36 protein-coding genes, 1 tRNA gene and 1 pseudogene are annotated in these 40,559 nt (G+C 66.5%); 14 read left to right on the top strand and 24 right to left on the bottom strand.

The features are described 5' to 3' along the window. Nucleotides 1-227 precede the first annotated feature (227 nt). Complete coding sequence (hchA, locus tag GWK18_RS04425; protein ID WP_166833459.1) at nt 228-1,085, top strand: glyoxalase III HchA; 858 nt, start codon at nt 228-230, stop codon at nt 1,083-1,085. Between the two features lie 36 nt (nt 1,086-1,121). On the opposite strand, the gene GWK18_RS04420 is transcribed toward hchA, so the two are convergent. From GWK18_RS04420 to GWK18_RS04385, 8 genes are all read right to left on the bottom strand, one after another. Next, nucleotides 1,122-2,321 (bottom strand): FAD-dependent oxidoreductase, encoded by a 1,200-nt coding sequence (locus tag GWK18_RS04420; RefSeq protein WP_166833457.1) that lies wholly within the window; start codon nt 2,319-2,321, stop codon nt 1,122-1,124. A gap of 86 nt (nt 2,322-2,407) precedes the next feature. Continuing rightward, a complete protein-coding gene (locus tag GWK18_RS13070; protein ID WP_245192847.1) occupies nt 2,408-3,271 on the bottom strand; it encodes a hypothetical protein in 864 nt (287 codons plus the stop codon). Between the two features lie 218 nt (nt 3,272-3,489). Beyond that, nucleotides 3,490-4,125 (bottom strand): DUF6318 family protein, encoded by a 636-nt coding sequence (locus GWK18_RS04410; protein WP_166833455.1) that lies wholly within the window; start codon nt 4,123-4,125, stop codon nt 3,490-3,492. A gap of 190 nt (nt 4,126-4,315) precedes the next feature. After that, nucleotides 4,316-5,746 carry an NAD(P)/FAD-dependent oxidoreductase gene (locus GWK18_RS04405; protein WP_166833453.1) on the bottom strand — a complete coding sequence of 477 codons (1,431 nt, stop codon included), beginning with the start codon at nt 5,744-5,746 and terminating at the stop codon, nt 4,316-4,318. A gap of 117 nt (nt 5,747-5,863) precedes the next feature. Next, entirely contained in the window at nt 5,864-6,499 is a 636-nt protein-coding gene (locus GWK18_RS04400) for a DUF3618 domain-containing protein (RefSeq protein WP_166833451.1), read from the bottom strand. Next, the gene (locus GWK18_RS04395) at nt 6,496-6,966 is read right to left on the bottom strand and encodes a phage holin family protein (protein WP_166833449.1); all 471 of its coding nucleotides are present in this window, start codon (nt 6,964-6,966) and stop codon (nt 6,496-6,498) included. The genes GWK18_RS04400 and GWK18_RS04395 overlap by 4 nt, the downstream gene beginning before the upstream one ends. Next, nucleotides 6,963-7,535, bottom strand: coding sequence for a hypothetical protein (locus tag GWK18_RS04390; RefSeq protein WP_166833447.1), 573 nt, complete (start codon nt 7,533-7,535; stop codon nt 6,963-6,965). The genes GWK18_RS04395 and GWK18_RS04390 overlap by 4 nt, the downstream gene beginning before the upstream one ends. Before the next feature lie 99 nt (nt 7,536-7,634). Then, on the bottom strand, nt 7,635-8,483 hold the full coding sequence (locus GWK18_RS04385) for a hypothetical protein (RefSeq protein WP_166833445.1): 849 nt from the start codon (nt 8,481-8,483) through the stop codon (nt 7,635-7,637). A 114-nt stretch (nt 8,484-8,597) separates the two neighbouring features. Here GWK18_RS04385 and GWK18_RS04380 point away from each other — a divergent pair, with 114 nt between their 5' ends. Continuing rightward, nucleotides 8,598-9,059: an Lrp/AsnC family transcriptional regulator gene (locus GWK18_RS04380; RefSeq protein ID WP_123824396.1), complete on the top strand. Its 462-nt coding sequence runs from the start codon at nt 8,598-8,600 to the stop codon at nt 9,057-9,059. 14 nt (nt 9,060-9,073) lie between these two features. Here the strand turns inward: GWK18_RS04380 and GWK18_RS04375 are convergent, their stop codons facing one another. Continuing rightward, a complete protein-coding gene (locus tag GWK18_RS04375) occupies nt 9,074-11,260 on the bottom strand; it encodes a catalase (protein ID WP_166833443.1) in 2,187 nt (728 codons plus the stop codon). Nucleotides 11,261-11,616: 356 nt separating this feature from the next. Here GWK18_RS04375 and GWK18_RS04370 point away from each other — a divergent pair, with 356 nt between their 5' ends. From GWK18_RS04370 to GWK18_RS04360, 3 genes are all read left to right on the top strand, one after another. Then, nucleotides 11,617-12,108 carry an FBP domain-containing protein gene (locus tag GWK18_RS04370; protein ID WP_166833441.1) on the top strand — a complete coding sequence of 164 codons (492 nt, stop codon included), beginning with the start codon at nt 11,617-11,619 and terminating at the stop codon, nt 12,106-12,108. Nucleotides 12,109-12,190: 82 nt separating this feature from the next. Beyond that, complete coding sequence (locus tag GWK18_RS04365; protein WP_166833439.1) at nt 12,191-13,657, top strand: protein adenylyltransferase SelO family protein; 1,467 nt, start codon at nt 12,191-12,193, stop codon at nt 13,655-13,657. 123 nt (nt 13,658-13,780) lie between these two features. Further along, nucleotides 13,781-15,247, top strand: a complete 1,467-nt coding sequence (locus GWK18_RS04360) for an MFS transporter (RefSeq protein ID WP_166833437.1) — start codon at nt 13,781-13,783, stop codon at nt 15,245-15,247. A 27-nt stretch (nt 15,248-15,274) separates the two neighbouring features. On the opposite strand, the gene GWK18_RS04355 is transcribed toward GWK18_RS04360, so the two are convergent. Continuing rightward, nucleotides 15,275-16,048, bottom strand: coding sequence for an SDR family NAD(P)-dependent oxidoreductase (locus tag GWK18_RS04355; RefSeq protein WP_166833435.1), 774 nt, complete (start codon nt 16,046-16,048; stop codon nt 15,275-15,277). An 81-nt stretch (nt 16,049-16,129) separates the two neighbouring features. Between GWK18_RS04355 and GWK18_RS04350 the strand changes: the two genes are divergently transcribed. Then, on the top strand, nt 16,130-16,987 hold the full coding sequence (locus GWK18_RS04350; RefSeq protein ID WP_166833433.1) for an arylamine N-acetyltransferase: 858 nt from the start codon (nt 16,130-16,132) through the stop codon (nt 16,985-16,987). A gap of 22 nt (nt 16,988-17,009) precedes the next feature. Here GWK18_RS04350 and GWK18_RS04345 read toward each other — a convergent pair whose 3' ends face one another. Both GWK18_RS04345 and GWK18_RS04340 read right to left on the bottom strand, forming a co-directional pair. After that, the gene (locus GWK18_RS04345; RefSeq protein WP_123824404.1) at nt 17,010-17,432 is read right to left on the bottom strand and encodes an organic hydroperoxide resistance protein; all 423 of its coding nucleotides are present in this window, start codon (nt 17,430-17,432) and stop codon (nt 17,010-17,012) included. 47 nt (nt 17,433-17,479) lie between these two features. Then, entirely contained in the window at nt 17,480-17,926 is a 447-nt protein-coding gene (locus GWK18_RS04340) for a MarR family transcriptional regulator (protein WP_123824405.1), read from the bottom strand. 179 nt (nt 17,927-18,105) lie between these two features. Here GWK18_RS04340 and deoD point away from each other — a divergent pair, with 179 nt between their 5' ends. The 3 genes from deoD (at nt 18,106) to GWK18_RS04325 (ending at nt 21,122) form a co-directional block, all read left to right on the top strand. Next, complete coding sequence (gene deoD, locus GWK18_RS04335; protein ID WP_166833431.1) at nt 18,106-18,825, top strand: purine-nucleoside phosphorylase; 720 nt, start codon at nt 18,106-18,108, stop codon at nt 18,823-18,825. 297 nt (nt 18,826-19,122) lie between these two features. Continuing rightward, the gene (locus GWK18_RS04330; RefSeq protein WP_123824407.1) at nt 19,123-20,580 is read left to right on the top strand and encodes a glyceraldehyde-3-phosphate dehydrogenase; all 1,458 of its coding nucleotides are present in this window, start codon (nt 19,123-19,125) and stop codon (nt 20,578-20,580) included. A 38-nt stretch (nt 20,581-20,618) separates the two neighbouring features. After that, entirely contained in the window at nt 20,619-21,122 is a 504-nt protein-coding gene (locus GWK18_RS04325; RefSeq protein ID WP_166833427.1) for an SRPBCC family protein, read from the top strand. Here GWK18_RS04325 and selB read toward each other — a convergent pair. From selB to GWK18_RS04310, 3 genes are all read right to left on the bottom strand, one after another. Further along, complete coding sequence (gene selB, locus GWK18_RS04320) at nt 21,112-22,908, bottom strand: selenocysteine-specific translation elongation factor (protein WP_166833425.1); 1,797 nt, start codon at nt 22,906-22,908, stop codon at nt 21,112-21,114. The genes GWK18_RS04325 and selB overlap by 11 nt on opposite strands. Beyond that, nucleotides 22,905-24,275 carry an L-seryl-tRNA(Sec) selenium transferase gene (selA, locus tag GWK18_RS04315; RefSeq protein ID WP_166833423.1) on the bottom strand — a complete coding sequence of 457 codons (1,371 nt, stop codon included), beginning with the start codon at nt 24,273-24,275 and terminating at the stop codon, nt 22,905-22,907. The genes selB and selA overlap by 4 nt, the downstream gene beginning before the upstream one ends. Before the next feature lie 25 nt (nt 24,276-24,300). Further along, nucleotides 24,301-24,396 (bottom strand) — tRNA-Sec (locus tag GWK18_RS04310). A gap of 47 nt (nt 24,397-24,443) precedes the next feature. Here GWK18_RS04310 and selD point away from each other — a divergent pair. Continuing rightward, nucleotides 24,444-25,451, top strand: a complete 1,008-nt coding sequence (selD, locus tag GWK18_RS04305) for a selenide, water dikinase SelD (protein ID WP_166833421.1) — start codon at nt 24,444-24,446, stop codon at nt 25,449-25,451. Nucleotides 25,452-25,476: 25 nt separating this feature from the next. Here selD and nrfD read toward each other — a convergent pair whose 3' ends face one another. The 7 genes from nrfD to GWK18_RS04265 form a co-directional block, all read right to left on the bottom strand. Then, a complete protein-coding gene (gene nrfD, locus GWK18_RS04300; RefSeq protein WP_166833419.1) occupies nt 25,477-26,592 on the bottom strand; it encodes an NrfD/PsrC family molybdoenzyme membrane anchor subunit in 1,116 nt (371 codons plus the stop codon). After that, nucleotides 26,589-27,602 carry a 4Fe-4S dicluster domain-containing protein gene (locus GWK18_RS04295; protein ID WP_123824413.1) on the bottom strand — a complete coding sequence of 338 codons (1,014 nt, stop codon included), beginning with the start codon at nt 27,600-27,602 and terminating at the stop codon, nt 26,589-26,591. The genes nrfD and GWK18_RS04295 overlap by 4 nt, the downstream gene beginning before the upstream one ends. Continuing rightward, nucleotides 27,599-30,883 (bottom strand): formate dehydrogenase, encoded by a 3,285-nt coding sequence (gene fdh, locus GWK18_RS04290; RefSeq protein WP_245192844.1) that lies wholly within the window; start codon nt 30,881-30,883, stop codon nt 27,599-27,601. The genes GWK18_RS04295 and fdh overlap by 4 nt, the downstream gene beginning before the upstream one ends. A gap of 87 nt (nt 30,884-30,970) precedes the next feature. Beyond that, complete coding sequence (locus GWK18_RS04280; protein WP_123824416.1) at nt 30,971-32,515, bottom strand: PTS ascorbate transporter subunit IIC; 1,545 nt, start codon at nt 32,513-32,515, stop codon at nt 30,971-30,973. A gap of 54 nt (nt 32,516-32,569) precedes the next feature. Then, nucleotides 32,570-33,409, bottom strand: a complete 840-nt coding sequence (locus GWK18_RS04275; protein WP_166833413.1) for a PTS sugar transporter subunit IIA — start codon at nt 33,407-33,409, stop codon at nt 32,570-32,572. 19 nt (nt 33,410-33,428) lie between these two features. Further along, nucleotides 33,429-33,872, bottom strand: coding sequence for a PTS sugar transporter subunit IIA (locus tag GWK18_RS04270; RefSeq protein WP_123824418.1), 444 nt, complete (start codon nt 33,870-33,872; stop codon nt 33,429-33,431). A gap of 74 nt (nt 33,873-33,946) precedes the next feature. Next, nucleotides 33,947-34,582, bottom strand: a complete 636-nt coding sequence (locus tag GWK18_RS04265) for a maleylpyruvate isomerase N-terminal domain-containing protein (RefSeq protein WP_166833411.1) — start codon at nt 34,580-34,582, stop codon at nt 33,947-33,949. A 69-nt stretch (nt 34,583-34,651) separates the two neighbouring features. On the opposite strand from GWK18_RS04265, the pseudogene GWK18_RS04260 reads away from it, so the two are divergent. The 3 genes and pseudogenes from GWK18_RS04260 to GWK18_RS04250 all read left to right on the top strand — a co-directional run bounded on the left by GWK18_RS04260 (nt 34,652) and on the right by GWK18_RS04250 (nt 37,291). Next, nucleotides 34,652-34,973, top strand: a pseudogene (locus GWK18_RS04260) (nucleotide pyrophosphohydrolase). Beyond that, on the top strand, nt 34,960-36,705 hold the full coding sequence (locus GWK18_RS04255; protein WP_166833409.1) for a DUF2075 domain-containing protein: 1,746 nt from the start codon (nt 34,960-34,962) through the stop codon (nt 36,703-36,705). Before GWK18_RS04260 ends, GWK18_RS04255 begins: the two are co-directional and overlap by 14 nt. Continuing rightward, complete coding sequence (locus GWK18_RS04250; RefSeq protein ID WP_166833407.1) at nt 36,683-37,291, top strand: bile acid:sodium symporter family protein; 609 nt, start codon at nt 36,683-36,685, stop codon at nt 37,289-37,291. Before GWK18_RS04255 ends, GWK18_RS04250 begins: the two co-directional genes overlap by 23 nt. Before the next feature lie 37 nt (nt 37,292-37,328). Here GWK18_RS04250 and GWK18_RS04245 read toward each other — a convergent pair whose 3' ends face one another. Next, nucleotides 37,329-37,787, bottom strand: a complete 459-nt coding sequence (locus tag GWK18_RS04245; protein WP_166833405.1) for a PTS sugar transporter subunit IIA — start codon at nt 37,785-37,787, stop codon at nt 37,329-37,331. 144 nt (nt 37,788-37,931) lie between these two features. On the opposite strand from GWK18_RS04245, the gene GWK18_RS04240 reads away from it, so the two are divergent. Further along, nucleotides 37,932-38,879 (top strand): pyridoxal-phosphate dependent enzyme, encoded by a 948-nt coding sequence (locus GWK18_RS04240; RefSeq protein WP_245192842.1) that lies wholly within the window; start codon nt 37,932-37,934, stop codon nt 38,877-38,879. Between the two features lie 108 nt (nt 38,880-38,987). Here GWK18_RS04240 and GWK18_RS04235 read toward each other — a convergent pair whose 3' ends face one another. Then, nucleotides 38,988-40,442: a glycoside hydrolase family 68 protein gene (locus GWK18_RS04235; RefSeq protein ID WP_166833401.1), complete on the bottom strand. Its 1,455-nt coding sequence runs from the start codon at nt 40,440-40,442 to the stop codon at nt 38,988-38,990. Nucleotides 40,443-40,559: the final 117 nt, after the last annotated feature.

Below are 40,559 nucleotides of genomic sequence, written 5' to 3'. Positions count from 1 at the left end.
GGCCCCCCCGGCGCCCCGGGGGGGGGGGGGGCCGTAAGGGGTCCGGGGGGGGGGAGGGGGACGGGGGGAGCGGGGTTCCCCCCTTCCCCGTTCTGTCATCCGTTGCTCGGGGCTGTTCGCGGGTACAGGAATTCGGCAGCGCACTGGGTTCCCGGACGTACCGTGGAGGAAAAGCTCGCTGTCGACCTGAACAGCGCAGCCGCAGCAAGCCGTCGAAAGGATCCGTGATGGACCAGAACCAGGACCGCACCCCCACCGCCGACCAGGCTGAGGACAACGCGTTCTTCCCCTCGCCGTATTCGCTGTCCCAGTACACCGCCAGTCGCACGGACTTCGACGGCCTGGGCACTGACCAGAAGTACGACGGCGGCCGCTGGAAGGTGCTGGTGGTGGCCACGGACGAGCGGTACATGCTCATGCAGAACGGCACGTTCTTCTCCACCGGCAACCACCCCGTGGAGACCCTGTTGCCCCTGCACCACATCGCGGAAGCGGGCTACGGCATCGATGTCGCCACGGTCAGCGGCGGACCCGGCAAGTTCGAGTGGTGGGCCTTCCCTCACGACGACGACGCCGTCAAAGCCGCCTGGCAGCTCACCCAAGAGAGCTTCAAGTCGCCCAAGAAGCTGGCCGACCTGCTGGACAGCGGGCTGGACGACTACGCTGCCATCTTCATCCCCGGCGGTCACGGGGCCATGAACGGCCTTCCCGCCAGCCCGGAACTGGGCAAGGCCTTGGAGTTCTTCCTGGCCAACGACCGCCTGGTCATCAGCCTGTGCCACGGCCCTGCGGGACTGTTGGCTGCGGGTCTTGGTGGTGACTCCAACCCGTTCGCCGGGTACAAGATCGTGGCGTTCCCGGACGCCCTGGACTTCGGGCCCAACGTGGAGATCGGATACCTGCCCGGCAAGATGCCGTGGGCCTTGGGCGAGGCGTTGCAGGAGGCCGGCATCGAGGTCACCAACTCGGACATGTCCGGGGCGACCACCCGTGACCGCAACCTACTGACGGGGGACAGCCCCTTGGCCGCCAACCAGCTGGGCAAGGAATCCGCCGCCGCGTTGTTGGAGGCATTCGGCGACTGACGCCCTGCCCGCCGCCCTCTGCCGTCCAGAATCGGGTCAGTCGATCGGCCAGGTGCGCCGGTGATCCGCGAGGTCCAGGATGGCCGCACGGTCGTCCACGGGCGGATAGATCCACTCGGTGTTGATCTGTGACTTGAGGGTCTTGGCCTCCTGCCCGGTCATCTGCACCTGACGGTCCCATCCCGTGGTGAACACGGCGTCTCCGGGGCCGAGGTCCAAGCACGTCACGTACTGATCCGGGGCGAACTCCACGGGCTCGAGCCCCAGGAGATCCGCTGCCACGTTGTACCCGGCGTGCTTGCCGAGCGGCACGGCGTGCTGGCAGGCCTGCATGGCAAGGTGGTCAGGGTCGGCCTGGGCCTCTGCACAGTCACCCGTGGCGTACACGTCCGGGACGCCCACCACCTTCAGGTTCCGGTCCACGGACAGGCGCCCCAGCCGGTCCTTCTCGGCGGGGATCTGCTCCGTGAGGGCGCTGGCCTTCATGCCCGCCGTCCAGATGACTGTGGCGGCAGGAATGGCCTCGCCGTCGGTCAGTACGACGCCGTCGGCCGTCACCGATTCCACGGAGGCCGCCTGACGCACCTCCACGCCGTGCCGCTCGAGTGCTGCGGCAATGGTGGGTCGCGGGCCCTCGCCCAAGGGTGCCGCCAGCTCTTCGGCACGGTCGACCAGAATCACGCGCACGGGCTGGCCACCCGCAACACGCTTCAAACGTGACGGGAGTTCCGTGGCCACTTCCAGACCCGTGAACCCTCCACCGACGACGACGGCCGTGAACTGGCCCGGGTGCCCCTGGAACGTGTCCAGGCGGTTGATGTGGGAGTGCAGACGAGCCGCGGAAGGCATGGTGTCGACGTCGAACAGGTGCTCTGCCCCGGGAATCTGGGGGCGGACCAGGGAGCTGCCGGCAGCCATGACCAGGCGGTCGTAGGGCAGTTCGATGTGGCGTCCCTCCCGATCCAACGCGGTCACGGTGTGGGCGTCGGTGTCGATGTCCGTCACTGTGGCCGCGATCCGATCGACGCCGATCGGCCCCAGGATGCGGTCCAGAGCCACTCGCATGGTCTCCGGGTTGTCTTCGTAGAGACGTGGGCGGATGACCATGTCGTCATTCGGCGCGACGAGCGTGACATGTACGGGTTCTCCGGTGCCCTCCGATTCAGCGAGGCGGACGGCCCCCGCCGCAGTCCACACTCCGGCGAACCCGCCCCCGATGACAACGACTCTGGACATCATGACCCCCAACTACGTCGATACTTGCTGACCTGGCGTGACACCGCCGGTGACACCCTACGCCGCAGACAATCCCGCGGGGCCGGTCAGCAGCCGGCTCCGGCAGGGTTCTCGTTGCAGTCATCGGCGTAGTTGCGGACCTTCGCCCGCCACACGCTCACATCCACCGGGGCGCTGTCCACCGTGGAGGTCCCGTCGACGGCGAGCCAGGGCCCGCCGGCCACGGAATACTCGCCTTCAAAAGTGGTGGACAAGCCGACCTGGACGTCCCCGGTCTCCGTGTAACGATGGCTGGTGTCCGTCTCGAGGTCCCATTCGTTCTCGTCCAGCGGGTACCCGGTCAACTGCGTGGGGCCCAGGGTGGTTCCGTCCCCGTAGTCCCAGGTGTATTCGATCGGGTAGACCCTCACCGTCACGGGGTATCCGGCCAGGGTGGTGGTGAACTCCTGAGCTTCGGCTTCCGCGTAGACATTGGTGTTGTAGTTGACCAGCGTGTGCGGGGCGGGTTCCACCACCGAGGTCGCAGCAGCGATGTCCAGGCGCTGCAGGTCTTCGACGGTGAACACCGGGATGGGCATGGACCCTGAGTCGGGGACCTCACCGGCGGGCAGGCACAACGGGCGGGACACCCGCTGGGTGTCGGACTTCCCGGGGCCCTCGGCGAACTCGACGTAGTAGTTCTGCCCGGTGCCGCCGTCGGCCATGGTGCAGGACTCCTCGTCCTGACAGGCCTCCTGGTCTTTCGCGTCCGCACAGGTGTCCACCACGGAGTACTGACCGGAACCGGCATCGGGCAACTTGCCGCGAACCCCGGAGTTCTCCCGTTCCTCATCCATCACGGTCGTCGTGTACTGCACCAGCGAGGACTCGTAGTCCAGAAGGCTCAACGGTTCCCCGCCGCCCGCCGACTCCGCAGAAGCCACTGCCTCCTCCGCGATTTCGATCTCCATCGACCCGCCGGAAGATCCCGAAGAGCCCGGAGACCCACCCCGGGAGTCCGACCCCCGCACCACCACGGACCCGCCGTCGGCTTGGGCGCTGGTGACTGGGTTGTTGGAGTAGCTATAGGGGGTGGAGTAGAAACCGTCCTTCTCGTCTGCCGACGCCTGTGGCAGGCCGTAGACAACGACAGCTATTAGGGTGGCTAGTCCGGCTGCGCCCGAGCGTTTCACGATGATCCCAGGGGAGCAGTGGTGACGTAGGTCCACTGGCCTTCCCGATAGTCCAGGTGAACCAGGATGCGATCTTCGCTCCCGTCCTCACCACGGGCTTCTTGGACCACTTGACCCTTGTCGTCCCAGATTGTGATGTCGTCAGCCTCGATGCTGATTTCAGGGGCGTAGAGGCCATACGAGTCAACGGGAAGGTCTTCGCTGAGAATGGTGAATTTCTCGTACCCTTCGGATGCCCAGCCACCTGCCTCGTAATGGGAGTCCAGATTGTCGTAATGCTCCGTGCACGAGTAGCACTCTTCCGCGGTGACCTCGCGGGCCAGCGAGGTGTCCCCGGTCTGTTGCGCATAGGCCCTTGCATCCGAGAGGTAGTCGAGGAACGCCTGGGCGCCTTCCACGGATTCCTCGTCGGCCAGGGCCGGTTTGGTGGGTGTGGGGACGTTCTTGGCGGGCCCCTCGGAGGAGGCCGGAACGTATTCGTCCTGGGCAGGGGCCGATGACGCCGCAGCGGCAGAGGTGGTTGTTTCCGAGGGGGCCGGGTCGCCTCGGTCGTCGTCGTTGTTGCACGCGGTCAGGACCCCCGAGAAAAGAAGGACGGCGGACACACTCAGCACAGCGAAACGACGGGACAAAGCAAGCCTCCTGGGCAGGACCAACACAACCCCTGTGCGTGTGAGTCAGGTCTCACCAGGGTCAATGTGCCTTGACCCTAAGCAACGGGCCGCCCGTCAGGGAACTCACAGCACCAAACTGTGGAAAAGCGCGACCAAATCACCGTCACGCACTGTCATCCCACCCGAAATCATGAACCACCACGCAAGGTCACCGCAGGTCGGCGGGGAGCCCTTCCAGCAGTTGCAGCCACAGTTCGGAAGCCGTGGGGAAACTCGGGATGGCGTGCCGCAGCACGTGAACGGGAACGGCACCCGTGACGGCCACGGTGGCAGCGTGCAGTTGTTCCGAGGCATCGGGGCCCACGAAAGTGGCGCCGATCAACGCTCCGGTCTGGCGATCCACCACGATCTTGGCCGAACCCTGCACGGTGTCCCGGAGCAACGCGGTCCCGGCCGCTGCGTTGTAAGGCACCTCGGAGACCACGACCTCCACCCCGTCCCCACGTGCCTGCCGTTCGGTGCGTCCCACAGAAGCCGCCTGCGGTTGCGTGAACACGGCCTGCGGAACCGGAACCACCTTCGGGGCAGGGCGATCACCGCGGCCACCCGCTTCGGCGGCCAACCGGGTTCCCAGAACCCGGGCGTGGTACTTGCCAACGTGCGTCAGGGGAGCGGCACCACTGGCGTCCCCGACGGTGTGCAGCCAACCGGGCAGTTCGCCGGACAGAACGTCCTCCGGGGCCAACCCCAAGGCATCCAGACCGACGGACTCCAGGGCGGGGCGTCGACCCGTGGCCACCAGGACCTCGTCGGCTTCCAGCGCGGAACCGTCGCTCAAGGACAGTGCCACCGAGCCGCCGTGGATCCGTCCCAACCCCGTGGAGGCCGAATCGGGGCGCGAAGTCGAGTGCACTTCAGCCCCGAAGCGCACATCCACACCGCTGTCCCCCAGGGACTGGGCCACGGTTTGTCCCGCGAAGTCCTCCCACCCGGACAGCAGGCGATCACCGCGGACCAGCATGGTCACCCGCGAGCCCAATGCGGTCATCCACGTGGCGGCCTCGCAGGCCACAACCCCGCCGCCCACGATCACCAGGCGCTCCGGAATCTCTTGAACCCCGGTGGCGTCGCGCGATGTCCACGGCTCTACACCGTGGAACACCGGTGGGATCACGGGCGAACTACCCGTGGCCAGAACCACGGCACGCCTGGCTTCCACCATCCGGGTCCCGGAATCGCTGTCCACGGCAACCAGGCGCTCGCCGACCAGGTGCCCGTGCCCCCGGAACACGGTGATCCCCGCGTTCTCCGCCCAGGTGATCTGTCCGGCGTCGTCGTACTGGGAGACCCACGCATCACGGCGGGAGAGGAGGTCGGCAACGTCCACGGAGGACCGTGTGGCCCCCGGCAGATCGCGCGTGGTTCCCACAACATCCGCCGGCCGGAGCAAGGCCTTGCTGGGGATGCACGCGTAGTAGGAACACTCGCCGCCCAGCAACTCGTGCTCCACCAGGGTTGCGGACAGTCCGCCTTCCACGGCGTACTGCGCCACGTTTTCCCCAACGGGACCTGCACCGATCACGACGACGTCGGTGGTGGCCCGTTGCTCAGGACTGTTCGGCTGCGAGGGGGTAGTCATGGCTCGACGCTACGCCTGCTGTCAACGCCGAACACCTGGCTCATGAACGACGAAGGTTGCCCCGTTGCTCACGAGCAACGGGGCAACCTTTACCGGTATGTGGGGCCTCTCCGGAGGTCAGTTGTTCTGTGCCTCGTTCTTGACCGACTTGGCGGAGTCCTGGGCCGAATCCCTCAGGTTCCCGGCCTCCCGCTGCCCGTGCGACTTGACGTCCTGCGCGCCGGACTGGGCGGTTTCCTTGACGGACTGAGCGGCCTCTTGTGCGGGCTGCTTCATGTCCTGCGCGATGTCCTGAGCCGCGCCCTTGACCGACTGTGCTGCCTGCTGAGCGTGGGGCTGTACGCGATCCGCGGCCTGGCCCACCAGCCTCTGCTCCTTCGAGCTGGAGGGCAGCAAGGAGCCGACGAGCAGGCCGGCCCCCAGGGCTATGAGACCCGCAGCAAGCGGGTTGCCCTGGGTCTTGGCCTTGGCTGCACCGGGTGCGTTGCCAATGGCCTGACGCGCCTGGTCGGCCTTCTCACCCGCGGAATCCCGCAGGTTGCCCAACGTGTCCTCCGTGGAGGAGCGGGCGTCGTCGGCGGAGCCCATGACGCGCTCACGGGCGTTCTGGAACTTGCCGCGCACCTTGCCCTTCTGGCGCGCCACCACGTTCTCGGGCGTGACCTTCTCGGTCACGGCGTCGACGTCGGCGCCCAATCGCAACCGCGTGGCTTCGATCTCGGCACGGATCTCTTCGGGGGTCTGCTGGCTCATGGGGTCTCCTTCGACGGGTTCACGGTGTCAGGGATTTCGGTGACGGTCTGACGTGTTTGCGCCATGGGGTCGCTGGTGGCCTGCTGCAACGTCTTCTGGCCGCGGTCCAGGTTCTTCTTGCCGAGCATGGCCAGAATCCCGGCGATCACGCCCCAGAGGGCGGCGACGATCAGCGCCGCAAACGCCAGGTTCATGACGTTGCCCAGCGCCCACATGATCGCGAGGGACAGGAACAGCAGGACAAAGTGGCCGGCAACTCCGGCCCCGCCCAGCATCCCCGCACCCTTGCCCATGACCTTCGCGGAGTCCTTGGTCTTGTTGGCCGTTTGCGTGACCTCGGCCTTGGCCAGGGCGATCTCCTGGTGGATCAAGGTGGTGAGGTTGGTGCTCAGAGACTTGAACATGTCTCCCAGGGATTCACGCTCCGCGCGGACCTGGGTCTCCGACGGGGGAAGTGGGTGGCTCATCGGGTCCTGCCCTCCTGTTCCGTGGTGTCGGACTCCGTGGTGCCGAAGAATTCCTTGGCACCTTGGGCGTCGGTGGGGACCTCGTCGCTGTCCTTGGCACCACGGGTGGCGCGTCCTGCCAGGAGGCCGATGCCGGCGGCCAGGGCCAGGAAGGTGCCGGGGCGACGGGAGGCGAAACGGCGGACATCACCCAGAAGTTCCTGAGGGTCCTTGTTCTCCAGGGCCGACGCGAACGAGTCCGCATACCCGGAAAGGCCACCGAGAGCGCCGCCCACGTAATTCGACTGGGGTTGCTCACCACGGGAGATGGCACCGATCTCGTCACTGACGGACCGGGCGGTGGAGGCTGCCCGCTCCTGCTGGGGGCCCACGTAGCCCTGCACATCGTCCTTCAGCTGACCGAAGAGATCCTGGGCCTGGTTGACGGCCTCGTCCTTGACGTTGCCGGCCTTGTCCTTGGCTGTTTCGGCAACGCGCTCACTGGATCCTGCGGCTTGATTCTTGAGTTGGTTGGCCTCGTTCTTGCTCTTCTGGGCCACAACATCCTTGGTGTCCGACTCGTCGTTCACGCGAGTTGCTCCGGTATCTCGGGGCGTGTGACGAGCATTTGGATGGTTGCTCACGGTGGGTCCTTTCTGAGACGCAAGTGACGATAGTAAGCATACATATCATCTCTGGGTCAGGACCGGTCCAGGGCGAGAGCGTTCAGGCTCGGATGTGCCGCTGGTGGTCAGGGGCCTGCGGAATCGGACCACTTCTCTGAGCAGCACGGGTCCGCGGGAGACTGCCACGGTTGTGATCGGGATGGCCACCAGGCTCACGGCCAGTGCCCACCACATGCCGACGTGCGGAGCCAGAAGCACGAAACTCACCAGGTACACCACTGTGGCGGGAATGGAGGTCAGGGTTCCGCGGGTCAGTTCCACGGCATTGCCCACCCCTTCCGCGTGGTGGACGGCTGGGCACATGACCATGAGGATCGTGGGCAGGGAGGCCACGGCGCCTGCGAGTGCAGTGCCCAGGTAGGGCTGCAAGGAGGACACCGTCACCACGGTCACGCAGGCCATTCCCATGCGCAGCGGGAGGTCCCACCGCCGATTCCGGGCCGGGGTCAGTTCCCCCGTGACCGCCGGCCAGGTCAACAGTCCGGCCAGGATGACCACCAGGGCCAACCCCGCCACGACCATGGGCGCCCCAAGCGCCACGGTGGCCAGCCCCAGGACGGCGGCGACCGCCAGTGCGGCAACCATTGAACTCAAGGCTCCCAGGCGGGGCCCGGTGCGGGGGTAGGCAATGCAGAAGAGCGCGCACGTCAACTGGCCGGTGATTGCGCCGGTGGCGGTGACCACCGCGGACTCCAGGCCCAGCATGAGGTACATCGTCAGCATGAACGGCAGAGCCGTGGTGGGCAGCCCGATGAAGAAGCCACCCGCGCGCGGGCCCAGGCGGCGAGCGATCAGGGTTGCGATCAGGATGATGAGCGGCGCGAGTGCCACCTTGACGAAGAGGAGGTCCATGGCCCGAACGGTACGCAACAAAGGCCCGATTTATACGCCGGATCATCGAGTGCAATAGAGCTGTTGGTGAGAGAATCTCACCAAATTTCGAGTTTCGGGGAGGATTTCTCAATCATGGCATTGGACGGCATCGATCGAGCCATCATCGGAGAACTCTCGCGGGACGGACGCGCGTCCTACCAGCAGCTGTCCCAAGCGGTCGGCCTGGCGCCGAACACCGTGGCCGACCGCATGAGACGGCTGCGTGAAAGCGGGGTCATCACGGGCAGCACCGTGGTGATCGACGAACGTGCCCTGGGTATGGAGCTCGGCGTCCTCAGCGACATCAAACTTCACGACGGCGTCTCCCGGGTCGAGTTCGCCGAATCCCTCACCAAGGTGCCCCAGGTCATCGGCGCCCTGCGCTTGACAGGGGAGTACGACTACCAACTCCACATCGTCTGCTCCGGGGCGTCCGAGCTGGAGTCGGTGATCGAGGTCCTCAAGTCCGAGTACGACGTCGCCTCTGTGAACTCGCGCCTGATCCTCCGCGAGGTCCCGGTGGACAAGGCCAAGCTGCTGGAGGTCGTGCCCTGACCCCTCCGGGGCGGTCAGCGCGCCCAGACCCGGTGCCGCGCCAGGGCGGACCGCAAGGCCGGCAGCGCCTCCCCGGTACTGGCGATACGCGAGGTGCCCTCGTACTCCCGGTCCAGCCCGACGGCGACGGCAGCCTCCATCGCTGAGTCGAGCACCGCGACCGCCTTGCCCTGCCGCTGGAGTTCTCCGAACATGACGCCCACGGCGGGCTCGGGTTCGGCGGGCAGGTCCACGACCACCGCGGCGTCGAACTCGATGGAGCGAGCCGTGAAGTACGTGCGGGCCACCGCCACGGCCGAATCTCCATCACCCAAGGGCTGACCGGTCGGCGCAACCACCAGGGGGACCATCCCGGCGCGGAAAATCTCTTCTGCAAGGTCGGCCACTACCTGTGCGTCGGACTCCTCGCAGGTCAACAGTGCCACCTGACGTCCGTCCACCGGCCATTCCTGCCCCACCTGTGACAGGGCGGGGCTTGTGGGCGTGCTCGTCAGGTCCACGGGCTCAGGTGCGGGAAGGCCGAGCTTGACCGCCACGGACTCCGCCAGGGACTGGTCCACGTGAGTGAGCACGCGCACGGCACGCTCGCGGATCACCGGTTCGTAGCACTTGGCCAGTTCGAACGCGTATGCCGAGGCCGTGTGCTCCTGCTCCACCGGTGCCAGGCTGCGGTAGAACAGCCGCGCCTGGGAGAAGTGGTCCTCGAAGCTCGCGGGCTTCTCCCGCGTGGCCTCGCCCTTGATCGCGACGGGGACGTCGATCAAAGCGCCCTGGTCCGCACCGGCAAAGAACGGGCAGCCACCGTCCAAGGAATTCGGCTTGTACGGTGCCACGCCCGCATGCACAGCACTCTGGTGCATGCCGTCGCGCTGCATGTCATTGACCTGGGCGTGGGGCCGATTGACGGGGAGCTGGGCGAAGTTCGGGCCACCCAGGCGACTGATCTGGGTGTCCAGGTAGGAGAACAGGCGGCCCTGCAGCAGCGGGTCGGCGGTGACGTCGATGCCCGGGACCAGATGACCGGGGTGGAAGGCCACCTGCTCGGTCTCCGCGAAGTAGTTGGTCGGGTTCTTGGTCAACGTCATGGTCCCGATGATCTTCACGGGGGCCAGCTCTTCCGGAACGATCTTGGTGGGGTCCAGCAGATCGATGCCTTCGAACATCTGGTCCTCGGTGTCCGGGAACACCTGAACTCCCAAGTCCCATTCGGGGAGGGCACCGGACTCGATGGCGTCCGCCAGGTCGCGGCGGTGGAAGTCCGGATCCATGCCTCCTGCGATCTGGGCCTCCTCCCACACCATCGAGTGCACACCCAGCCGGGGCTTCCAATGGAACTTGACCAGGCTGGTGGTGCCGTCGTCGTTGCTCATGCGGAAGGTGTGGATGCCGAAGCCCTCCATCATGCGGTAGGAGCGCGGGATTCCGCGGTCGGACATGTTCCACAGCGTGTGTGCGGTGGCTTCCGTGTGGAGCGTGACGAAGTCCCAGAAGGTGTCGTGGGCGCTTTGGGCCTGCGGGATCTCCCGGGTGGGGTGGGGTTTGGCGGCGTGGACGACGTCGGGGAACTTGATGGCGTCCTGGATGAAGAACACGGGGATGTTGTTGCCCACCAGATCCCAGGTGCCCTGATCCGTGTAGAACTTGACGGCGAAACCGCGGGTGTCGCGGACGGTGTCGGCGGAACCGCGGGAGCCCAGGACCGTGGAGAAGCGCACGAAGACCTCTGTCTCCTTGCCCTGGTCGAACACGCTCGCCCGGCAGATGGACTTGGCGGCCCCGTTGGCGCGGAACACCCCGTGGGCCGCGGCACCGCGGGCGTGGACCACACGCTCGGGGATGCGTTCGTGGTCGAAGTGGGTGATCTTCTCCCGGAGGTGATGGTCCTGAAGGAGTACCGGGCCGCGCTCACCGGCGCGCAAGGAGTGATCCGTGGTGGGGAGCCGTCCGCCCTGGGCGGTGGTGAGGTAGGTCGACTGCTGGGCGCGCAGCGTGGGCTCCGCCCCGGTGGAGTTTCCCGTGGCCGTCACGGTGGCGGGTGCGGCCTGATCGGAGGCGGGCGGCAGGGGTGCCTGTGGCTGAGTCGGTTCCTCGGGGGCCGGCGCCTTCGGGGCGGGGGCACCCGGGAGGGCGTGGCCGGAAGGGGTGGCTTGGCGCGGTGTGCCGTGGGTCTCTGTGGATTCGGCGCCGTTGTTCTCAGCCATGATCGCTCCTTGGGGTGGTCTCTCGCCGGTGCCTGGGGACAGGCACAAGAAGAAGGCGTGGATCGATGAATTAATCAGCCTGCTGCGTATAGACGATACGCCCTCATGTGGCGTGGCGCACCTGATCGGACGTGAAGGAGCCCCGCCGGTTCAATAACGGTCCGGGTGTAGCCTCGAAGCCGTACGCATCCGTACCGCAATGTGAGCCAAAGGCGTCAGGAGGTTGTCGGCTTGTTCAGTGCCGACAGAAGACAGAGCTGATGCAGCCAATCGGATCTCGACCACGTTGATCTCGATTGGCCATCTCGTTCTGCCCATCCGTCCCGGACGGACCCCTGACCATTTGAGGAATCGCCATGCTCACGTACACCGAAACCCAGATCCGCAAGAGCTTCATCAACTGTTCCAAGGGCGAGGCCCAGCGGATCAATCTCCCCAAGGACGTCCTGGACGGGTGGGAATCAAGGATCTTCCTGGCCTGGATCGACCCCAAGGCTCCGCAGAACGGCTACATGGTGGCGGAGACCGAAGATGGCCTGCGCGGCATCGTGCTGCAGAAGAAGGCCGGCAAGGGCAGCGGCAATGCCCAGATGTGCCAGCTCTGCATGACCCTTCATCCCGGAAGCGGGATCTCGCTGGTCTCCATCCAACGGCCGCGCACCAAGCGCGACCACTACAACTCCCTGGGCACCTACGTGTGCGCGGACCTGGCCTGCAGCGACTACACCCAAGGGCGGAAGAAGCCCGACGGCATCCGGCAGATGGACGAAACCCTGACACCGGAGCAACGTGCGGCCCGTACGCTCGACAACGTCCAGGGACTGATCGGAAGGGTGCAGCAGAACTGATGATGCGGACGGACAAAGTGGGACTGATGACCCCGATCCTGACGCTCGTGGTCACGCACCGCGCCCCGTCCGGGAGGCAGGCATGACGGAACGTCCGAACCTTGAGCACACGTACGCGAAAGACATCCCACAGATGTCCGTGCGTTGGTCCGCCGAACGGTCGCCGTCGCCGTCGTTGGTGGTGCTCAACGACCGCTTGAGCCGAGACCTCGGTCTGGACCCCGACTTCCTGCGCTCGCCCGACGGACTCGCGCTGCTGACCGGATGGGCCGACGACGACGAACCGGCCACCTATGCCCAGGCCTATGCCGGGCACCAGTTCGGGCAGTTCGTCCCGCAACTCGGCGACGGGCGCGCCCTCCTGGTCGGCGAGGTGCTGGATCGGCAAGGTACCCGGCACGACCTCCACCTCAAGGGGAGTGGCCACACGCCCTTCTCCCGCGGTGGCGACGGCAAGGCCCCGCTGGGCCCCATGCTGCGCGAATACCTGGTGGGCGAGGCCATGCACGCCCTCGGCATCCCGACCACTCGCGGCCTGGCGGTGGTGGCAACCGGTGAACGTATCCAGCGCCAGCAGCCCGACGCGGAGCCCGCGGCCATCCTCACGCGCGTGGCGTCAAGCCATCTACGGGTGGGCACGTTCCAGTTCGCCGCCGTGCACCGGGCCACCGAGGTCAAGCGTGCGGTGGCCGACCACGCCATCCGACGCCACTGGCCAGAGGCGGCGGAGGCCGAGAATCCGTCCCTGGAACTGCTGCGAAGCGTGATGCGCTCGCAGGCCGAACTGGTTGCGCGGTGGATGCTCGTCGGTTTCGTCCACGGGGTCATGAACACGGACAACATGACCATCTCCGGGGAGACCATCGACTACGGCCCCTGCGCCTTCGTGGACACCTTCACCCGCGATGCGTTGTTCAGCTCGATCGACCGCGGTGGGCGCTACGCCTTCCGCAATCAGCCCGCGGCGGCTCTGTGGAACCTCTCCCGTTTCGCCGAAGCCCTGATCGATCTGATCGACGACGACGCCGATACCGCGGTCGACGCCGCGACCACGGTGCTCGAGGAGTTCGAGCCCACCTACGACGCCGCCCTGGCCCGCGGCATGGCGGCCAAGCTCGGCGTGGACCTGGCAGGGGCTCCCGATGATGCCGTGCGGGAGTACCGGGCTTTCGTGGAGATGACCTTCGATCTTCTGGAAACGCGAGGGCTCGACTTCACGCTGTTCTTTCGTGCCGTGACCGAGGACCGGCTCGAGGACGTGGTCCAGGGCGATGACGCCGCCGCCTGGGTCGCCGAAAGGGAACGTCTGGCACGGGCTTGGGCCCCCGACGGTGCCGCGGACCCGCAGCTCATGGCGCGGACCAACCCGGTCTACATCCCGCGCAATCACCACCTGGAGCGTGCACTGCGCGCGGCCGAGGTCGGTGACCTGGGGGAGTTCACCCGACTGCTCGGCGCTGTGCGGGCACCGTTCGAACCGGATGAGCGTTTCGCCGGGCTGGAGGGGCCCGGTTCGTCGTCGTCGTTCGTGACCTTCTGTGGAACGTGAGGCGAACGACCACGCCGTAGGGCACGGGCAAGTGGACAGCCGTTGCCCCGATTGAGACAGTCGGAGGGAACGCTGAACACCCAGAGCGAACACCCAAGCGAACACCTACAAGGGGAGAGCAGTATGTCTGAGTCCACCGAGGCGGCCCCCTCAGCCGCCGCTGGTTTCGCCCGGCAGCCGACCGATCGAGCGGCGAAGCCCAAGCGTGCCGTACCCGTCCTGCTGTTCCTCTTCGTGTTCTGCCTGGTCATGGACAACGGGTTCAAGAGCCTGAACCTGCCGATCTCCGAAGACCTGGGGTTGTCCGTGGACGCCGTGAGCCTCCAGGCCACCCTGGCCGGTGTGATCATCGGCATCGGTGCGGTGGTCTATTCGTCCCTGGCCGACTTCATCAGCATCCGCAAGCTCCTGTTGGCAGCGTTGAGCATGGTGGGCATCGGATCGGTCATCGGCTACCTGGGCCAGGAATCCTTCGCCTGGGTGCTGACCGGCCGCATCATTCAGACCGCAGGTTTCGCCGCGGCGGAGACGCTGTACGTGGTCTACGTGACCAAGTACCTGCCCAAGAAGGACCAGAAGACCTACCTCGGGTTCTCCACCGCGGCCTTCCAGCTGTCGCTGCTGATCGGTGTGGTCGGCGGCGGGTTCATCGCGACCTACGTCGGCTGGACCGCCCTGTTCCTGGTCTCCCTGATCGCCGTACTGGCCATCCCCGGGGTGCTCGCCTTCGTGCCCAAGAGCGCCTCCACCCGTTCGAGCTTCGACATCCTGGGTCCGTTCCTGATCGCCGTGATCGCGGGCGGGCTGATCATGTTCATGCAGGCGTTCAACTGGATCTGGCTCCTGCCCGTGGCAGTGGGCATCGCCGTGTTCGTGTGGCACATCAGCACACACGCGAACGCGATCGTGACCAGCGAATTCTTCAAATACAAGCCCTACGTCTTCGTGCTGCTCGTGGTCTTCGTGGTCTACTCCGTGAACCTGGGCTTCGTGTTCGTCCTGCCGTTCCTGGGCTCGGACCTGTTCGGCATGGACGTCGCCCAGACATCGCTGCTGTTCGTCCCGGGGTACATCCTGGCCGTCGTCGTCGGGACCCTGTCCGGGGCCATCGCCAAGGTGCTGAACTCGCGCCAGGCCGTGACCATCGCCCTGGCCATGATCGCCGCAGGATTCCTGGTCCCGGCGGTGTTCACGGATCAATGGATCGGGTTCTACGTGATTGGCATCGGGCTGTTCGGTGCCGGGTACGCGCTCATGTACGCCCCGCTGCTGTCCACGGCGGTCGGGGAGATCGCCCCGGAGAAATCGGGTGTGGCCATCGGCTTCTACAACCTGACCATCAACATCGCCATCCCGATCGGCATCGCCTACACGGCCGCCATCACGAACTCGAGGGTATCGTTCATGGGCTTCGCGTCCCTCGCCTCGAGTGAGCGGGCGGCCAGCTACGCCACGATCTTCTTCATCCTCGCGGCCGTTTCCCTCCTGGCCCTGGCGCTCTACTGGTTCCTCAGCGGGAACCTCAGGCGTTCAGGCCACGAGATCTACCACGTGCACACGGAGGACGACGACGCCGTCGCGGCCCACTGACCGCCGCACGGCAAGCGGACGCCGGGGTCAGGACGTCGGCTTGCTGTCCTTGGCGAATCGGGCGGCCTTGATGCGTTCCGGGAGGAACTTGTTGACCACCGCTGCGCGCCGGGTCTTGGCGTCCCCGCCGATCACGTGGTCCTTCCCCGCGAACAGGGCTTCCACGCCGCGTTGGGCCACCAGCGTCGGATCGTTCTTCCAGTCGTTGGAGCCGAACATGGTGTTGCCCATATCCGCGGTCTGGTGGAAGTCGGTGGCCGTGGCCCCGGGCAGCAGCGCGGTGACCGTGACGCCGTACTCCTTCATCTCCTCCCGCAGGCCTTCGGCGAAGCTGAACATGAAGGCCCTGGTGGGGCCGTAGATCGACTCGTACGGGGTCGGCGTGAGAGCGGACATCGACGTCGTGATCAGAATCCGTCCGTCGCGTTGGTCGGCCATGGTGCGGACCACCTTCTTGGCCAGCAGGACCTGGGAGGTGATGTTGAGGGCGATCATCTCCTTCTCCGTCTCCAGGTCCGTGTCCAGGAACGCGCCACCCAGGCTGCGCCCGGCGTTGAGCACGGCCACGTCCAGGGGACGGTTCAGCGCCTCGACCTGGGACCAGACCTGCTCGATGCCTTCCTCGGTGCGCAGGTCCGCCTGGATCGGCGTCACGTTCACGCCCGGCAGTTTGGCCTGGAGGTCGTGGATGCGGTCCCCGGAACCGACCCCGGCGATGTCGTAGCCACGGTCGGCCAGCTGCTTGGCGATTTCCAGGCCGATACCGGCCGATGCCCCGGTGATGAGCGCGAGCTTGTCCATGGATTCATCGTGCGCGCTTCAGGAAGTGCGATTCAACCGGGTGTTACGGAAGGGAACAGGGCCCACCGATAGGCTCGCGCCATGAGCACCGCAGCATTGTCCGGAGCGTCCTGGCAGACGGAGGACTTCGACGTGCCCGCGTACCTGGAAGCCATCGGGCTGGCGGGCACCCCGGTGCCGTCGTCGGTGGCTCCGGACCTGGACCTGCTGACGGAACTCCACGACGCCCACGTGCGCACTCTGCCGTTCGGCAACGTGGATGTCCTCCTGGGGCGGCACCCGGGGGTCGAGCCGCGCAACGTCCAGCAGCAGTTGGTCGTCAAGGGCCGCGGTGGGTACTGCTTCGAGCACTCCCAGCTCTTCGCCGCAGCACTCGAACACCACGGCTACACCTTCCGCCGGGCCCTGGGGCGGGTGCGAGGGCTGGATTCGCCGCGGACGCACATGAGCGTCGTCGTCACGCTCGACGGTGTCGACTGGCTGTGCGACCCGGGCTTCGGGTTCAGCATCACCCGTCCGATCGAGCTGCGCGACGGCGCAACCCAGGGGGAGGGCGACCGCCAGTTCCGGATCGAACGGTGGGGCGACCACGGGGATTCGGTCTGGGCGCTGACCAGGAACGGGGCCCTTGAGCACGTCCACGACGACCTCCCCGTGCACCCCGTGGACGTGACCATGGGACACCACATGACCTCCAAGTGGCCGGAGTCCAAGTTCCGTTCGAACCTCATGGTCATGCGGCACCTGGATCACGGGCACGTGACGCTCACACAGAGCACCCGCACGGAGCGGCACCCGGGACAGCCGACCGTGTCCCAGGAGATCTCCGTGGCGGAGGTCGTGGACGGTGTGCGGGAACTCGGGATTCGGCTGGGGGACGACGACGCGGCGGCCCTCGCCCGGAAGGTGTCCGAGCTGAGGGCCGCTGCGTCCGACTGATCCCTGTGCTGCTCGCCGGGTCTCAGTCGTCGGTGACCACGAGTTCCACGGGGATGTTGCCGCGGGTGGCGTTGGAGTAGGGGCACACCTGGTGCGCCTTCTCGGCCAGTTCGACGGCCTTCTGGTGCTCCACCTCGGGGATCACGATTTCCAGGGTGACCTCCAGGTCGAAGCCGCCGGCGTCGTTGGGGCCGATGCCCACGCGGGCGCCGACGCTGGAATCACCCAGGTCGACCTTCTCCTTGCGGGCCACCAGCTGCAGTGCCGAGTGGAAGCACGCGGCGTAGCCGGCGGCGAACAGTTCCTCGGGATTGGCGCCCTCGCCGGAGCCGCCCATCTCCTTGGGGACGGCCAGATCAAGGTCCACCCGACCGTCGGTGGTGCGGGTGTGGCCGTCACGGCCTGCTCCGGTGGCGATTGCTTCAGCGGTGTACACGCTTGCCATGGTGTCCTCCTGGGTGGTTGGTGCTGGATTCTTTCGGTCACGCTTTGTCAGCGTGAAGTCTGTGTGGTCGATTCGGCCGCCGCCGTGAACCGGTGGGCGAGGGAGAGCAGCGCCTCCGCTTCGCTGTCCGTGATGTCGATGCCCTGGAAGATGTCGCGCTGGATCGCGGCCGCCCGGCTCTCCAACGCGCGGCCCTCGGGGGTCAGGTGGATGCTCACCCGGCGTTCGTCGGCGGCCTCCCGCCGTCGTTCGATCAGGCCCATGCCCGCCAGGCGTTTCAGCAACGGGGACAGGGTTCCGCTGTCCAGGTGAAGGCGCGCGCCGAGTTCGGAAACGGTCGTGCCGTCCTGTTCCCACAGGGCCACCAGGGTGATGAACTGCGGGTAGGTCAATCCGATCTCCGGCAGACCTGCCCGGTAGGCGTTGGTCATGGTCCGGGACGCCGCGTGAAGCGCGAAACACAGCTGGTCGTCCAGCCCGGCGATCTTGGTCATGATCCAACCGTAGACCGCAATTGAGTTGTGCGCAATGTACTTTGGCTGCAGAGATCATGCTTTCCAGCGTGGTTCACGCCTACGAAAGCCGGAAACCATGATCTCGATGCAGCATGAATGAGGCAGCGTGGCATCCTGGCGGTTCCATCACGCTTCGGTCGTTCACCTCGAGGAGACCCATGCTCGACACCCACGGCAAGTGCACGCCGCACATCCAACCCGACGGCGCCCCCATCGCCGAGACCATCCTGCTCCCCGGTGACCCGCTGCGCGCCAAGTTCATCGCGGAGACGTACCTGGAGGGGGCCGAGTGCTTCAACCAGGTGCGCGGGATGCTCGGCTTCACCGGCACCTACCGGGGCAAGGAGGTCTCCGTCATGGGGACCGGCATGGGCATGCCGTCCATGGGGATCTACAGCTGGGAACTCATCAATGTCTTCGGGGTGCAGAACCTGATCCGCGTGGGTTCCTGCGGGGCCCTGCAGGACCAGCTGAACCTGTACGACGTCGTCATGGCCCAGGGGGCCTCCACGGACTCGAACTACGCGAACCAGTACCAACTGCCGGGCACCATTGCCCCGTTGGCCTCGTATCAACTGCTGGAGCGGGCCAAGCGCGCCGCGGACGAACTCGGTGCCACCACGCACGTGGGTGGGGTGGTCTCGAGCGATGTCTTCTACAACGCCAATGACCAGGTCAACCAGCGCTGGGCGTCCATGGGCATGCTGGCGGTGGAGATGGAGGCTGCGGCGCTCTACTTGAACGCGGCAGCGGTGGGGGTGAATGCACTGGCGCTGTTCACCGTGAGCGACCACATCATGCGCCAGGAGGAGACCACGCCGGAGGAGCGGCAGACGGCCTTCACCCAGATGATGGAAATCGCCCTGACCCTGGCCTGACACCCGCGTGCGTCGTGCCGCGACCCCTCGTGTGCGCGACGCTCGTCGAGACCTCCGAAACGGCCGTTCGCAGCGCGAAACCTGGGCCTTTTCGGAGGTCTCGACGCGGGCGGGCTGCGCGGTCCGCGGCGGCTTTCGGCGCGGGGCCGCCGGGTAGGATCGACGACGGGCGCGGGACCTCGCGTCCGTGGCGGTCGCAGGAGCGATCGCGTGCGTGATCCCACCGTGTGATCGCGCGGCATGACTGACAACCAAGCGGCCGACACAAGGACGTGCGGCCGAGGAAGCAGGGCATCAGTGTCTGCAGTTGAAACTTGGGCCGAACGCGAGACCCGCGCCGAGGCCATGGTTCCCGTGATCGGCCGCCTCTACCGTGAGAACAAAGTCGTTCTCAACATCCACGGGCGCTCCCTGGTCCACAAGTCCGTGACGGACATTCTCAAGGCCCACCGCTTCGCCCGCCGCGTCGTCGGCGAGGAATTGACCACCGCCCGTACGTGGGAACTGCTGACCGTCCTGCAGAACCTCGACCTGGGAACCTGTCAGATCGACCTCGGCAAGATGGCCGCCGGGTTGGACGAGTCCAAGCGCGACGACGTCGAACAGTACCTCCGCGAGCAACTGGCCCCGGTGGTGGGCCAACAGGGGCAGAACACCCCGCAGACCCGCGACGTGGTGCTGTACGGATTCGGACGCATCGGGCGACTCCTGGCCCGGATCCTGGTCGAACGCTACGACGGGACGGGACTCAACCTGCGCGCCGTCGTCGTGCGCAAGAAGCCGGGCAACGACCTGGTCAAGCGGGCCTCCCTGCTGCGCAGGGACTCCATCCACGGCAAGTTCAACGGGTCGATCCTGGTGGACGAGGAACGCAACGTCATCTCCGCCAACGGCGTGGACATCCAGGTGATCTACGCGGATTCCCCGGAGTCCGTGGACTACCGCTCCCACGGGATCGACGACGCGATCCTGATCGACAACACCGGCGTCTGGCGCGACGTCGACGGTCTCTCCCGTCACCTGGAAGCCCCTGGCATTTCCAAGGTCCTGCTGACGGCGCCGGGCAAGGGCGAGATGAAGAACATCGTGTGCGGGGTCAACGACGCCGACATCGACCCGGCCGACCAGATCCTCTCCGCGGCCTCCTGCACCACCAATGCGATCACGCCCGTGGTCAAGGTGCTCAACGACAAGTACGGGATCCAGCAGGGTCACGTGGAGACGGTGCACGCCTTCACCAACGACCAGAACCTGACGGACAACTACCACAAGGGCTCCCGCCGTGGTCGGGCCGCGGGCCTGAACATGGTCATCACGGAGACCGGCGCGGCCAAGGCCGTGGCCAAGGCGTTGCCGGAGATGGAGGGCAAGCTGACCGGCAACGCGATCCGCGTGCCCGTGCCGGACGTCTCCATGGCGGTGCTGACGCTGCAACTGGACCAGGCCCCGGCCGACGCCGAGGAACTCAACCAATTCCTGCGCGGCATCTCCCTTGACTCGCCCTACAGCCGGCAGATCGACTTCACGGATTCACCCGAAACCGTCTCCTCCGACCTGGTGGGCTCGCGCTACGCCTGCGTGGTGGACGGCCTGGCCACCGTGGTCAACAACAACACCGTGGTGGTCTACGCCTGGTACGACAACGAGTTCGGCTATTCCAACCAGGTGGTCCGGGTGTGCGCCAAGATGGCGGACATCGCCCAGCCGAAGTTCCCGTCCAACTGGACGCACGCGGCCCAGCTGCCGTCCAACTGACCGCGTCGTCCACCCATCACGTGAAACCGGAGGCAATCATGAGCCCGAATCCCACCGGCCGCCGCCACATGCATGAAGGGGATGCCTTCCTGGTGGTGGCCAGGGCCTTCAACGCGCCGATCGAGGACGTGTGGGCCTCCGTGACGGACCCGGAGCGGACCGCCCGGTGGTTCAGCCCGTGGTCGGGGGATCCGGCGAGCGGTCGGATTGCCGTCACCATGCTGGTGGAGGAGGGCGCGCCGTCGATGGAGGCGAGGGTCCTCGAATGTGTGCCGCCGCGTCGTCTGGTCCTGGAGACCGGCGACGGGGCGGACGCGTGGCACCTGGAACTGGATCTGATCCAACGCGAACTGTCGCAGGTCACGGTCGAGCTGTCCCACCGTCTGGACGACCCAGAGTTGGCCAGTCAGGCCGGTCCGGGATGGGAGTTCTACCTGGACCGCCTGGTTGCTGCTGAGTCGGGTGGCGACCCGTCGGCGGTGGAGTTCGAGGCGTATTACCCGTCCCAGGCGGGGTACTACCGGGCGTTGTTCACCGCTTGATGCGCCGGTGGGTGCCGTCCTCACGGACGGTCCAGCCGCGTGCGTCCAGGTGTTCGAGCAGGGGGATGGCCACGCGTCGCGTGGTGCCCCAGGCCTGACGCGCCTGGCTGGTGGTGAAGGGCTGCTCGAGCCGGGCCAGTTCGCGCATGGCCAGCGCCGGGGTCCGGGGCCCCACGACGACGCCGTCGCCCAACCGCAGCAGCCGCCCCACGCGTTCGGCGGCGGCAAGTTCCTTGGGTCCCAGGTGCAGATCATCAAGGTCGTAGGCCTCGGGTGCGTCGAACGGGTCGGTCACCCATCGCGCTTCGAGAGCCTGGACGCCGGCCTCCGCCGCGCCCAGCTGGGACACGTGCGTCGGGTCAGCCAGGACGCCGTCGCGGTGCACGAGCCCCGAGCCCTTGACCACCGCATCCATGAGTCCGGGATCGGCGATTCCCAAGCGTTCGGAAGCCGCGGGCACGGGGAGGCCGGGTGCCAGTGGGTTGGATCGGTGAGTCTGCCGGACCGCGTCCTGCAGCGCACTGATCCAGCCCTCCAGCGCCGGCCGGTGGACCCACCAGCCGGCCGTTTCCACCACATCCTGTTCGGCGGAAACGTGGTCCTCGGGGCTTACCAGGCCCAGCCCGGTCAAGTGCGCCCGGGGGACTGCCGAGAGGCGCCGGGTGAGGGCGATCGGATCGCCCCCGTCCGGCAGCGCGCTGAGCCACCGGGTGTGTTCGGCGCTGTCACCCCGTCGGTTCAAGGGCTGCGGGTCGACGTCCAGGACACGCGCCCCGCCCAGCACCACCTCACCCGTCGGGTACCGCACGATCAGAGGGTCGCCCGGCACCACGGGGACCGGACGGTCGATGCGCAGGCGGGCGTGGTCGCCGTCGAAGGGTCGCAGACGTGCGGGTATCGCTGCTGTCCCCACGTGCAGGACGATCTGGCTGGGAACCGCCGTGAACTCGGGCCCGGTGCTGCGGCGAACGTCGAACTCCGCGATGGTGGGCCAAGCCCCCGGCGTCACCAGCACCTGGCCGCGATGAATCTGGTCCGCGGGCACACCCCGCAGATTCAGTGCCACGCGTGCGGTGGGGACGATCGAATCGACGGCTGCGCCGTGGGCCTGCAGACCACGTACGGTGACCGTGGATTCCTGCTCGCCACACAGGGTGAGGGTGTCGCCGTGCCGGACGGTGCCGCCGCCCAGGGTGCCCGTGACCACGGTGCCGGCGCCCTTGATGGAGAAGGCCCTGTCCACCCACAGCCGGACCCGCGCGGTGGGATCGGGCGGCGGTGTGGCGGTGAGCGCAGTGTCCAGGGCGCCCCGAATGTCTTCCAGCCCCTCACCGGTGGTGGAGGACACCGGAATGATCGGGGCATCGGCCAGCCCCGTGGAGGCGAGTTCCGCCCGAACCTGCCCGGTCACCTCCGTGATGCGGCCAGGAGCCAGATCGGTCCTGGTCAGCGCCACGATGCCGTGTCGGATCCCCAGCGCGTTCACCGCGTCCCGGTGGTCGGAGGACTGTGCCTGCCAGCCTTCGTCCGCGGCCACCACGAAGCACACCACGGGTGCCGGTCCCAGTCCCGCGAGCATGTTGCCCAGGAACCGTTCGTGGCCCGGAACGTCCACGAAGGAGACGTCCTTGCCCGACGGCAAGGTGGTCCAGGCGAAGCCCAGGTCGATGGTCAGCCCCCGCCGCTTTTCCTCGGCCCAGCGGTCCGGTTCGATCCCCGTGAGAGCGCGGACCAGCGTGGACTTGCCGTGATCCACGTGCCCCGCGGTCGCGATCACGTAGCTCATGTGAGCCCTTCCTCCGCCGAGACCTGGATCCGGTCGTCCGCCAGGCCCGATGGGCGACCGGATCCACGCCTCTGGACGGCGTGCGAGATCGCGGCGGCCAATCGCTCGTCGTCGGCCTCCGGGATGCAGCGCAGGTCGATCAGGCAGGCGCCGTCGTGCACGCGGGCGACGACGGCGGGACTCCCCAAGCGCAGATCCCTCGCCACGGTTTCGGGCAGGCGCACGGCCCAACCGGGCAGCGGCACTTCCGGGGCACCGCCGCCACCGACGCGGCCGTCGTGGGCAACCACGGGCGCGCCGACGGCGGCGGCCAACCGCTCGGTGCGTTCCTTGAGACGCGCCGGGTCCGCGTGCAGGTACGCCTTGACCGGCGGCTCCGGCCCCGTGAGGGTTCCCTCCAATGCGGCCAGGGTGAGCTTGTCGCAGCGGACGGCGCGGGCCAACGGGTGGCGGGCCAGGCGCTGGACGTACTCCGATCGCCCCAGGATGAGCCCGGCCTGCGGGCCGCCCAGCAGTTTGTCGCCGCTGGCGATCACCAGGTCGGCGCCGGCCTCCAGCGCCTGGGTGATGCTCGGCTCGTCAGGAATGGCGGGGTCCGCGTGGAGCAGCCCACTGCCCACGTCCACGATCAACGGCACATCGTGTTCATCGGCCAGTGGGCGCAGCTCAGCCACGGGGACGGCCGAGGTGAACCCGGAGACGTTGAAGTTGCTGGGATGAACCTTGAGGATGCAGCCCGTCCGATCGCAGACGGCCTCCGAGTAGTCGCGTAGGTGCGTCCGATTGGTGGTGCCGACCTCCCGCAGATGCGCTCCCGTGGAGGTCATGAGGTCCGAGAGGCGGAAACCCGCACCGATCTCCACGAACTCCCCCCGGCTGATCACCACCTCGCGCCTGAAGGCGAAAGCCGTGGTGGCCAGCACCAATGCACCTGCCCCGTTGTTGACCACCAGCGCGTCCTCCGCTGCCGGGCAGGCATCGAGCAGCGCTTGGCGTGCCCCGACCCCGCGCTTGGAACGGCGCCCGGTGCCCAGGTCCATCTCCACGTCCACGTACCCCGCCGCATCCGCAATGGCCTGGGCCGCGGACGTGGACAGCGGGGCCCTGCCGAGGTTGGTGTGCACCACGATGCCGGTGGCGTTCAGCACCGGGGTCAGGGACGAACCCGACGTGGCCGCCAACCGATCGAGCACCAGCGATTCGACCTCATCGGGTGCCACCGATCCGACCCGTGCGGCGTCCTGGGCCTCCCGGATGACCGCACGGATCGCCGATTCGGAGAGGCGCTGACCGGCTTCGATCACCCCCGGGTGGGCCAGCAAGTGGTCGGTGCGGGGAATGCGTCGTCGTGGGTCCTCGCTGGTCACCGCGCACCTTCCGGGGGTAGAAGATTGGCGGAGGTGGACGGGAATCGAACCCGCCAAACCGAGCTACTCGGTTTCACCGGTTTTGAAGACCGGGGTGCCCACCAGGAACACAGACACCTCCGTCGGTCAACGTATCACCGGCCTTGCGCCGGGTCGTAGGCTGAAATCATGGACACGGACTCGACGCAGAGACTGACCGGTTATGCACACGGGGGCGGTTGCGCCTGCAAGATCCCGCCCGGTGAGCTCGAGGACGCCGTCCGTGCCTTGGAGGGCCAGAACCATTCCGACGTCCTGGTCGGCCTGGACGACGGCGACGACGCCGCGGCCGTCCGCATCCAGAACGACCTCGCCGTGCTCTCCACCGCGGACTTCTTCACCCCGGTGGTGGACAGCGCCTACGACTGGGGCCGGATCGCCGCCGCCAACGCCTTGTCCGACATCTACGCGATGGGCGGCACCCCGGTGGTGGCCATCAACCTGGTCGGCTGGCCGCGCGGGGTCCTGCCCATGGAACTCATGACCGAGGTCCTCCGCGGTGGCCTGGACGTGGGCCAGCAGGCCGGTTGCCCCGTGATCGGCGGGCATTCCATCGACGACCCCGAACCCAAGTACGGCATGGCCGTCACCGGCACGGCCCGCCCTGACCGATTGCTGCGAAACGACGCCGCGGAGCCCGGGCTGCCGATCACCCTCACCAAACCCATCGGTGTGGGACTGCTCAACAACCGGCACAAGCAGACCGGCGAAGTCTTCGAATCCGCCATCGACGTCATGACCCAGCTCAACCGCGATGCCGCGCGGGCCGCCGTCGACGCCGGTCTCAAGGCCGCCACGGACGTCACCGGATTCGGACTGCTGGGCCACTTGTTCAAAATGGTCCGCGCGTCCGGGATCAACGCCGTGCTCGATTCCTCCGCCGTGCCGTTGGTCGACGGCGCAGCGGAGGCACTGCGGGACGGCTTCGTCTCCGGCGGCACCCGGCGCAACCTGGACTGGGTCCGCCCGAACCTGGATGCCGACGCCGGAGTGACCGAGGACCACCTGCTGACCCTGGCTGACGCGCAGACCTCCGGCGGGCTGTTGGTGATTGGTGAACTCCCGGGCCACCCGGTGATCGGGGAAACCGTGGCGGCGCGCTCCCCGGAAGAGGCCGGGCGGATCCGCATCCGCTGAGTCTCTCCGCCCTTCGGCGGGTGGATCAGACCGCGGTGGTGATGGAATCGCCGGTCTGGCCCGCAGCGCGCCGGGCCTCGAGACGCCGCCGCTGCGGCTCGATCGTGTAGCGCGGATCCTTGGCGGAGTTGATCCCCGCCTGGAACACTCCGAATCGGGTCAGTGCAGAGGACGTGAGCAGGGCGGCACCGGAGGCGGCGGCCACCCACCGATTGCGCCCGCCCAGCAGAGTTCCCACGCCACCGGCGATTGCCAGCCGCTTGCTCCAGGAGAGCAGCTGACCGGGTGTTCCCCGGTGCAGAGGTTCCGCTGCCACGGGGTCCATCCGGCTGACCATGACGGGTTCGGCGACCAGGTCACCTGCGACGCCCAGGACGGCGAGAGCCTGAGCGGGACCGGTTTCTTCAACCGGCGTGGTGATCATGGCCAAGCCACTGGCAGCCAACGCGGCCGAACTCACGAACAGGAACGGCAGGTCCTCACCGGCGGCGTTCCACGTGGGCATGGCCGTGTCCGAGAGCAGGACGGCCGTGTACCCGGCAAGTGGGGCGCCCAGCACACCCATCATGGCTCCTGCCGCGGGCTCGGCCCCGTGCAGGACGGCCCGGAGCGGACGCAACGGGAGACGTTCGCCCAACAGGCGGTCCACCTCCCCGGCGGCCGCAATCCCCGAGCTGGTGCCGAAGCCCGCCAGAACCCACGACCCCAGACTCATGGGAGAGGTCGGCTTGATCGTTCGGAGCATGTTCAGGAACCTCTCCGGGCGGCCGAGATCGGCCACCAGGGCCAAGCTGCCCACGCCCACCGTGGTCAGGGCGGAGAGACGGGCATTGCGCCGCAGTACAGGTCGATCCGTCAGCTGAGCGCCGAAGGCCAGGAGCCCGGAACCACCGGCCACACCACCCAGGAACAGGTAGGTGGCAATCTCCTTCTTCCACGGTGGGGCCTTGACCACCGGGCGGCCGTAGTACGACGAATACGGCTCCACCTCGGCATCCGGCACCACGGGCATCTCGCGTGCACCCTCGGCACCGCGCCGCAGCCAACCCGAACCCGCCGCGCGCCGTCGTCCCTTGCCGGAGCCCCGACGACGACGGGGCGGCTCCGGAGGCCGGTAGCTGTCGAACTCGGAGGCCGTCATCGACGCCCACCCACCATGAAGGCCGTGGCGGTGGCCAACGCCATCCCCGCCATGGCCACACCGGCGCGCTTGAACGTGTGCGCCAGGTCGGCGGTCGGAACCCGCGGGTCAGGTGGCAGGCCGTAGACCTCGGGTTCGTCCAGCAGCAGGAAGATCGATCCCGTGCCGCCCACGCCGTCGTCGGGATTCGCGCCGTAGAGCCGTGCTTCGGTCATGCCCTGCTCGTGCAACTGGGCCACGCGTTCGTGCGCGGCCGCCAGCATGTCCTCGCGCTCGCCGTACTTGATGGACGTGGTGGGGCAGGTCTTGGCGCAGGCCGGGGTTTCGTCGTCCTTCATGCGGTCGTAGCAGAGGGTGCATTTCTGGGCGACGCCGTTCTGCGGCTTCTTGACCGTGTCCGGCATCTCGCGGCCGGCGGGGGTGCTGACCAGGCCGTCCTCGCGGCGTTCGATCACACCGAACGGGCACCCTGCCACACACGTGCCGCAGCCGTTGCAGATGTCTTCCTGGACCACCACCGTGCCGTATTCGGTGCGGAACAGCGCACCCGTGGGGCACACGTCCAGGCATCCCGCGTTGGTGCAGTGTTTGCACACGTCAGAGGACATGAGCCAGCGGAACTCCGGTGTGTCCGGCGTGTGGGTGGCGGACGACGACGCTGCGCCGTCCGCCACACCCCGTTCCTGCGGTGGGCCCACCTGCGGCATCCCCAAGTCCACGAGCTTCCGGCCCGACTCCCTGGCTTCTTCGATGCGCTCGCGGTCCTGCTCGATGAACGCGACGTGTCGCCAGGTGTCGGCGCCCAGAGCGCCCGTGTTGTCGTAGGACGAGCCCAGAATTTCGTAGTCACCGTCGGCGGGATTACGGTTCCACTCCTTGCACGCGACCTCACAGGCCTTGCAGCCGATGCAGATCGAGGTGTCAGTGAAGAACCCGCGCCGGGAGTGCGGGTGGTCGTAGTGCGCGTCCCCCGTGGGGTTCGGCCGCTGCTGAACCGGCTCGGAGGTCATGAGGGGTCGTCCTTCCGCAACTCGAGGTCGGGGTCCGTGACCCGCTCATTACCAGTCTCCACGGTCAGACCGGCCCGCTGCTGGTACTCGGACACGAGCCGGGTGGCGGCTTCCCCGCGGGGCCTGCGGCCCGGCCGGATGTCACACATTCCCACCTTGGATTCCTGGATGTGGACGTTCGGATCCAGCGTGATGCCCATGAGGTCGTTGGCCGAGTCACCGGTCACGACGGCGTCCGAACCCACACCCCAGTGATAGGGCAGCCCGATCTGGTGGATCCGGCGCCCTGCGACGTCCAGGGAGACCACGCGGTCGGTGACCAACACCTTGGCCTCGATCACGGCGCGTGGGGAGACCAGGGTGGCCCATCCGTAGGGTTCCAGGCCACGCTCCTCAGCGAGTTCTGCCGAGATCTCACAGAACATCTCCGGCTGCAGTTCGGCCAGGTAGGGGAGCCAACGGCTCATGCCGCCGGCGGTGTGCTGCTCGGTCAACCGGTACGTGGTGAACATGTACGGGTAGACCTCGTTGCCGGCCTGCCCGTAGCTGGGGGCGGTGAGGTTGTCCCCGCGTGGAAACAGCTCGCGGGTGGGGCTGGGCTGTTGCGGGTACAACGGGTTGACCACGGGCGACTCCTGCGCCTCGTAGTGCGCGGGCAGCGGCCCGTCGACCATCCCCTTGGGCGCGAACAACCAGCCCTTGCCGTCGGACTGCATGATGAACGGATCGTCACCGGCCAGGGCAGCGGGGCCCCCGGCGTCGGGGTCGGGGACGGTGCCGGGCGCACGATCCACGGGGAAGTCCGGAACGTCAGGACCGGTCCACCGGCCCGCGTCCTGGTCCCACCAGATGAGCTTCTTGCGCTCACTCCACGGCTTGCCCTCCGGGTCCGCCGACGCGCGGTTGTACAGGATCCGTCGATTGGCCGGCCAGGCCCAGCCCCACTTGGAGGCGATCTGGTCCTGTTCCTGGCCCGGCATGCGGTCCGCGGCGTGGTTGATCCCGTCCGCGTACACGCCGGTGTAGATCCAGCAGCCACCGGAGGTGGAGCCGTCCGGCTTCATCTGGTTGAACGTGGACAGCGGCTTACCGGCGTCCTCTCCCGTCAGGAAGCGACCGTTGATCTCGGCGAGCACCGCCTCGGAGCTGGGGTCGCCGTCGTCGTGCAGCGGGTAGTCCCAGGTGAGGTCGAGCAGCGGTCGATCCCTGGGATCCTCCGAATCTGCCAGCTTGGCGCGGATGCGTTGACCGAGGTCGTGGAAGAACTTGAGCTCGCTCTGGCAGTCGCCCGGCGGTGTGACGGCCTGGTGGCGCCACTGCAACAGGCGTTGGGTCTGGGTGAACGTGCCCGACTTCTCCACGTGCGTGGCGGCGGGGAAGAAGAAGACCTCCGTCTCGATGTCCTCCGTGCGCATCTCCCCGGATGCGATCTCCGGGCCGTCCTTCCACCAGGTGGCGGATTCGATCATGTTGAGGTCGCGCACCACCAGCCACTTGAGGTGGGACATGCCCATGCGCTGCATGCGGCCGTTCGCGGAGCCCACGGCGGGGTTCTGGCCCAGGATGAAGTACCCCTCGACCTCGTCGCGCATCATGGCTTCGAGCGTCTGGTAGGTGCCGTGCGGGCCGGTCAGGCGTGGGATGTAGTCGTAGGCCCAGTTGTTCTCGGGCTGCGATGCCTCTCCCCACCAGGCCTTGAGCAGGCTCACCGAATAGGCGTCGGCGTTGGCCCAGAAACCCTTCTGCTGCTTGGAGGCGATCGAGTCCAGGTAGTCCTGGAAGGTCTCCATGTCCACCGTGGGCATCGGGAGGTAGCCCGGGAGGATGTTGAACAGTGTGGGGATGTCCGTGGACCCCTGGATGCTGGCGTGGCCGCGCAACGCCATGATGCCGCCACCCGGACGACCCATGTTGCCCAGCAGCAGCTGCAGGATCGATGCCGTGCGAATGAACTGGGCACCCAGCGTGTGCTGCGTCCAACCCACCGCGTAGGCGAAGCACGTGGTGCGGTCACGTCCGGAGTTCTCGGTGATCGAACGCGCCAGGTACTCGAAGTCCTCCACGGAGACTCCACAGGTCTCCTGCACCATCTCCGGTGTGTAGCGGCTGTAGTGGCGCTTGAGGATCTGGAAGACCGTACGCGGGTCCTGCAGGGTGTCGTCCCGCATGGGACGTTTGGCCACGGGCGGGCCACCGCTGCCGTGCGATTCACCTTCGGCGCGGCCACTGGCGGAAGCGCCGTGCTCGGGCTCCGCACCGGCGTCGTCGTCGGTCTTGTACGCCCACGACGAGCGGTCGTAGTGCCCGGTTTCGGGGTCGTACCCGGAGAACAGGCCGTCCAGGTCCTCGGTGTCCTTGAAGTCGTCGGAGATCAGGAAGGGCGCGTTGGTGTACGAGGTGACGTACTCCTTGAACCAGAGGTCGTTCTGGAGGACATGGTTGATCAGCGCACCCAGGAGCACGACGTCGGAACCTGCGCGGATGGGGACGTGCCGATCCGCGGAGGCTGAGGTACGCGTGAACCGGGGGTCCACGTGGATGACGCGGGCACCGCGAGCCTTGGCTTCAGCAACCCACTGGAATCCGACCGGATGGCACTCCGCCATGTTGGAACCCTGGATGACGATGCAGTCCGCATTCGCCATGTCTTGCAGCGATTGTGTGGCTCCGCCGCGGCCAAAAGAAGTTCCCAAACTGGGAACGGTGGCGGAGTGTCAAATACGCGCCTGGTTCTCGATCTGTATGGCTCCCGCGGCGGTGAAGAGTTTCTTGATCAGGTAGTTCTCTTCGTTGTCCAACGTGGCACCGCCCAGGGCGGCGATGCCCATGGTGCGGTTGAGTCTGCGGCCCTTGTGGTCCGCGTCCTGCCACTTGTTGCGGCGTGCCTCCAGGAAGCGGTCGGCCACCATCTCCACGGCCTGTTCCAGGTCCAGCTTCTGCCAGTCCTTGGCCCGCGGAGCCCGGTAGAGAACCTCGTACTGGCGGCCGGGGGCGTTGACCAGTTGCTCGCTGGCCGCGCCCTTGGGGCACAGACGGCCGCGGGAGATCGGAGAGTCCGGGTCACCTTCGATCTGGATGACCTTCTCGTCCTTGACGTACACCTTCTGCCCGCAGCCCACCGCGCAGTAGGGGCAGACGCTTTGCACCACGCGGTCGGCGGTGGCGTTGCGAGAGGTCAGTTCACGGGTGTGCTCGGACACCGTGGCGGAACTGCGCGCCGTGGAATCGGCGGTGCGCAGTTGCCGCACCACCGGCCACTCCAGGAAGCTGAACCGAGCCATGGACTCAATCTAAACCACGTGAAGCAGGTCGCACAGGCGACTTGGTATTTGTGGCCATTGGTGGCTGAGATGGTCTGGGCGGGCGGCCTAACGACTGCGTGGCGGCGGCGCCGGAGCTCCCGCGGGCGGCGGGATCTTGGCGTAGCTCCGAACCGGGGTCGGCCCGGACGGGGCGTCGTCGTCGCTCTGTGCACTTGCTGTCCGCGGTCGCCCGGGTGCCGGATCCCAACCACGGTTGACCACCTTGAGCTGGACCAGGATTGCTGCACCCAGGACCAGCAGTCCGATGGCAAGCACCAAGACCAAGCCGCCGACCGCGCCCAGCTTGGCCGCCGATCCGACCGCCAGGCCGAACCAGCCGAAGTCGGCGTCGCCGAAGGTCGTGTTCTCGCCCCCGAAAGCACCCAGGACGGAGAGCAGGAACGCGGGCAGGAAGGTGATGATCAGACCGTTGACGAACCCTCCCGCCACGGCACCTCGCCGACCACCCGTGGCGTTGCCGTAGACGCCGGCCGCGCCACCCGTGAAGAAGTGGGGGACCAGGCCGGGCAGGATCAACGCGATCCCGAAGGCCGGGTTCAACCACGCCGACAGGACGGCCAGCCCCACCAGGCCCCCGGCGAAGCTCGAGGTGAAGCCCAGCAGCACGGCGTTCTGGGCGTAGGGGAACACGATCGGGGCGTCCAGTGCGGGGATGGCGCCGGGGACGACCTTGGCGGCGATGCCCTGGAAGGCCGGGACCAGCTCACCCAGGATGGTCCGCACGCCGAACAGGATCACGGCGACCGCCACACCGAACTGCAGGCCGTAGGTCACCGAGGTCATGAGGTAGTTGCCCACGCCCGTGGCCCCGCCTTCGAATGCCTGGAAGGCGGCTTCCGTGCCTGCGCGAGCCATGAACAGCACGGCCAGGACCACGTACATCAGGGCCATGGACAGCGCGGTGGCCACCATGGAGTCGCGGAGGAACCGCAGCCCTTCGGGCAGTTTCAGGTCCTCCGACGACGGGCTGTTGCGCCCCACCAACCGACCCGTGGCGCCCGCGGCGATGTACCCGGCGGTGCCGAAGTGGCCGATCGCGATGCTGTCGTCCCCCGTGATCCTGCGGGTCCAGGGATGTGCCAACGCGGGCAGGGAGACCATCAGGATTCCCAACAGGAGCGCTCCCACGATCACGACGACGGCGCCCCCGTATCCGGCGGTGGCCAGGATGATCGTGAGCATGGTGGCCATGAACAACACGTGGTGACCCGTGAGGAACACGTAGCGCAACGGGGTGAACCTCGCCAGCAGCAGCGAGATCACGAAGCCCAGGATCATGAGCCACGCGACCTGTCCGCCGTACTCGGCCTGGGCGATTCCGGCGATGGCCTCATTGGTCGGGACCACGCCTTGCGCGCCGGTGGCTCCCTGGATCATCACCCCGAGGGGGTCCAGCGAAGCGACCACCAGCGTGGCGCCGGCGCCGATGAGCAGGAATCCCAACGTGGCCTTGATGGCCCCGCCGATGACCTGACCCGCGCTCTTGCGCAGGGCGATCAGGCCCACCGCGGTGATGATGCCGATCAGGAACGCGGGAACCGAAAGGATCTCGTTGACCAGGAACTGTGCAGCTGCGACCAGCCAGTTCATCGTTCTCCCCTGTCAAGTGGTGTTGAAGAAGGTGGTGGAGTCCTGTGGTGGGACTCAGACGTCGTAGGAATCCCGCAGCGCCGCGTCGATCTCCTCGGTGCTGGTGAAGTTCGAGATGACTTTCACGGGGATGCCCGGGTCCCCCAGGGTTCGCGCAATCTCCCCGGAGGTCATGATCAGGTCCGCGTCCTTGGCCTTGCCCTTGGCGGAGATGGTGTCCGTGGCCTCGACCGTCAGGTACGGCCCCCAGCCCCACTGGTCCAGGACCTTCTCCAGCGTGTTCTTGAGGAAGAGGCTGGTGCCCAGGCCGTTGCCGCACACCGTGAGGATGTGGTCCTTGGTCGCGTGGGTGGGGGCGGAGACGTCTTCGCCCGCCGCCCCTTGTGTGCTGGCGGCGGTAGCGCCGGTGGCTGCTGCCGCCGTCGTCGATCCCTGGGCTTTGGGGGTCACGGCAGCGAGGGCGTCGTGGAACTGGCCGGGGGTGGTCGCGGACTCGAGGGCCTCCCGTGTGTCAGCGTCCCCCAGAGCCTGGGCCAGTTGCTGCATGGCGGTCAGGTGAGCCGAGCTGTCGACGGCGGCCAGGGCGGCCACCAGGGTGACGGGATCGTTGGACTCGTGGCCGAACGCCACGGGCTCGTCGAGGCGGATCCAGGCCATGCCGGTTCGATGGACGTCGTCGTTCGGGCGGGCGTGAGCGAAGGCGAACCCGGGGGAGACCACGATGTACGGGCCGTTGTCCTCGACATTGCGGACCATGGCGTCCGTGTAATGCCCAGAACTGACGCCGTCGGTCTCCAGGAGCCGGCCCGCGGTCGTGATGGCCGCGCGCCAGTCAGCGGCCTGAACGTCCAGCCGGATGGAGTCGAGGCGGGTCAATTCATGCAGCGTTGCCATGCACCCACCGTAGTTGCCGCTACATGAGTGCGGCGTGGAACTGCTCGGGAGTTGCTGCGGTTGCGAGGGCTGTGCGCTTTGTGGGATCGGCCATGAGCGTGGCCAGCTGCTGGGTGGCCGCGATGTGTGAGGAACTGTTCATGGCTGCCAGTGATGCAATCAGGGTGACGGGGTCGTTGGATTCATGGCCGAACTCCACTGGTTCGGCCAACCGGATCCAGGCCATCCCGGTGTGGTGGACGTCGTCGTTCGCCCGGGCGTGGGCAAAAGCGAATCCGGGGGAGACCACGATGTACGGCCCGTGCTCCTCGACGTTGTGGATCATCGATTCCGTGTAGGAGTCGTCACTGATGCCGGCTGACACCAGGACCTCACCGACGGTCCTCATGGCGTCGTGCCAGTCGGCGGCACGGACATCGAGGCGGATGGAATCGGGTGTCACCAGTTCATGCAGCGTGGCCATGGGTACAGCCTACGGAGTCATGCGCGGGATGGGCATGGGTGGGCGCAACAGCTGGCGCAGATCAGCGGGTGTCCCTAGGCCCACGGGCGCAATGCCCATCGGGGGTCAATATCGCCGCGACCGGAGAGCCAGGCAAGGAAACTCTGCCGTTGCAACCGTTCCGGCATCCGGTTCGACACAGTGTTCAGGAGGTTGGCAAGATCCCAGTCCACATAGATGGAAGGCCAATCCATGGGCGTGTAACCGGTGTCCAGGTCAACGTGGTGCATCTCCAGCTCGCGCAACCGACGCGCTGGACAGCCCCGCACCGGGTAGGTGTCCGTGGCCATGTATTCCGCATTGGTCCAGTCAGCCTCCATGCACTGCCTCAGAGTGTTCGCCAACAACTCCTGAGACTGCGCCAGGTCGGTTACGAGCTCATCGGCACTTCGGTGAGCGCCGACCTCGATTTCCTGATTGCGCTGCAGTGAACCGTTTGCATACCGGGGGGTGTCCACGCCGGCCAGCGCCCCATTCAGGCGTCTCCGGTGGCCGTCTGCGTTGCGTGCAAGGTGCGTGATCACGTGTGCTCTGCTCCACGAAGGTAACGCGCTCGGTTCGGCAACCTCGTGATCGCTGAGACGTTCGACAGAGCTGAGGACTCGGGCCTGCGCACTCAGGCACAGTTCGGCCGCCACATTTGGCTGAGCCTCCAAGTCGATGGAATCCATGGCTGCACACTATCTGTGGTCGATCTCCGGCCGCCGAATCGTCGCCGTGCCCGGTGTTACGTTGGCTCCGTGGCTACCGAAGGCGTGCTGAACCAGCTCCGGCAATTCGTGGACGAGCGGGACTGGGCTCAATTCCACACGCCGGAAAACCTGGCCAAGTCCATCGCGATCGAGGCCGGTGAACTCCTCGAGTGCTATCAGTGGGGGAGCTGACGTTGAGCAACACGACGTCGAAGCCGAACTGGCCGATGTGCTCACCTATGCGCTCTTGTTGGCTGACCGCCTCGGCGTGGACCCGGAGGAGATCATTCTCCGCAAACTGGCTCTGACCCGGGACAAATATCCGATACACAAGGCGCGGGGCAGGAGCACCAAGTATGACCAGCTTTGAGGTGGAGACGTTTGACTTCACTCACGACGGGATCACCAATGCTGCCAGGAAAGACCCGCGAATCCTCAGTTGGCCCCTGGTCTACACCTTGGACAACGGCCGCGAGATCTATGTGGGTGAGACCATCCACGGCGTCAATCGCATGCGGCAGCACAGGGAAGACGAACGGCGCCAGAACCTGACCACCATACGCATGGTCCTGGACGACACCTTCAACAAATCCGTGTGCTGGGATCTTGAGTCTGCGCTGATCAGATGGTTGTCGGGGGACGGCAGGTACCGGGTTCTGAACCGTAACAACGGCATTGTTGATGCCGAGTACTACATGCGTCCGCACTACCAAGAGGCGTTCGAGGAGATCTTCGAGCATCTGCGAGGCAAGGGGGTCTTCACCAGATCCATCCCTGAGATCGAGAACAGCGACTTGTTCAAGCTCTCGCCGTTCAAGTCGTTGAACCACGATCAAGCGGCGGCGGTCTCCGAGATCATGACGGGATTGATCGACGATCTGGAGGGGTCGACCAGCACATTGTCAGTGATTCAGGGCGAGCCCGGAACCGGTAAGACCGTCGTGGGCATCTATTTGCTCAAACTCATCCGGGACGTTGCTGAGCGTGGCACCGTGGACGACCCGGATCCCGATGAGATGTTCTCCGAATTCTTCGATGATTCGACTCGAGAGTTGTTCCAGGACATGCGTGTGGGCCTGGTGGTTCCGCAGCAGTCCCTGCGTAAGTCGATCAAACGGGTGTTCGCCACGGTCCCGGCTCTGCGAGAGGTGCCTGTACTGAGCGCCTTTGAGGTGGGCCAGAGTCGGGAGGACTTCGATGTCTTGATCGTCGACGAGGCGCATCGGCTCACTCAACTGGCGGCCCAGGCCCACGGGACGTTGACCAAAAAGTTCAAGGAGATCACCACTGACCTGTTCGGTGAGATGGATGCAGAGAAGACCCAGCTGGACTGGATTCGCGCCAAGTCCCGACACACTGTTCTGATGCTCGACCCCGAGCAGAGCGTCCGGCCTCAGGACATCCCGTCCGTGGATCTGCAGGCCATTGTCAACACGGCCGATCGGCGTCATCCCCTGCACACTCAAATGCGTGCCACAGGTGGTCGTGACTACATCCGCTACGTTCGGCGACTGATGAACTCTGAGGCACCGCAATCGTCAGAGAGTTTTGGCGATTACGAATTCGTGATGTTCGAGCGACTCGGCGACATGGTGCAGCGTGTTCGGGACTGCGATGAACAGTTCGGCTTGTCACGGATGGTCGCCGGGTACGCCTGGGAGTGGCGCAGCCGTAAGGACCGTCAGGCGTACGACATCGAGATCGACGACGTTCGACTGCGGTGGAATTCCACGGACACGGACTGGATCAACTCCAGCAATTCCCTCGAGGAAGTTGGTTCGATCCACACGGTTCAGGGGTACGACCTGAACTATGCGGGAGTGATCATCGGGCCGGACCTGCGTTTCGACCCAAGTTCTGAGCAATTGGTTGTTGACCGCGGCAGCTACCGAGACGCGGTGGGCAAGCGCAACAACACGATGCGCGGTCAGATCACCACCGATCAGGACCTGCTGCGTTACATCGCCAACATCTATTCAGTGTTGCTGACCCGTGGAATGAGCGGAACCTACGTCTACGTGTGCGACCCCGAACTGCGACGTTGGCTGGCGCAGTTCATCCCCTCGGTAGGAGGACCACATGCCCCATTCACGGACTACTGAACCTGTTGATTCGCAACGTCGGGGTGGTCACCTGGCCGTCACGGTGTTCCCGTTGATGATCATTGCCGGTGCCGCGGCAGCATTCCTGTTGCCAGGGGCATTCACCGGCTGGAACGCATACATTGTTCCGGCCGGGGACATGGCGATGTCTCTGGTCCAAATCGTGCTGATCCCCATTGTCGGTGGGCTGCTCATGCGGACGTTCTTCTCCGGGTTCGTGCGGCGCATTGAACCTGCCCTGCCCTGGATTTCGGTCCTGGCCATCACCTTCGTGGTGGTCGCCGTCGTGTCGGCATCTACTGCGGTGCTCATGACCGCCGGGCTCGGACTGTTGATCGGCGTGGTGCTGCACAACCTCCTGGGGTACGGGCTGGGTTATGCCGTTGCTGCTGCGCTCCGAGTCCCTCCGGCGGCTCGGCGTGCGGTGTCGGTCGAGGTGGGAATGCAGAACTCGGGGCTCGCCTCGGGGTTGGCCACTCAGTACTTCACACCGGAGGCTGCTCTGCCCGGCGCGGTGTTCTCCGTATGGCACAACATTTCCGGTGGCCTGTTGGCCTCGATCTGGGGCAGACGGCCCGTGGGGTGACGGAGGACTCCGGAGAGTCCGGGTCATCCGGCTGCGCTCACCATTCGTTCAGTCGCTTGAGCACCGCCAAGAACTCGTCCACGTTCGATGCAGTCTCCAATTGCTGCCTGGTCTCCTGGTTCTCCACCACGGACATGAGCTGCCGCATGGCCTGGATGTGTTGGGTGCTGTCCGCTGAGGCCAGGGCTGCAACCAGGGTGACGGGGTCGTTGTCGGCGTTGCCGAACTTGACCGGCTTCTTGAGACGCGCCCAGGACATGGCCGTCCGACTCACGAGATCGGGGGCTTGCGCGTGGGCGAAGGCGAATCCCGGTGCGATCACGATGTATGGCCCGTGCTCCTCGACGTTCTTGATCATGGCCTTGGTGAACGCCGGTGATCCAGCGCCTGACTTGGCCAGAAGCTTTCCCGCCGCCCTGATTGCCGACCGCCAGTCATGCGCACGCGCGTCGAGACGAATCGATTCCGGGGTCACGAGTTCATGCAGCTGGGCCATACCTACACATTAGGTGAGACCGGCGGTTTTGGTAGCCGAAGTGACGGACTCATGGTCTGTGCGGCCGACGACGCTCCTACGATGGACGCACCATCCGGATCCGGCGCTCGGGTCCCGCGGCACCGCATAGTGGGGAGCGACAGATTGGCCGGAAGCTTCATCGACGTCGACGGCGCAGCTGCTCGCCTCCGCGGGATCGCCCACCGCACACCCGTGATGACCTCGACCCGATTGAACGAGTGGGCCGGAGCCGAGGTGTTCTTCAAGTGCGAGAACTTCCAGCGGGCCGGGGCCTTCAAGTTCCGAGGCGCGTACAACGCCGTGACCAGGGCGAAGGAAGCGGGGGCGCGCGGCGTCGTCGCATTTTCCTCCGGTAATCACGCCCAGGCGGTCGCGCTCGCGGGACGCCTGAACCACGTGCCCACCACGATCGTCATGCCCACGGACGCCCCAGCGGTCAAGCGCGCCGCCACGGAAGGGTACGGGGCGCGAGTGGTGGAGTACGACCGCTACACACAGAACCGCACGAGCGTGGCCGAGGACATCGCGCGTGAGCAGGACGCGGCCCTGATTCCGCCGTTCGATCATCCGGACGTGGTGGCAGGGCAGGCCACGGTGGGACGTGAGTTGTGTGAAGAGATTCCCGACCTGGACGTGATCGTCACCCCGCTCGGCGGAGGGGGCCTGACCTCCGGCGTCGCTCTGGCGGCCCACGCACACGACCCGAACATCCAGATCATCGGGGTGGAACCCGAGGTCGGAGACGACGCACGGCGCTCCTTGGAACAAGGGCGGATCGTTTCCATCGAGGTGCCACGCACCATTGCCGACGGCGCCCAGACCGTGGCGTTGGCACCGCTCACCTTCGGGATCCTGCAGCGGGAGAACGTTCACGTCCGCACGGCCAGTGACGAGCAACTGGTCGAGGCGATGCGGGCGATTGCACAGTCCATGAAACTGATCGTGGAACCCACGGCCGCGTTGGGGTTGGCTTGGGTCCTGAACTCTGAGGAATTGGCAGGTCGACGGGTTGGGGTGGTACTGAGCGGTGGGAACGTCGACCTGCGCCGGTTCGCCGAACTGATCGGTTGATTTGAACGGGAGGATCGGCGGCAGTCGACAAGGTGCCCTCGACGATTCCTGAGATCGTCGAGGGCAACTTTCATAGTTCGTGTCCGAGCGTGACGCAGGGCGGGCGGGTCACTTGTAGTGGCCGACGCCGCCCTTGCGCTTGTTGGTCGGAATGTAGGCGTACGGGCCCAAGCCGTTGTCCCCGAACGAGTAGTCCACGGCGGTGGTCTCGCCCGAGATGTTGACCTTCACCGTGGGAGACAGCGTGCCGCCGCGACGCCCGTCCACGTTGTCGATGAACGACTGGATGAGCCCGCCCGGCTGGATGTAATGCGAGTAGGCCTGGAATTGGCGGGGGTTCTGACCGACTGTGGGGGACTCCGGAGCATCGGCCGGCAGGTTCAGGTCCGTCGGTGATCCGAGGACCAGGCCCGAGTCGTTGAGCGGCTGGAAGTCCGAACGAATGCCATCGCCGACGAACCCGTAGACGCCATCCGGGCCCCGAAGACCATTCGCGTAGGTGAACTGATGCGAGATGGTGAACAGGTAGTACTTCCCGTCCTGCAGGATCATCTGCGGGCGTTCCGTCTGGTCGTTGACCCCGTAAGCCGTGAGGATCGGAGGCAGCATGGTCCACGAGGTCAGATCCTTGGAATCAGCCCAGGCCAGGACGATGTTGCCACGTTGGTAGTGGGCGCACATGCCGTTGACCTCCTCGACGGTCTCAGCGAACGGGTCGCCGTCGACGTAGCCCAGGTCCTCCTCGGTCACGTGGGTCTCCTCCGAGCCGAGCACGCCTCCGCCCACGCCTTCGAAGAGCATGAACGTGACCCCGGGGTGAGCGGGGTCCTCGAACGTGAAGGGATCCCGGAAGGAGAACGACGGGTTCTGTTCGGCGGTCTGGTACCAGGTACCGTCGGGCTCCGCGATCTCAACGTGCTCACCGAACTTGTCGAACGTGACGCCGTCGTCGCTCGCACTGATGCGGCCTTCCACGGTGGCCAACACCGCTGGTTTCCCGTCGGTGCCCGGCCGAGGAGTGCCGAACGTGGTGGCTGTGTAGAACACGCGCACCTTGTTGCCCTGCATCAAGCGGGTGGAGCCGGACCACTCGGTGTTGGACAGGGACGAGTCCTCTGGGAAGAGCAGCCCGCCGTAGGTCCAGGAGGAGTTCAGCTCTGCCGTGGACTTGCGGTAGAAGTAGCCGATCTTGGCGCTCCAGTGCCGGGAGTCGAAGGGGATGGAGCGGGGTGCCACCAGGCTGAAGATCACGTCCCAGCCCTTGTAGCTCATCTGATTCGAATGTTCATCGGTTAGGGACCAGGTGTCCCAGACCCAGACTTCGTCATTCATGACGGGGAAGTCCTTGGGGATTTCCGGCATGGTCACGGAATCCGGCATCGAGTTCTCGCCGCGTGGGACGGATTCGTCGTTCTGCTGCGTCATGATCTGGCGCGCATCGGCGCGGGTCCACTTGGCGGCGAAGTCCGAGGAGATCGGGTCGTAGGCCTGCTGGGTGTGCGGTGTTGGTTGCGGGCCCTCTGCGGCCCACGCCTTGTCCGTGCGGTAGCTGACCGAGGTCAAGGTCGCGGCCGCCGTGACGGCGGGCGCCCACCCTCCCCACGACCCGCGGGGGGTGTGGGGGGCGGGGGGGGTGGGAGCCTCGGGGAAGGGGGTCCCTTTCCGGCTCGGGGGGGGGGG

The organism is Kocuria sp. JC486, from assembly GCF_011602805.1.
GTDB classification, from domain to species: domain Bacteria; phylum Actinomycetota; class Actinomycetes; order Actinomycetales; family Micrococcaceae; genus Kocuria; species Kocuria soli.
Note: the sequence above shows the minus strand (reverse complement) of the source record. Positions and strands in the feature narration are given on the sequence as shown.

What these genes read in the sequence shown, in the direction of transcription:
- hchA (WP_166833459.1), top strand. Translation starts at nt 228, where the DNA reads ATGGACCAGAACCAGGACCGCACCCCCACCGCCGACCAGGCTGAGGAC.
- GWK18_RS04420 (WP_166833457.1), bottom strand. Translation starts at nt 2,321, where the DNA reads ATGTCCAGAGTCGTTGTCATCGGGGGCGGGTTCGCCGGAGTGTGGACT.
- GWK18_RS13070 (WP_245192847.1), bottom strand. Translation starts at nt 3,271, where the DNA reads ATGGAGATCGAAATCGCGGAGGAGGCAGTGGCTTCTGCGGAGTCGGCG.
- GWK18_RS04405 (WP_166833453.1), bottom strand. Translation starts at nt 5,746, where the DNA reads ATGACTACCCCCTCGCAGCCGAACAGTCCTGAGCAACGGGCCACCACC.
- GWK18_RS04400 (WP_166833451.1), bottom strand. Translation starts at nt 6,499, where the DNA reads ATGAGCCAGCAGACCCCCGAAGAGATCCGTGCCGAGATCGAAGCCACG.
- GWK18_RS04395 (WP_166833449.1), bottom strand. Translation starts at nt 6,966, where the DNA reads ATGAGCCACCCACTTCCCCCGTCGGAGACCCAGGTCCGCGCGGAGCGT.
- GWK18_RS04385 (WP_166833445.1), bottom strand. Translation starts at nt 8,483, where the DNA reads ATGGACCTCCTCTTCGTCAAGGTGGCACTCGCGCCGCTCATCATCCTG.
- GWK18_RS04380 (WP_123824396.1), top strand. Translation starts at nt 8,598, where the DNA reads ATGGCATTGGACGGCATCGATCGAGCCATCATCGGAGAACTCTCGCGG.
- GWK18_RS04375 (WP_166833443.1), bottom strand. Translation starts at nt 11,260, where the DNA reads ATGGCTGAGAACAACGGCGCCGAATCCACAGAGACCCACGGCACACCG.
- GWK18_RS04370 (WP_166833441.1), top strand. Translation starts at nt 11,617, where the DNA reads ATGCTCACGTACACCGAAACCCAGATCCGCAAGAGCTTCATCAACTGT.
- GWK18_RS04365 (WP_166833439.1), top strand. Translation starts at nt 12,191, where the DNA reads ATGACGGAACGTCCGAACCTTGAGCACACGTACGCGAAAGACATCCCA.
- GWK18_RS04360 (WP_166833437.1), top strand. Translation starts at nt 13,781, where the DNA reads ATGTCTGAGTCCACCGAGGCGGCCCCCTCAGCCGCCGCTGGTTTCGCC.
- GWK18_RS04355 (WP_166833435.1), bottom strand. Translation starts at nt 16,048, where the DNA reads ATGGACAAGCTCGCGCTCATCACCGGGGCATCGGCCGGTATCGGCCTG.
- GWK18_RS04350 (WP_166833433.1), top strand. Translation starts at nt 16,130, where the DNA reads ATGAGCACCGCAGCATTGTCCGGAGCGTCCTGGCAGACGGAGGACTTC.
- GWK18_RS04345 (WP_123824404.1), bottom strand. Translation starts at nt 17,432, where the DNA reads ATGGCAAGCGTGTACACCGCTGAAGCAATCGCCACCGGAGCAGGCCGT.
- GWK18_RS04340 (WP_123824405.1), bottom strand. Translation starts at nt 17,926, where the DNA reads ATGACCAAGATCGCCGGGCTGGACGACCAGCTGTGTTTCGCGCTTCAC.
- deoD (WP_166833431.1), top strand. Translation starts at nt 18,106, where the DNA reads ATGCTCGACACCCACGGCAAGTGCACGCCGCACATCCAACCCGACGGC.
- GWK18_RS04325 (WP_166833427.1), top strand. Translation starts at nt 20,619, where the DNA reads ATGAGCCCGAATCCCACCGGCCGCCGCCACATGCATGAAGGGGATGCC.
- selB (WP_166833425.1), bottom strand. Translation starts at nt 22,908, where the DNA reads ATGAGCTACGTGATCGCGACCGCGGGGCACGTGGATCACGGCAAGTCC.
- selD (WP_166833421.1), top strand. Translation starts at nt 24,444, where the DNA reads ATGGACACGGACTCGACGCAGAGACTGACCGGTTATGCACACGGGGGC.
- nrfD (WP_166833419.1), bottom strand. Translation starts at nt 26,592, where the DNA reads ATGACGGCCTCCGAGTTCGACAGCTACCGGCCTCCGGAGCCGCCCCGT.
- GWK18_RS04295 (WP_123824413.1), bottom strand. Translation starts at nt 27,602, where the DNA reads ATGACCTCCGAGCCGGTTCAGCAGCGGCCGAACCCCACGGGGGACGCG.
- GWK18_RS04280 (WP_123824416.1), bottom strand. Translation starts at nt 32,515, where the DNA reads ATGAACTGGCTGGTCGCAGCTGCACAGTTCCTGGTCAACGAGATCCTT.
- GWK18_RS04275 (WP_166833413.1), bottom strand. Translation starts at nt 33,409, where the DNA reads ATGGCAACGCTGCATGAATTGACCCGCCTCGACTCCATCCGGCTGGAC.
- GWK18_RS04270 (WP_123824418.1), bottom strand. Translation starts at nt 33,872, where the DNA reads ATGGCCACGCTGCATGAACTGGTGACACCCGATTCCATCCGCCTCGAT.
- GWK18_RS04265 (WP_166833411.1), bottom strand. Translation starts at nt 34,582, where the DNA reads ATGGATTCCATCGACTTGGAGGCTCAGCCAAATGTGGCGGCCGAACTG.
- GWK18_RS04255 (WP_166833409.1), top strand. Translation starts at nt 34,960, where the DNA reads ATGACCAGCTTTGAGGTGGAGACGTTTGACTTCACTCACGACGGGATC.
- GWK18_RS04250 (WP_166833407.1), top strand. Translation starts at nt 36,683, where the DNA reads ATGCCCCATTCACGGACTACTGAACCTGTTGATTCGCAACGTCGGGGT.
- GWK18_RS04245 (WP_166833405.1), bottom strand. Translation starts at nt 37,787, where the DNA reads ATGGCCCAGCTGCATGAACTCGTGACCCCGGAATCGATTCGTCTCGAC.